The following is a 57,671-nucleotide window of genomic DNA, read 5'->3' on the forward strand; positions in this document are numbered from 1 at the left end:
GGCAACGGTCACCGCGTCTCACGGAACAGGGCCCGCCGGACGCGTCGTCGCGCCCTGCGAGCCCTGCCGCGGTCTGCCATGTGTCGGACGCTCCGCCGGTGTGGCAGCGGTCAGAGCTTGTCGCCGACGTAGGTGGTCAGGTCGACCAGCCTGTTGGAGTAGCCCCACTCGTTGTCGTACCAGCCGACGATCTTCGCCTGCTTGCCCTGGACCATCGTGAGCGACGAGTCGAAGGTGCAGGACGCGGGCCAGTTGACGATGTCCGAGGAGACGATCGGGTCCTCGGTGTACTCCAGGATTCCCTTGAGCTGCCCCTCGGCGGCCTTCTGGAAGGCCGCGTTGATCTCGTCCTTGCTCACCTCGCGGTCGAGCTCGAGGACGAGGTCGGTGACGGAGCCGGTCGGGACGGGGACGCGCATGGCGATGCCGTCCAGCTTGCCCTTCAGCTGGGGCAGGACGAGCGCGGTGGCCTTGGCGGCGCCTGTCGAGGTCGGAATGATGTTCTCGGCGGCGGCGCGGGCGCGGCGCAGGTCCTTGTGCGGGAAGTCCAGGATGCGCTGGTCGTTGGTGTAGGCGTGGACGGTCGTCATCATGCCCTTGACGAGACCGAAGTTCTCGTCGACGACCTTCGCCATCGGCGCCACACAGTTGGTGGTGCAGGAGGCGTTGGAGATGACGTGGTGCTTGCCGGCGTCGTACGCGTCCTCGTTGACGCCCATGACGACGGTGATGTCCTCCTCCTTGGCCGGAGCCGAGATGAGGACCTTCTTCGCACCCGCGGCCAGGTGCTTGGCCGCGTCGTCACGCTTGGTGAAGATGCCGGTGGACTCCACGACGACGTCGGCGCCCAGCTCGCCCCAGGGCAGCTGGGCGGGGTCGCGCTCCGCCATCGTCCTGAAGGTCTGGTTGCCCACCGTGATCGTGTCGTCGGTGTGGCTGACCTCCTGCTTGAGGCGGCCCAGGATGCTGTCGTACTTCAGCAGGTGCACCAGGGTCGCGTTGTCGGTCAGGTCGTTGACACCGACGATCTCGATGTCCGCACCCTGCTCCAGCAATGCGCGGAAGTAGTTGCGGCCGATGCGGCCGAAGCCGTTGATGCCTACGCGGATCGTCACGAACCGATCTCCTCGTTGGTACGCCGGTACGGACACCGGCAAAGCTGTATGGGATGTCCCCGACCGCTTCCGACCCTACCGCGCCGCACTCTTCTCGGTGACATCGGCCACCCGGGGCATGAGGGCCTTCGGCGCGCGGTAGGAGCCCGGGCCGGTCAGCCGACCATCTCCTCGGTGAGGCTGGTCTCCGTGCCCGGAATGCCCAAGTCCTGCGCCCGCTTGTCGGCCATGGCCAGCAGCCTGCGGATACGGCCGGCCACGGCGTCCTTCGTCAGAGGCGGGTCGGCGAGCGCGCCCAGCTCCTCCAGCGACGCCTGCTTGTGGTCCATCCGCAGCCGGCCCGCCGCGGCCAGGTGCTCCGGCACGTCGTCGGCGAGGATCTCCAGGGCACGCTGCACGCGCGCCCCTGCGGCGACTGCGGCACGCGCCGAGCGGCGCAGGTTGGCGTCGTCGAAGTTCGCGAGCCGGTTCGCCGTGGCGCGCACCTCGCGGCGCATCCGCCGCTCCTCCCACGCGAGTACGGACTCGTGGGCGCCGAGCCGCGTCAGGAGCGCGCCGATGGCGTCACCGTCGCGGACCACCACTCGGTCGACGCCGCGGACCTCGCGGGCCTTGGCGGCGATCTGCAGCCGCCGCGCCGCGCCCACCAGCGCCAGCGCCGCCTCTGGTCCCGGGCACGTGACCTCCAGCGAGGAGGAGCGGCCCGGCTCGGTCAGCGAACCGTGCGCGAGGAAGGCACCGCGCCAGGCGGCCTCCGCGTCGCACGTCGCTCCCGAGACCACCTGCGGAGGCAGGCCGCGGATGGGACGGCCCCGGCTGTCGACCAGGCCCGTCTGGCGCGCGAGCTGGTCTCCGCCCGCCACGACCCGTACGACGTACCGGCTGCCGCGCCGCAGACCGCCCGGCGCCATCACCACCAGGTCCGAGCTGTGGCCGAAGATCTCCAGTACGTCCTTGCGCAGCCGGCGGGCGGCGATGCCCGTGTCCAGCTCCGCCTCGATCACGATCCGCCCGCTCACCAGGTGCAGGCCGCCCGCGAAGCGCAGGATCGACGAGACCTCGGACTTCCGGCAGCAGGTCCGGGTGACGGGGAGCCGGGAGATCTCGTCCTTCACCGCAGCCGTCATCGCCATGGGCCGATCCTTCCATGCATCCGAAAAATACGGTCATACGCGGCGGCCAGCAGCTCCGGGTCGTGCCTGGCGGTGGATCCACCCGGGCTTTCGGCCTGGGAGGACCCTCCGACAGCCGCGACGGCGGACAACTCAGCCGTCGCACCGAGCCGCTCGGCGGCTTTTCGCAGAGATTCCTGGTCAGGGACGGCGTCCTTGTCGGCCAGCACCACGTCGAAGGCGAGTTTAGGGGCGTGTCGGGCCAAAACCTCCAAATGACGCTGCGGGGAGAAGCCTTCTGTTTCACCAGGTTGTGGCGCGAGATTGAGCGAGAGCACCCTGCGCGCCTTCGTGGCCGTGAGGGCGTCGAGCAGATCGGGCACCAGCAGATGCGGAATGACCGAGGAGAACCACGAGCCGGGGCCCAGCACGACCCAGTCCGCGTCGAGCACCGCCCTGACCGCCTCGGTGACGGCCGGCGGATCGTGCGGTACGAGGTGCACCTGCTGCACCTCGCCCGGGGTGAGAGCGACGGTCGCCTGGCCGCGCACGGTCGACAGTTCCTCGGGACGTTCCGGGTCGTGGCCCCGTACGAGAGCCTGCAGCTGCAGGGGGACGGCCGACATCGGCAGCACCCGGCCGTGCGCTCCGAGCAGCTTGCCCACGAGGTCGAGTGCCTGGACGTGGTCGCCGAGCTGCTCCCACAGGGCGACGATCAGCAGATTGCCCACCGCGTGTCCGTGGAGTTCACCGCGGCTGACGAAACGGTGCTGGACGACCTCCGCCCAGGTGCGTCCCCACTCGTCGTCGCCGCACAGCGCCGCAAGGGCCTTGCGGAGGTCGCCCGGGGGAAGTACGCCCAGTTCGTCGCGGAGCCGGCCACTGGAGCCGCCGTCGTCGGCGACCGTGACGACGGCGGTGAGGTCCCCGGTGATACGGCGCAGGGCGGTCAGCGAGGCCGACAGGCCCGCTCCTCCGCCGAGCGCCACCACTTTCGGCTGGGTACCGCGCTGCCCGGCCCGGGTGCCGGGCGGACGCCGGAACCGGACGGTCCTACGAGGCATTCGCGCTTCTCACGTCCTCATTCACGTCCCATGTCCCGGTGCACCACCACGGTCTCCACGCCGGCGCCGGACAGCCGCCGCGCCAGCTTCTCGGAGACCGCCACACTGCGGTGCTTCCCGCCCGTACAGCCGACAGCGATGGTGACGTAGCGCTTGCCCTCCCGGCGGTAGCCCGCGGCGATGAGCTGGAGCAGCTCCGCGTACCGGTCGAGGAACTCCTTGGCTCCCGGCTGGCTGAAGACGTAGTTGGCGACCTCTTCCGTGGTGCCGGTGTACGGGCGCAGCTCCGGCACCCAGTGCGGGTTGGGCAGGAAGCGGCAGTCGGCGACGAGATCGGCGTCAACCGGAAGCCCGTACTTGTACCCGAAAGACATCACCGTGGCGCGCAGTTCGGGCTCCTCCTCACCCGCGAACTGGGCGTCGAGCTTGGCGCGCAGTTCGTGCACGTTGAGGCCCGAGGTGTCGATGACGAGGTCGGCGTCGCCCCGCAGCTCGCGCAGCAGGTCGCGCTCGGCCGCGATGCCGTCGACGATGCGGCCGTCGCCCTGGAGCGGGTGGGGCCGGCGGACCGACTCGAAGCGGCGCACGAGCGCCTCGTCGCTCGCCTCGAGATAGACGATGCGCCGCCTGACCTGCCGCTGGTCGAGGTCGGCCAGGGACTCCTTGAGGTTGTCGAAGAAGCGCCGCCCGCGGACGTCGACCACGACGGCGATACGGGCCACGTTGCCCTGGGACCGGGCGCCCAGGTCCACCATGGTCGGGATGAGCGCGGGCGGCAGATTGTCGACCACGAACCAGCCCAGGTCCTCCAGGCACTTCGCCGCGGTGCTGCGGCCCGCGCCGGACATGCCCGAGATGATCACCAGCTCGGGGATGACGGCTTCGTCGGCCTCGGCCGCCAGTTCCTTGCCGACGGGCGGGTCGGCGGTTCTGGCGTCCTGCCCGGTGTCCTCGTGCCCGTCCGGCCGATGCGCCGCCCCGGCCGGCCCGGACGCCTGTTCCTGCTGTGCCTGATGTTCGCTGCTCATGTCACTCGCCCCCCGTCGTCACGGTCACTCACTCTTCTTCAACGATCTCACCGGTCGCGGTGTTCACCGCCGCCGCGGAGGACTTCGTGCTGAGCGCGGCCGCGACGGTCTCCGCCGTCTTCCGGCCGACGCCCGGCACCTCGCAGATCTCCTCGACTGTGGCAGCCCGCAACCGCTTCAGGGAACCGAAGTGCCTTATCAGCGCCTGTCTGCGGGACGCGCCCAGCCCGGGGACGGCGTCGAGCGGGCTCGCCCTGAGCGTCTTGGAGCGCTTGCTGCGCTGATACCTGATCGCGAAACGGTGCGCCTCGTCGCGTACGCGCTGGAGGAGGTAGAGCCCTTCGCTCGTACGGGGCAGCACGACAGGGTCGTCCTCCCCCGGGACCCAGACCTCTTCGAGGCGCTTGGCGAGGCCGCAGACGGCGACGTCGTCGATCCCCAGTTCGTCCAGCGCGCTGCGGGCCGCGGCGACCTGCGGCCTGCCGCCGTCGACGACGATGAGCTGGGGAGGGTAGGCGAACTTCTTCGGCCTGCCGTCCTCGTCACGCGCTCCGCCGCCGTCCGCGCCCTCCGCCGGTTCCGGGCCCTCGCCCTCGGCTGCCGCGCCTCCGTCGCCGCCCCACTCGCCCGTGCGGCGCTTCTCCTGCAGATAGCGGCGGAAGCGGCGGCTGATGACCTCGTGCATGGAACGCACGTCGTCCTGCCCGTCGACGGACCTGATCTGGAAGCGCCGGTACTCGCTCTTCCGGGCCAGGCCGTCCTCGAAGACGACCATGGACCCCACCACGTCGTCTCCCTGGAAGTGGGAGATGTCGAAGCACTCCACGCGCAGGGGCGCCGAGTCGAGGCCGAGCGCGTCGGCGACCTCCTCCAGGGCACGCGAACGGGTCGTCAGATCGGAGGCACGCTTGGTCTTGTGCAGGGCCAGCGCCTGCTCGGCGTTGCGCCGCACCGTCTCCATCAGGGCGCGTTTGTCGCCCCGTTGAGGCACGCGCAGGCTGACGGCCGACCCGCGGCGCTCGCTCAGCCACTGGGCCACAGGAGCCGCCGGATCGGGCAGCGCGGGAACCAGCACCTCCTTGGGAACCGCGTCGCCGCGCTCCTCTCCGTAGAGCTGCTGGAGGGCGTGCTCGACGAGTTCCGGGGTGCCGATCTCCTCGACCTTGTCGGTGACCCAGCCGCGCTGGCCGCGCACCCGGCCGCCGCGTACGTGGAAGATCTGGACGGCTGCCTCCAGCTCGTCCTCCGCGACCGCGACCAGATCGGCGTCGGTGGCGTCGGTGAGCACGACGGCGCTCTTCTCCATGGCGCGCTTCAGCGCGTCCATGTCGTCACGCAGCCGGGCGGCCTTCTCGTACTCCATCTCCTCGGCGGCCTGCTGCATCTCCCGCTCCAGGCGGCGCAGGTACGACCCGGTGTGGCCGGCGACGAAGTCGCAGAACTCCTCCGCGAGTTGACGGTGCTCCTCCGCCGTGACGCGCCCCACGCAGGGCGCACAGCACTTGCCGATGTACCCCAGCAGGCACGGCCTGCCGATCTGCGCCGAACGCTTGAAGACCCCGGCCGAGCAGGTGCGCACGGGAAAGGCCCGAAGCATCAGGTCGACGGTCTCGCGGATGGCCCAGGCGTGCGCGTACGGACCGAAGTAGCGCACGCCCTTCCGCTTCGGGCCGCGCATGACCTGGACGCGCGGAAACTCCTCGTCGAGCGTCACCGCGAGGGACGGATAGCTCTTGTCGTCGCGGTACTTGACGTTGAACCGGGGGTCGAACTCCTTGATCCAGGAGTACTCCAGCTGGAGCGCCTCGACCTCCGTGGAGACCACCGTCCACTCCACCGAGGCGGCGGTGGTGACCATCGTGCGTGTGCGCACATGGAGATTCGCCAGGTCCTGGAAGTAGCTCGCGAGCCGCTGGCGGAGGCTCTTGGCCTTCCCGACGTAGATCACCCGGCCGTGCTCGTCACGGAACCGGTAGACCCCCGGGGAGTCGGGGATCTCTCCTGGTTCGGGGCGGTAGCTGGAGGGATCTGCCATGCCGCACACCCTACGTCCGTGCGGTGACATCACCGTCAGCCACCGGCCGCCTCACCAGCCGCGCGTCACCAGCCGCGCTCGCGCCATTCGCCGAGGTTCGGACGCTCCGCACCGAGGGTGGTGTCGCCGCCGTGACCCGGATAGACCCAGGTCTCGTCGGGCAGTTGGGCGAAGAGCTTGGTCTCCACGTCGTGCAGCAGACTCGCGAACGCCTCGGGATCGTCATGGGTGTTGCCGACGCCGCCGGGGAAGAGGCAGTCGCCCGTGAAGAGATGGGGGTGGCCGTGCGGGTCGTCGTAGACGAGGGCGATCGAGCCGGGGGTGTGGCCGACGAGGTGCCGCGCCGTCAGTTCGTTCTCCCCGACCCGGACCGTGTCTCCGTCCTCCACGAGGATGTCCGTGCCGACGGGGATGCCCTCCGCGTCGAAGCGGCCCGCGTACGTACGGGCGCCGGTGGATTCGACGACGGGAGCGAGTGCCTGCCAGTGGTCGCCGTGCCGGTGGGTGGTGACGACGGAGGCGATGCCGTCGGAGCCGATGAGCTCCAGCAGCGTCTCCGGTTCGTTGGCGGCGTCGATCAGCAGCTGCTCGCCCGTCTTCCTGCAGCGCAGCAGGTAGGCGTTGTTGTTCATGGGGCCGACCGCGACCTTGGAGATCATCAGGTCGGTCAGCTCGTGCACGTCGGCAGGTCCCCCGACCTGCACCTCTCCGGTGTAAGCCATGACGCCACCCTAGACGAGTGAGCACACTGGCCGGCCAGGGTCCGTGAAGCAGCGCAGCGGGGCCGCGCTCCGGCGAGCACGGCGCCGGTTCCGCCGGGCGCGCCTACAGTGCCACGCATGATCGTCGAACCGCTCGTCCTGACGGAGGGGGCACTGTCCGGGGCGCTGCTCAGCGAGATCACCGGCCTGTACGCGTCCAACCGCGAGTTCCACCGCCTCAGCGGCGACTTCCCCGATCCGGACGACATCCGCCCGGGGCAGGTCGCCGCGGCGGTGATGGACGAGCTGGCGCAGCCGCACGCCCAGGTGCTGCTCGCGCGGTCCGCCGGAAAGCTCACCGGCATCGCCGCCACGCTCGCCCACCACCCGGACCCGGCTGATCCCGATCCGTGGATCGGGCTGCTGATGGTGCACGCGGACGCCCAGCGGGCCGGTACCGGACGGGAGTTGGCGGCGTACGTCGAGGACGGGTTCCGGCGGCAGGGGCGGAAGGGCGTGCGACTCGCCGTACTGGAGAACAACACGGCGGCGCTCCGCTTCTGGACGGCGACGGGCTACCTGGTGACCGGGCGCAGCGAGGACCGCGAGCGGCACAGGCCCTGCGCCGTGATGCGCAAGACGCTGTGATGCGCAAATCCCTGTGACGGGTCCTCCGGGCAGCCGTGCCAGGAGGCGCGATCCCGGTTCCGGCCGGCGACCCGTACCGGCCGCTACAGCGCCGGCAGGACCGGCAGCGGCTCCGGCGCCGCGAGCCCACTGCCCGTGCTCCGCCCCGTGAGCCAGCCCACCAGGGCCGTGGGGCTCCCTGCCACGACGAGCGAGCCGGTTCCGGTGCCCTCGGGCGCACCGGTGTACCAGGTGCCGCCGTACTCGCTGCGCAGCACGAGGGTCACGGGCACTCCCGGGTGGCCCTCGAAGCGGCGCGCCATGTTGCCCAGCTGCCGCTCGATGAAGGCACCGGGAAGATCGTCCATGCCGTAGCCGATGCCGAGGTCGACGTGGTGCAGCTCGATCTCGATCCAGCGGCGGAAGGGGAGGGAATTCGCAAGGTCGGTCACACCGTTACGCAACTCGACGGGCCGTTCCCATGCCGCGTCGCTCTGCGCGGCGAAGGCGCCGTCGAGACGGAGCGCGGTGTCGCGCAGGTCGTCGTGATGGGCCTCCGCGGAGCGGTGTGCGTCCCGCTCGATGTCGGCGTCGCGGATGTCGCCGCTCGCGTACATGGGGCGTCCCGCGAGGACGTTGAGCAGTGCTTCGGCGTTGCGGGCGAGTGGGCGAGCACGTGACCGCGGGACCAGCCCGGCAGCAGTGAGGGCTTGGCGGCGGTGGCGTCGTCCAGCTGTGCGACGGCGGCGAGGAGCCGGTCCGTGGCGTCTCTCACGGAGGCGGCGTCGGCGTCGGGACCGGGCGCGGGAGGAGAGGGGTTCGCGGGCTGCGTCATGATCCCAAAACTAGCCCCGCCACTCCTTCGGGTGGAAGACGGCACAAGGGGGCCAGATTCGAATGCACGTGCTATAAGCTCGTCGGGCGGCACCGCCTCGGTCCGGGCACACTCGGACCGCGCCGCCTCTACTCTTGTCCGGGGGGCTCCTGCGCAGCGGGGCACCCTGCTTCTCACATGAAAGGTGCCAACCGGCGTGGCCTCTGACCGTCTCATCGTCCGTGGCGCTCGCGAGCACAATCTCCGGAACGTCTCCATCGATCTTCCGCGCGACTCGCTGATCGTCTTCACCGGCCTGTCCGGGTCGGGCAAGTCGTCGCTCGCCTTCGACACCATCTTCGCGGAGGGGCAGCGCCGCTACGTGGAGTCGCTCTCCGCCTACGCCCGGCAGTTCCTCGGGCAGATGGACAAGCCCGACGTCGACTTCATCGAGGGGCTCTCCCCAGCGGTGTCCATCGACCAGAAGTCGACGTCGCGCAACCCGCGTTCGACGGTGGGCACCATCACCGAGGTCTACGACTACCTCCGTCTGCTGTTCGCCCGCATCGGCAAGCCGCACTGCCCCGAGTGCGGCAGGCCCATCGCCCGCCAGTCGCCCCAGGCGATCGTGGACAGGGTGCTGGACCTGGAGCCGGGCAGCCGCTTCCAGGTGCTGTCACCGCTGGTGCGCGAGCGCAAGGGCGAGTACGCCGACCTCTTCAACGAGCTCCAGACGAAGGGCTACAGCAGGGCGCGCGTCGACGGGCAGACGATCCAGCTCTCCGAACCGCCGAAGCTGAAGAAGCAGGAGAAGCACACCATCGAGGTGGTCGTGGACCGCCTCACCGTCAAGGAGAGCGCGAAGCGGCGGCTCACGGACTCCGTGGAGACGGCGCTGGGCCTCTCGGGCGGCATGGTCATCCTGGACTTCGTCGACCTCGACGAGGACGACCCGCAACGCGAGCGGATGTTCTCCGAGCACCTCTACTGCCCGTACGACGACCTGTCGTTCGAGGAGCTGGAGCCGCGCACCTTCTCCTTCAACTCCCCCTTCGGCGCCTGTCCGGAGTGCACAGGCATCGGCACCCGCATGGAGGTCGACCCGGAGCTGATCGTCCCCGACGAGGACAAGTCACTGGACGAGGGCGCGCTGCACCCCTGGTCGCACGGCCACACGCGGGACTACTTCGGGCGTCTGACCGGTGCGCTCGCGGACGCCCTGGGCTTCCGTACGGACATCCCCTGGGCCGGGCTGCCGCAGCGCGCCAAGAAGGCCCTGCTGTACGGCCACAGGACGCAGATCGAGGTGCGCTACCGCAACCGGTACGGACGTGAGCGGGCGTACACCACGGCCTTCGAAGGCGTCGTGCCGTTCGTCAAGCGCCGGCACCAGGAGGCGGAGACCGACAGCAGCCGGGAGCGCTTCGAGGGGTACATGCGCGAGGTGCCCTGCCCGACGTGCGAGGGCACGCGGCTGAAGCCGATCGTGCTCGCGGTGACCATGCAGGGGAAGTCCATCGCGGAGATCTCGGCGATGTCGATCAGCGAATGCGCGGAGTTCCTGCGCGAGATGGTGCTGAGCGACCGGGACAAGACCATCGCCGAGCGGGTCCTGAAGGAGGTCAACGAGCGGCTGCGGTTCCTGGTCGACGTCGGCCTCGACTACCTGTCGCTCAACCGTGCGGCCGGGACGCTCTCGGGCGGCGAGGCGCAGCGCATCCGGCTTGCGACCCAGATCGGTTCGGGCCTGGTGGGTGTGCTGTACGTGCTGGACGAGCCCTCCATCGGCCTGCACCAGCGGGACAACCACCGGCTGATCGAGACGCTGGTGCGGCTGCGCGACCTGGGCAACACCCTGATCGTCGTGGAGCACGACGAGGACACCATCAAGGCGTCCGACTGGGTCGTCGACATCGGCCCCGGCGCAGGCGAGCACGGCGGCAAGGTCGTGCACAGCGGCCCGCTGAAGGAGCTCCTGGAGAACGCCGGTTCGGTGACCGGCGACTACCTGGCCGGGAAGAAGAGCATCCCGCTCCCGGACGTGCGGCGGCCCGCCGGCCCCGAGCGGCAGCTGACGGTGCGCGGGGCGCGCGAGAACAACCTCCGCGACATCGACGTGTCGTTCCCGATCGGCGTGCTGACGGCCGTGACGGGCGTGTCCGGATCGGGCAAGTCCACGCTGGTCAACGACATCCTCTACACGCACCTGGCGCGGGAGCTGAACAACGCCAAGTCCGTGCCGGGCCGGCACACGCGGGTGGACGGCGACGACCTGGTGGACAAGGTCGTGCACGTCGACCAGTCGCCGATCGGCCGTACGCCGCGCTCCAACCCGGCGACGTACACCGGCGTCTTCGACCACGTGCGCCGGCTCTTCGCCGAGACCACGGAGGCGAAGGTGCGCGGCTACCAGCCGGGCCGCTTCTCCTTCAACGTCAAGGGCGGCCGGTGCGAGAACTGCTCCGGCGACGGCACCATCAAGATCGAGATGAACTTCCTGCCGGACGTGTTCGTGCCGTGCGAGGTCTGCCACGGCGCGCGGTACAACCGGGAGACGCTCGAGGTCCACTACAAGGGCAAGAGCATCTCCGAAGTGCTCGACATGCCCATCGAGCAGGCGATGGACTTCTTCGAGGCGGTGCCCGGCATCGCCCGGCACCTGCGGACGCTCAACGACGTCGGCCTGGGTTACGTGCGGCTCGGACAGCCCGCGCCGACGCTCTCCGGCGGCGAGGCGCAGCGCGTGAAGCTGGCGAGCGAGCTGCAGAAGCGCTCCACGGGCCGCACGGTGTACGTGCTCGACGAGCCCACGACCGGTCTGCACTTCGAGGACATCCGCAAGCTCATCTCCGTGCTGGACGGCCTTGTCGACAAGGGCAACACGGTGATCGTCATCGAGCACAACCTGGACGTCATCAAGACGGCGGACTGGGTCGTCGACATGGGCCCCGAGGGCGGCAACGGCGGCGGGCTCATCGTCGCGGAGGGAACGCCCGAGCAGGTCGCGGCGATCCCGGCCAGCCACACGGGGAAGTTCCTGCGGGACGTGCTGGGCGACCGGGTGAGCGACGCCGCGCCGTCGGCGCGCAAGCCGGAGTCCGGGGGTACGCGCACCTCCGGGAGCCGTGCCGCCGGGAAGGCGAAGAAGGCAGCGGGGGCGAAGGCGAAGCGCTCCGCGAAGTAGCCCGGGCGGAGGGCGGGTCGGAGGGCCGGTCGGCGGTTTGCTGCGCGCGGGCCGTCGGGTCCCGCCCTCCTGGCGGGTCCGGGAGCACCAGGACACCAGGAGGAAGGTCCCGGGGTGGTCGTGGACCACCCCGGGGCCTCGTCGTGCCCGGGCTTCGTGGTGCCCGGGACTCAACCGGACACCGGGCCCCGGGTCTTCCCCGCGCCACGGCCCTCGACATCGGTTCCCCCTGCTCCGCGGCGGCGCCGGACCGGCCGCGCGGCGCCCCGAGGGCACCCCGGCCGGCCCCGCCTTGAAACTCCAACTCCTTTTGCATGAATGGCAGTTGAGCGCCGGTTTCCGGTGAATTCCGCCCTGACGTCTGGTGCAGACCCTTCACCGCTGGGACGCTTCGCCACGGTGTGCGCAGATAGCGCACGAAACTCCCGGTGTTTGTAGGGGTTGTTGTGATACGAGTTCACGTACACCGAAGAGTCCTCGCCCGGCCGCTGCTTCCCGCAGTGGCCGTTCTTTCTGTCCTGACGCTCTGTCAGGCACCCGCTGCCGGGGCCGCACCGGCGCCCCCGGCCTCCGGCCGGCTGCCCGCAGCGGTCCAGTCCGTCCGTCCGCCGGCATCCGCCGACCCGGCCGGAATCCCCGACGGCGACGGAATGGAGCTCTCGCGCACCAGCCGACCGGTCGCCCCCGGAGCACGGCTGACTTCCTTCCAGCGACTGGAGTCCGACAAGTGGCTGCGCGCCGACGCGCTCAGCGTCGAACTGGGCAGCGGCAGCGGCGGCACACGGGCCGACTACCTCTCGTCCGGTGAGGTCTCCACACCCAAGACGGTCACCGAGCAGGTCAGGGACCACGACCCGGGCGAGGGACGGCGTACCGTCGCCGCGTTCAACGCCGACTTCTTCGACATCGACGAGACCGGCGCGCCGCTCGGTCCCGGCCTGCGCGACGGCCGTGCCACCCACTCCCCCGCCGCCGGCAACAGCGAGTCGCTCGGCTTCGGCCCCGAGGCTGCGGGCCGTGTCCTCGACCTCTACTTCGAGGGTTCCCTCACCCTTCCCGACGGGAAGGAGCCACTGACCGCGTACAACGCGGCCAACGTGCCCGAGAACGGCATCGGTGCCTACAACTCCCAGTGGGGGAAGGCGGACCGGGCGCTGACCACCGACAGCGACCCCGACGCCGCCGAAGTGACGCTGCGTCGCGGGCGTGTCGACGGTGTCTCGGACGAGCCCGGTGACGGGCCCATCGCGAAGGGCACCACGGTCCTCGTCGGACGTGACGCCGGAGCGGAGCGACTCGCCTCGCTGGAGAAGGGCGACAAGGTCACGCTGGAGTACCACGTCCGTACGGACGACGGAAGTCCCGTTCCGCGTACGGCAGTCGGCGGCCGCGGCCTGCTCGTCGTGGACGGCCGGGCGCAGAACTGGGAGGGCAGACCGAACAACGCGACGGCACCGCGCACTGCCGTCGGCTTCTCCAAGGACGGTTCGACGATGCACGTGATGAGCGTCGACGGGCGCCAGGCGGCCTCCGGTGGTGTCACCCTCACCGAACTCGCCCTGATGATGCGGGACCTGGGCGCGTACAACGCCATCAACCTGGACGGCGGGGGCTCCTCCACCCTGCTGGCCCGCGAACCCGGCGGCCGCGCCCCGCAGTTGGAGAACGCTCCCTCGGACGGCGAGCAGCGCGAGGTTCCCAACGGACTCGCCCTCACCGCACCGGAGGGCACCGGTCGCCTCAAGGGCTTCTGGGTGGAGACGGCCGCCGACCCGGCAGCTGCGCCCACCGCCGACAACATGCCCGGCGGTCATCCGGAGCGCGTATTCCCGGGCCTCACACGGAAGTTGACGGCGGCCGGGTACGACGAGACTTACGGCCCGGCCGAGGGCAGCCCCCGCTGGACGGCGACCCGTCCGGGAGTCGGCAGGGTCGACGGCTCCGGGGTGTTCCACGCCCGCCGCACGGGAGTCACGGACGTGAGCGCGCACGAGGGACGTGCCCGCGGCTCGACGAAGCTGTCGGTCATCGGGGATCTCGACCGCATCCGGCCCACCCGGGAGCGGGTCGGACTCGCCGACGACCGGGTCCAGGGCTCCTTCGGGCTCGTCGGGTTCGACTCCGGGGGCACGAGCGCACCCGTGGATCCGGCCGACGCGCGGCTGGACTACGACAGTTCACGCTTCGTCATCTCACCGGACCCGGCCCGCGGCGGATTCACCGTCAGAGCCCGGCCCGGCCAGGAATCGGCGTCGGATATCGTCACGGTGACGGTCAAGGGCCGTACGGCACGCCTCGCCGTGACGGTCGGCCTGCGTGACCAGAAGGTCGCCGCCTTCGACGACGCCGCCGAATGGAAGTTCAGCGCCGCCCGCGCGGAGGGTTCCCTGACAGCCGAACCGGAGGGCCGTGAAGGCACAGGCCTGAGAATGGCGTACGACTTCGCCCGTTCGACGGCGACACGGGCCGTCTACGCCAGTCCACCGCAGGAGGTCCCCGTCTCGGGACAGCCGCAGAGCTTCACCATGTGGGTCAGAAGCGACGGGAAGGGTGCTTGGCCGTCGCTCCACCTGAAGGACGCCGGCGGCACCGACCAGGTGCTGCGCGGCGGACACCTCACCGAGGAGGGCTGGCAGCAGGTCGTCTTCGAGGTTCCCGAAGGTGTGTCCTACCCGCTGCGGCTGCAGCGCTTCTATCTCGCCGAGACCCGGCCCGCCGAGCAGTACACCGGTGAGGTCGTCCTCGACGAGCTGGTGGCGCGTACGCCTCCCGACGTCGATCTGCCCGGCGCCGCACGGCCGCACGACCCGCTGATCTCCACCGCGGCGGATGTCGCGGGGAGCGACTGGCGCTTCGCCGTGATGTCCGACGCCCAGTTCGTCGCTCGCGATCCGGACAGTGCCGTCGTACGGCAGGCGCGGCGGACGCTCCGTGAGATACGGGCCGCCGGTCCGGATTTCGTGCTCGTCAACGGCGACCTGGTCGACGAGGGGTCGGAGGAGGACCTGCGCTTCGCGCGCCGTGTGCTGGAAGAGGAGCTGGGCGACGACGTCGAGTGGATCTATGTGCCGGGCAACCACGAGGTGATGGGCGGGGACATCGGCAACTTCGTCGAGGAGTTCGGCCCCGCGCAGCGCACGTTCGACCACAAGGGCACGCGGTTCATCACACTCGACACCTCGTCACTGACCCTGCGCGGAGGTGGCTACTCCCAGATCCAGGAACTGCGACGGCAGCTGGACGCAGCCGCGAAGGACCCCTCCGTGACGTCGGTGTCCGTGGTGCAGCACGTACCGCCGCGCGATCCGACGGGCCAGCAGGCGAGCCGGCTCACGGACCGGATGGAGGCCGACCTGCTGGAGAAGTGGCTCGGCGACTTCCGCACCCGCTCGGGCAAGGGGACCGCCTTCATCGGAGCGCACGTGGGCGTCTTCGACGCGTCCCGGGTCGACGGCGTGCCCTATCTCGTCAACGGCAACTCCGGGAAGGCGCCGGCGGCTCCGCCCGGTGACGGCGGCTTCACCGGCTGGTCGCTGCTCGGCGTGGACGAAGACGCCGCGCGTCAGAAGAGCGGGAACGGCAGCGGGGCGGGAAGCGGATCGGACGACGACTGGATCGCCGCTCAGACGAGGGCACACGTCGACGGCCTGACGCTGGAGGCCCCCGGCGAGCTGAACGTGGGCGAGTCGGCGCGTGCGGCAGCGACCGTCACGCAGGGAGCGGGCGAGGCCGCGCGGAGAGTGCCGGTCGGCTGGCCCCTCAGCGCGGACTGGTCGGGGTCGGGCGGTCTCTGCGTCCGGCACGAAGGGGCGCCGCGGACCGGCAAGAGCCGCTGTGCGGCCTCCTACGATCCGCGCACCGGCACCCTCACCGCGCTGCGGCCCGGCACCGTCGAGCTGCGCGTGACGGTCAACGGTGAGCGTACGGAGAAGGAGGTGAAGCTCGTCCGGTGAGCCGCAGGAGCCCGGTGCCTGCCAGGACTTCGGCTGCCCGGCAGGCACCGGGTTCTCCCCGCCGAGGAGCGCACAGAGGAAACCCGCCGTCCCGGCTTACCGGACGGCGGGTCTCAGCGGGACGGGAATCCCAGCGGGGGGCGGGTCAGACCCCCGCGTCCTCCTTGCCGCCCTGGCCGCCGCCAGGCCCCTTGCGGCCCTGCTCCTCGCGCTCCGCCTTACGGGATGCCGCCAGGCTCGTGACGGTGGTGACGACGAGGACGGCGCAGATGACGCCCAGGGACACCGGAATGCTGATCTCCGGCACGTGCACCCCGGCCTCGTGCAGGGCGTGCAGCACCAGCTTGACGCCGATGAAGCCGAGGATGACCGACAGTCCGTACGAGAGGTGCACCAGCTTCCGCAGCAGCCCGCCGATGAGGAAGTACAGCTGCCGCAGGCCCATCAGGGCGAAAGCGTTGGCCGTGAAGACGATGTACGGGTCCTCGGTCAGGCCGAAGATCGCGGGGATGGAGTCCAGCGCGAACAGCACGTCCGTCGAACCGATGGCCAGCATCACGATCAGCATCGGCGTCATCAGCCGCTTGCCGTTCTCGACGACGAAGAGCTTCGTACCGTGGTACTGGTCCGTGGACGGGACGCGGCGCTCGACCATCTTCAGGAAGCGGTTCTCCTCGTACTCGTCCTCCTCGTGGTCCTCCCGCGCCTCCTTGATCAGCTTCCAGGCCGTCCAGATGAGGAAGGCGCCGAAGATGAAGAAGACCCAGGAGAAGGTCGAGATGGCCGCTGCGCCCGCCGCGATGAAGACGGCCCGGAGCACGAGCGCGATCAGCACGCCCACCATCAGGACCCGCTGCTGGTAGATGGGCGGCACGGCGAACTTCGCCATGATCAGGACGAAGACGAAGAGGTTGTCGACGCTGAGCGACTTCTCCGTGACGAACCCGGCGAAGAACTCCCCCGACGTCTCCGCGTCCGCGAAGAAGAGCAGGCCGAAGCCGAAGAGCACGGCGAGCACGATCCAGACCGTGGTCCACACCCCGGCCTCCTTGAGGGAGACCTCGTGCGGTTTGCGGCCGCCGATGAAGAAGTCGACGGCGATCAAGGCGCACAGGCCGACGATCGTCAGAAGCCAGACGTTCAGGGAGACATCCATATACGCATCCTCCGGCTCGCGTACTCGCATGGGCCGGAGGTCTCTTCCGCCCGGCGCACTGAAGTGCCGCTGATGCTGCTGCGGTCACTGCTGCCGGGCCGGCGCCCCGGGACCGGGTCACGTCCGGTCCGTACTGACGGGCACGCCGCGGGGATGCTGGGAATACTCCCCTCCGCAAAAAGAAGAGTAAAGCAACACCAAGGAAACGTAAAGACCCGCTGGTCAAGGCAGTTGCCGGCCTGGGCCGCGCCGTCCCCCTCAGCCGCCGCCGTACGTCCTCCGCGCCTGCACCACCTGCTGGAGCACCTGCGTCAGCACCCTGCTCCCGCGAGGTACCAGCGGCGGCTCGTACGTCCAGTGGTGGCCGACCCAGGGGTCCGCCAGATGGTCGTCGGGGACGGGGGTGATGCGCAGCAGAGCACGCCACAGCGGGCTGAGCACCGGCCCGTACGCACGGGCGTCCTCGCGGTCGGCGACCATCAGCAGGTTGACTCCGACGGAGGGGCCCTCGTCGGCCAGGTAACGGAGCTGGTTGACGGCCCGGTCGTCGAAGCCGTGCGGGAAGTCGTGGACGACGAGCAGCTGTTCGGCGGTGTCGAGGTCGGGCGGCAGCGCGTCCGTGGCACCACTGCGCACGGCCATCTGCACCAGATCGACGCGCTGGGTCAGCTTTTCGAGGGTCGCGCTCACCCCTGCGGCTCCCGCGGCGGGCGGCTCGGGGAGCGCCCCCGTCTCCAGCAGCGGCGCGAGCGCCGCCGACGCCGACCCCGCCGGGTCGATCACGTTGAGCGTGAAATCGTCGACCGGATAGACCGCCGCGAGCCGGGCGGCGATCGCCGTGGCCGTCTCGGCTGCCATCTGCCGCAGTTCGTCGGAGTCCACGAGAGAGGACGCCGCGGAGCCTTGATGTCCGCAGTCGATCCACAGGCCGCGCTCCAGCGGCAGCCTGACCAGCATGGGGATTCGCAGGCCCACGCCCTCCGGCAGGCTGAGGTCGCCCAGCCGCAACGCCATGGGGGTCTCCATGGGAGTGGAGTAGCCGTGCCATACGGGGTTGTCCCAGCGGGCGAACGCCGGCGGAAGCGCGGGCTCGACGACCTCGGACTCGGCCTTGAGCTGTCCCAGGTCGCGGTCGAGCACGGCCCGTGCCCGGTCGACGAGCTGGGCGTGCTTGGCTCGTGCCTCGGTGCGTGCCGCGTCGGCGGCCGGGCCGATGCGGGTGCGGGGGTCTGCGAGGACCTTCTCCAGCTCCTGTTCCATCCGCGACTCGGCGAAATCGACGGCGGAGCGGTACGCCGCGACGGTACGGGCGAAGTCCTCGAACATGTCCCAGATCTGGTTGTACAGCCGCTCGTCCATGCTCCAGCCGGTGGCGTCGCCCGCGACGGGCGCGTACGCACCGTCACCTCCGGGCTCTGCCTCAGCGGGGACCGGCCCGGAACCACGCCCGGGGTGCTGGTAGTCGATACGACCGCCCCCGGGCCCGGGCCCGCCCTGCGCGGGCTCTGCGGGAGCGGGCTCTGTCTGCCCGTGCACCGGAGCGGTGAGGTCGCCTCCACCCCCCGCAGCCGGTCCGGCGCCGGTACCCGCACCCGCACCCGCGACTCCGTGGGCGCCGCCGACGGTGGCCTCACGGCGCGCTCTGTCCTCCTCCGTACGAGGTGGAGGCGCGGCGACCGACCGGGCCATGCCCGCAGCGACCGCCTCGGTGATCGTCGAAGCCAACTCCTCCGCCCGGGGCAGCCCTTGGTCGGCGAGCATCGCCGCCAGCCCTCCGGCGTACCCCTGTCCGACGGCGCGGACCTTCCAGCTGCCCTGTCTGCGGTACAGCTCCAGGGCCACCACCGCCGACTCCGCGTCGAGACCCGTCACCCGGTAGGAGGCCACCTCGGCGCCGTCGAGCTCCGTGACGGCGACGAACGGAGCGGCCACAGCGCCGAAGTTCACGGGGCCGCCGACGCCTGTGGGCAGCGCGAGGAGCAGGTTGACCCGGTGGACCTCGCCGGGCAGGGCGTCGAGGTCGACTGCCAGCCTGTGGTCCGCGGCCGCCTGCCGGGAGACCTCAAGGCCAGGGAGGTGCGGCTCCGCGGGGTGAGCTATCCAGCCTGCCTCGCGCATCCGGCCGTTCTCGTCGTTGAGCGTCGCCCCCGCGACGACGGGCCCGGCCGCGGACACCCGGATCTCCAGACGGGCCCCGGGCAACGGGTGGTTCTGCCCCCGGACCAGCTCGACAGCCATTTTCGTGCTCCCCCTCGCCGCGCGGCCCCGAGCCGGGCCGCGCGCTTCTTCTCTGCTCGCCTGCTCGCCCTGCGCGCGGTGCACTTCTTCCCGGTCGTGCACCGCCACCGGTCAGAGGTGCGGCACCATCGCGGGCATCAGGTCCTGGAACGTACGGCCGTTGGTCGGAGCACCCACGGCGGTCATCTGCCAACCGTCTCCCTGACGGTGGACCTTGGCCATGATCTGAGCGGTGTACTGGCCGCCGCCCGTGAGCGTGTAGCGCGCCAGCTCCTGGCCGTTGGTCTCGTCGACGAGGCGGCAGAAGGCGTTCTCCACCTCTTCGAAGGTCTGCCCCGTGAAGGAGTTGACCGTGAAGACGATCTGGTCGATGTGGACCGGGAGGCGCTGCAGGTCCACCATGATCGCCTCGTCGTCGCCGCCCTGACCGGCACCGCCCACCAGGTTGTCGCCGGTGTGCTTGACGGAACCGTCGTCGCTGACGAGGTGACGGAAGAAGACGACGTCCACCGGCTGCTTGTCGGCGAAGAGCACCGCGGAGGCGTCCAGGTCGATCTCCTTGCTGCGCTTGCCGAACAGGCCGCGACGGGGGGCTGCTTTCCAGCCGAGACCCATCCGCACCGCCGACAGCGAGCCCCCGTCGCTCTTCTGCAGACTGATGGCCTGTCCCTTGGACAAGTTCACCGACACGTGCGTTCCCCTCTCGACTTTCTGCGGCCGCCTTCACTTCCGGCGGCCGTCACACTCAGAACCCTACGCATCGCCACGAAGCAGCCGGTCAGGGCGACCGCCTTTGTGTCGCTCTTGCAACACTCCGCCCGGATCGCTGTGTACCGGTGGCCGACGGCGGCTACTTCAGGCCCGCCTCCCTCATCTGCCGCAGCTCTTTCTTCAACTCCGACACCTCGTCCCGGAGTCGGGCTGCGACCTCGAACTGGAGCTCCGCGGCGGCGGCCCGCATACGCTCCGTCATCTGCTCGATGGTCTCGGCCAGTTCGGCCGCCGGACGGTCCGTGAGCACCTCGGTGCCACCGCGCTGCCTGACACCCGCCGACCTGGCCGGAGTGGGTGCCTTGCCCTTGCCCGTGCGCTCGCCCGCGCCGCCCCTCCTCTCCTGCCGGAATCCGGAGGCGAGGAGCTCCTCGGTGTCGATGTCCTCGCGCACGATGTCGGCGACGATGTCGCCGATCTTCTTCCGGAGCGGCTCCGGGTCGATCCCGTGTTCCTTGTTGTAGGCGACCTGCTTCTCGCGCCTCCGGTTCGTCTCCTCGATGGCCTTCTCCATCGCCGGGGTGACCTTGTCGGCGTACATGTGCACCTGGCCGGAGACGTTGCGCGCGGCACGGCCGATCGTCTGGATCAGGGACGTGCCGGAGCGCAGGAAGCCCTCCTTGTCGGCGTCGAGAATGGCGACGAGTGAGACTTCCGGCAGGTCCAGCCCCTCACGCAGCAGGTTGATGCCGACCAGCACGTCGTACTCGCCGGCGCGCAGCTCCCTCAGGAGCTCCACCCGGCGGAGCGTGTCGACGTCGCTGTGGAGATAGCGGACCTGGATGCCCAACTCCAGGAAGTACTCGGTCAGGTCCTCGGCCATCTTCTTGGTGAGAGTGGTGACCAGCACCCTCTCGTCCTTCTCCGAGCGGGTACGGATCTCGTGCACCAGGTCGTCGATCTGCCCCTCGGTGGACTTGACCACGACCTCCGGGTCGATGAGACCGGTCGGACGGATCACCTGCTCCACGTAGCCGTCGCCGCGCGAGAGTTCGTACGGCCCGGGGGTCGCCGAGAGGTAGACGGTCTGGCCGATGCGCTCGAGGAACTCCTCCCATTTCAGCGGCCTGTTGTCGATCGCGGAGGGCAGCCGGAATCCGTGGTCGACGAGGGTGCGCTTACGGGCGGCGTCGCCCTCGTACATGGCGCCGATCTGCGGGACCGTCTGGTGCGACTCGTCGATGACGAGCAGGAAGTCGTCGGGGAAGAAGTCGAGCAGGGTGTGCGGTGCCGTCCCCGGGTCACGGCCGTCGATGTGCCGCGAGTAGTTCTCGATGCCCGAGCAGGTGCCGATCTGGCGCATCATCTCGATGTCGTACGTCGTACGCATCCTCAGCCGCTGGGCCTCCAGCAGCTTGTTCTGCTTCTCCAGCTGAGCGAGATGCTCCTCCAGCTCGGCCTCGATGCCGGCGATGGCCCGCTCCATCCGCTCCGGACCGGCCACGTAGTGGGAGGCGGGGAAGACGTAGAGCTGTTCGTCGTCCGAGATGACCTCGCCGGTGACGGGGTGGAGCGTGGAGAGCGCCTCGATCTCGTCACCGAACATCTCGATGCGGACCGCGAGTTCCTCGTACACCGGGAAGATCTCGATCGTGTCGCCGCGGACCCGGAAGGTGCCGCGGGTGAAGGACATGTCGTTGCGCGTGTACTGCACGTCGACGAAGCGGCGCAGCAGATCGTCCCTCTCGATCTCCTGGCCGACCTTGAGCGGCACCATGCGGTCCACGTACTCCTGCGGCGTGCCCAGGCCGTAGATGCAGGAGACGGAGGCCACGACGATCACGTCGCGCCGGGTCAGGAGCGAGTTCGTCGAGCTGTGGCGCAGCCGCTCGACCTCCTCGTTGATCGAGGAGTCCTTCTCGATGTAGGTGTCCGTCTGGGGGACGTACGCCTCGGGCTGGTAGTAGTCGTAGTACGAGACGAAGTACTCCACCGCGTTGTTCGGGAGGAGCTCGCGGAACTCGTTCGCCAGCTGCGCGGCCAGTGTCTTGTTCGGCGCCATCACCAGCGTGGGCCGCTGGAGCTTCTCGATCATCCACGCCGTCGTCGCGGATTTGCCGGTACCCGTCGCGCCGAGCAGCACGACGTCCTTCTCGCCCCCGCCGACACGCTGCGCCAGGTCGGCGATCGCGGTCGGCTGGTCACCACTGGGCCGGTACGGGCTGACGACCTCGAAAGGCGCCACGGTGCGTTCGATCTGGGTCTGTGGCCGCATGTTCCCCACCGTACGACTCACCTCTGACAAGGGACTCCGGCCGCTGATTGCCAAGCGTCGCGACACGTTCACACTCAAGACATTCCGCTTCTGCTTCCGTGTATCGCACAACGGGAACGCTCTAGCTGACAGTGTTCGCACGAACGCGAGGAGTCCCGTATGTCGATGCGCCGTGCCGTAGCCACCGCAACTGGTGTGCTCCTGGGAATGGCCGCGCTCTCGCTCACCGCGACCCCGGCCCACGCTGCCCCCCAGCGGAAGAAAGCCGACGCACCTGTGACGGTCGCCCACCGCGGAGCCTCCGGTTACGCCCCCGAGAACACCCTCGCTGCAGTCGAGAAGGCCGACAAACTCGGTTTCGACTGGGTGGAGAACGACGTACAGCGCACCAAGGACGGCGAGCTCGTCGTCATGCACGACACCACGCTGGCCCGCACGACCGACGTGGAGAAGCTCTACCCCGACCGGTCTCCGTGGAACGTCCGCGACTTCACGGCCAAGGAGATCGGCCGGCTGGACGCGGGAAGCTGGTTCAGCGACGACTACAAGGGTGAAAGAGTCCCGACGCTCGAGAAGTACCTCAAGAGCCTCACCGAGAACCACCAGCGGCTGCTGCTGGAGCTGAAGTCGCCGGAGCTCTACCCGGGCATCGAGCTCCAGACGCTCAAGGAGCTCTCCGAGCACGGCTGGCTGGACAGCAAGCACACCAAGGACAAACTCGTCATCCAGAGCTTCAACGCCGCGTCGGTGAAGACCACGCACGACCTGCACCCGGCCCTCAAGACGGGCTTCCTCGGCAACCCGAAGATCTCCGAGCTGGACTCGTACGCGAAGTTCACGGACCAGATCAACCCGACGTACACCGCCGCGACGAAGGACTACGTCAAGGCCGTCCACGCCAGGAAGGGCGCACGCGGCGAGCAGATGGAGGTCTTCACCTGGACGGTGAACGACGGGTCGACGGCGCGCACGGTCGACAAGGCCGGAGTCGACGGGATCATCTCCAACTACCCGGACGTCGTACGCGAAGCCACACGCGGCTGAACGTTTCCTCGTACGAGCGGATCCTCAGATCCGCACGACGACTGACGGCAGACGGCATCTGAGCTTTCATCCCCCCGCCCCCATATCCCCCCGCCCCCTCCGCCTTCCCCCCGGCCCGACGACAGGGACGAACCCAACCCCCCACACCGCAGTTCGGCACCCTCGCACCCGTGCACTCACGTCCAGTGGCACGCGTGCAGGCCGGGAACTCGCCAGTCCTTCCGACCCCCCGCTCGATCACAGCTCCGCAACCCGCGGCTGCTGTCGCGCTGCGCTCACGCGACGACGGCCTTTGTCAGCGGGCGCCCCTAGGGTGCCCGGCATGAACGAGACACCGGCGAGTACGACAGTCCGCAGCTGTTCCTGGACCCTGCATGACACACCTGTCGGTCCCCTGCTGCTCGCCGCGACCGACGAGGGCCTGGTCAACGTGGTCTTCCACGCCGACTCCGCCACGGCGGACCGGGCCCTCGCACGGCTTGAGGGCCGGTTCGGCTCACGCCCTGCCCGGGTGGACGACGCCGCTTCCGGCCGCGAGTCCCTTCCGCATCCCGCCCTCGGTGTCGCGGCTGCGGAGCTCGCCTCCTATTTCAGGGGCGAGCTGCGCGCCTTCACCGTCCCGCTCGACTGGTCGCTGTCCGGCGGCTTCAACGAACGCGTGCTGCGGGCGCTGGCGGCCTCCGTACCGTTCGGCGTCAGCGCCGGCTACCAGGACCTCGCCGGGAGGGTGGGCGAGCCGGGGGCCGCCCGCGCGGTCGGCGTGGCGATGGGCTCGAACCCGCTGCCCGTCGTCGTGCCCTGCCACCGTGTCGTCGAGAGCGGTGGCGGGCTGGGCGGCTTCGGCGGAGGAACGGAGACCAAACGCGCGCTGCTCGCGCTGGAAGGACTGCTCCCGCAGCCGCTCTTCTGACGCTTTCCCGACGAGGGCCGCCCGCGAGAGGGACCCGATACTCCATAGGCGTACCGCCCCGGCCGCTGGCAGACTGCCGCGCGTGACCGACACCGACAAAACCGCCGACACCCCTGACAGAGCCGTCGGCAGGACGGACAGCTCACCGTCCGCACCACCGCGCGGAGCGGAGCTCGCCGCACTGCGGCGCCGCACCACTGCCGTGCTGGTGAGCGGGCAGATGCTCGGCGGTCTCGGCGTGACGACTGCCGTCACGCTGACCGCGGTACTGGCCGAGGAGATCAGCGGTTCCGAGGCCCTGGCGGGACTGGCGGCGACCGCCGCCGTCGTCGGCTCCGCCCTGCTCGCGCTGCCGCTGGCGTCCCTGATGATCGCCCGCGGGCGCCGCGTCGGCCTGGCTGTCGCGTACCTCATCGGTGCGGCCGGCGGCGCCATCGTCGTCATGGGCGCGGCGCTGGACAGCTTCGCGCTGCTGCTGGCCGGAATGACGGTCTTCGGAGCGTCCAACTGCGCCAATCTTCAGGCGCGCTACGCGGCCGCGGACCTCGCCGAACCCGGGCAGCGGGCCCGCGCGATCTCCTTCGTGGTCTGGGCCACCACGATCGGTGCCGTACTCGGACCCAACATCGCCTCCCCGGCGGGACGTTCCGTCGCCGGCCTGGGCATACCGGCCTCCGCCGGAGGGTTCGTCTGGGCGACCGCCGTCTTCCTTCTCACCGCTGTCCTGGTGCACCTGTTGCTGCGTCCCGACCCCCTGCTGACCGCCCGCGCGATCGACGACGAGGACCGGACGGAGCGCACGCGGCGGGCGGACGGCACGGACGAGGCCGCCGGAGAAGACGGCCAGGGCGGGGCGAAAGGGGTTTCCGCGGCACTGTCGGACGAGTCGGCCGACGAGCGGACGGAGAAGGGGGAGCGGGCACGGCACGAGGAACGGTCGCTGCGCGCGGGCCTCCGCGCCGTCGCCGCCTCGTCGCACGCACGCCTCGCGCTGGTGACCATCGCGGTCTCGCACACCGCCATGGTCACCGTCATGGTGATGACGCCCGTCGATCTCGGCCACCACGGGGCGGACATCCGGCTCATCGGCCTGGTCATCAGCGCGCACATCCTCGGGATGTACGCCTTCTCCCCCGTCATGGGCTGGCTCGCCGACCGGTTCGGGCGGCTGGGCGTCATCCTTCTCTCCGTCGCGCTGCTCTCCTGTGCGGCGGCTCTGGCGGGCACGGCGAACGGCCACCACGTCCAGTCGGCGGTGGGCCTGTTCCTGCTGGGTCTGGGCTGGTCGGCCGGCCTGGTCTCCGGATCGGCGCTGCTCACCGACTCCGTGCCGCAGCCCGCCCGCGCCTCCGTGCAGGGCCTGTCCGACCTGATCATGAACGCGGCGGCAGGCGCGGGCGGCGCCCTGTCCGGGCTGGTCGTCTCGCTCGCGGGTTACGGCTGGCTCACGGCACTGGCCGCCACGCTGCTGCTCCCGGTCGCTGCGCTGACGCTGCTGGATCTTGCACGGCGCGCGTAGCCGCGCCGGAGCCACGGTCACGGCAGCCCCCGTACGACTGCCGCGTCACCGCGGATACAGCTCGAAGGCCACGCAGTCCCTGCCGCCGAACCTGTCGGCCGCCAGGCGCACACCCCACCGGACGAAGGAGTCGGCGTAGGTCTCCACGGGTTCGTCGCTCAGGGCGGAGATGTACGCGCGGTGCTCCGCCAGCGACGCCGCCGCCGTCCGTACCGCCTCCTCCCCCACCGGGACGGCGTGCGTCGGCTCCGGAGAGCCGGCGACCGCCACCCAGCGCACTCCGCCCCACGGCTCCAGTTCGCCGCCCTCCAGCTGTTCGGGAAAGATCCAGCGGTTGCCCGCGTCACCGACGGCGTCCAGCACGGCACGGCCCACGATGCGGTGGTCGGGGGTGTTCCAGGCCCGGCCGCCCCAGGTCTCCCTGTGGTTGAGGGTGATCACGAGCTCCGGGCGGTGCCGCCGTACGGCGGCTGCGATGTCCCGCCGCAGCGGCAGCCCCTCTTCGATCACACCGTCCCGGTGGCCGAGGAACTCCAGGGAGACCACGCCGACCGTACGGGTGCTCGCGCGCTGCTCCTGTTCCCGCACGCGGGCGCTCTCACCGGGTTCGAGGCCGTCGATGCCCGCTTCGCCCCGCGTGACCATCAGGTAGCCGACCTCTTTGCCCTCCGCGACCCACTCGACCACGGCGGCCGCCGCCCCGTACTCCATGTCGTCAGGGTGGGCGACGACGGCCAGGGCCCGCTGCCAGTCCCGCGGCATCGGCTCCAGCTGCTCGTCGTTGCTCGTGGTCGTCATCGCCTCGCGCCGCCTTCCGCCCGTGGTCCTGCAGCCGGCGGTCCTGCCGCGGGAGCAGGAGGTGCCACCCACGGGAGGTGTCACACGCGGGACTCACCCGCGTTCGAACGGCGTCCATTCCAGCTTTTCGCCGGCTGCCTCTCCGGGACGTGTTCCCCACTTGCGCCGTCCGTCCCGCTCCATCATCGGGTCGAGGCTCACGAAGAGCGTGATGAGCAGGAGCAGCAGCATGGGGCCGATGAGCACGGGCGTGAGAATGCCCAGCGCGGACGGGGCTCCCGCGACGCCCTCGTCGCTGTAGAGACGTACGGTCATCGCATTCATGCCGGTGTAGTGCATGCCCGTGAAGGCCAGTCCCATGATCAGGGCCGAGCCCACCGACGTCGTGAGGTGCTTCGCCTTCGACGCACACCACATCGCGATGACGGTCACGACGACGGCGACACCGACGGAGATCGCGACGAGGCGCATGTCGTACCGCATGACCCCGGAGATGCGCATGCCCGTCATTCCCAGGTAGTGGGTGGAGGCGACGCCCAGGCCGAGGACGATCCCGCTGACGGGGACCGAGAACCAGTTGGGCAGCCGGTTCCCCACGAGGAAGAGAGCGGCGGCGGAGACGAGGACGGCGAGGGCGAGACTCGCGAGCGTCCTCGCCATGTCGTACTCGATCGGGGCGTCGCCCACGCTGAAGCCCACCATCGCCACGAAGTGCATGGTGAAGATGCCGAAGCCGATGGCGATGGAACCGATCGCCAGCCATCCCGCACGTTCCCGTCCATGCGCGGTCCGGGCCCGCATGGCGCACCGGAGGCCGACTGCGCTGCCCAGCGTGGCCATGGCGTATGCGGCTGCGGGCGTGATCAGCCCATAGGTGAAACCGTTCGCCGGCACTGCAGCGGCACTGAGCATCGTCATCCCCACTCAGGAAGCGTGCGTGATCACCAAAGAGTCACTTGACGAACACACATACGGGGGACCCATGGTAGGGAGCGGCACGCTCGTACGCCCCCCTTTCCGGCAAGCCCACGGCGACGGCCGCCGCGAGCGGCTCGCGGCGCGTGGAGCGGCTGTTGCGGTACGCACCGCCCAGAGGCCGGCTCGGCGACGGACCTGCTTCACCGCCATCCGTAGACCTGCTGCAACCGGTGCACGACCCTGTTGAACCTCGCCCGGTCCAGTGCGCACGCCTCGCGCCGCATGCCCGCCGGATGCACGCGCAGCACACGGCCCGTTCCCACCCACGAGTCACGCCCGCTGCGGTCCCACGGGCCCGCGCCCAGCGGGAGCCACTCGGCGTGGCCTTCCCGCTCACGGGACGTCAACTGGACGCCGAGCAGGGTGCCTCGGTCCTCTCGGGCCACTATCAGCACGGGCCGGTCCTTGCCCCGGCCGTCGCTCTCCTCGTAGGGCACCCACGTCCATACGATCTCGCCCGGGTCCGGGTCGCCGTCCGGGTCAGGGGCGTAGGCGGTACGCACCCGGCCGACGCGCTCCGGATCCACCTCGACGGTGGCCGCGGGGCCGCTGCTGCCGGGCGGTTCGTGGTCGGTGTGCTCATTGCTGGGACGATTCATGCCGGGGAACCTACCGCCAGGCGTGACGGCGGCAGCAGCCGGGCGAGGACGGGCATGCGGAGCGGGGGCCGGCGGCCGGCGGGACCGGGCGAGGACGGCAATGAGATCCTGTTCGCCGGCTGACGACGCGATGCGGGGTGTGCGGAATGGTGCGTGTGCTCGTAATCCAGAACACCCCCGGCGGGGGACCCGGACGGCTGGGCGACTGGCTGCGGGAAGAAGGACTGGAGCTGGACGTCGTGCACGCCTACGGCGGAAGCCCGCTGCCGGAGAACCTCGCCGGCCACCAGGCGGTCGTCTTCCTCGGCGGCGGCTACATGCCCGACGCCGACGAGCGCGCCCCCTGGCTCGCCCCCGGCCGCGCCCTGGTGACCGAAGCTCTGGAGACGGGCGTACCGGTCCTCGGGATCTGTCTGGGCGCGCAACTGCTCGCGTACGTCGCGGGCGGCACGGTCCGGGCCGAGCACGGCGGTCCGGAGGCGGGCAGCACGCCGCTGACCCTGCGTGCGGAGGCCGCCGGGGATCTGCTGTTCCACCGGCTGCCCACCGAGCTCAACGCCATCGAGCACCGCGTGGACGCGATCACCGAACTGCCGCCGGGCGCCGCGTGGCTGGCGCAGAGCGAGCGCTGCCCTGTGCAGGCGTTCCGGGTCGGGGAGCACGCGTGGGGCGTCCAGTTCCACCCCGAGGCGACGCCCGGCCACGTCAGCCGGTGGGACCGGGACGCGCTTCGCCGGCAGGGCTTCGACCAGGACGAGTTGGTCCATACGGCAGAGCGCGACGAACCCGCTTCGACGGCCGCCTGGCACGAACTGGTGCGCCGCTTCGCGACCTTCGTGAGGACGACGGCGGAGGCACCGCGTGCGGACCTGCGCGGTGACGGCCGTGCGGACACCGCACCTGCGTGAGCGGGCGGCGGCCGGTCCGTGGGCCGGGGCACGGAGAAGACGAACCGCACCGGAAGCGCCGGGCCTTCGCCGGGACCGGGCAGACGGACGGGGTGGCCCCGGCGCCGTACGCCGAGGCCACCCCGGTGGTGACCGTCTGTGCGCCTACTTGATCCCGAGGAGCTGCTCCAGCGGGTCGATGGCGAAGTAGACGAGGAAGAGCACTGCGGTGCCCCAGAGCAGCCAGTGCACCTCGCGGGCCTTGCCCAGGAACGCCTTGATGACCACGTAGGCGATGAAGCCGGCGCCGATGCCGTTGGTGATGGAGTAGGTGAACGGCATGATGGCGATGGTCAGGAAGGCCGGGATGGCGATCTCGTAGCGGTCCCAGTCGATGTGCTTGACCTGCGTCATCATCAGGAATCCGACCGCCACGAGGGCGGGGGACGCGGCCTGGAGCGGCACGATCGTCAGCACCGGCGTGAGGAAGAGCGCGAGACCGAACAGACCGCCGGTGATGAGGTTGGCGAATCCGGTACGGGCTCCCTCACCGACACCCGCGGCGGACTCGATGTACGTGGTGGCGGACGACGAGGAGGAGGCTCCGCCCGCGACGGCGGCCGCACCGTCGATCAGCAGGACGCGGCCGAGGCCGGGAACCTGGCCGCGGTTGTCGAGAAGTCCCGCTTCGGCGGTGACGCCGACGACAGTGCCCATCGTGTCGAAGAAGTCGGACAGGATGAGGGTGAAGACGAGCAGGACCACCGTCAGGACGCTGACTTGTCCGAACGAGCCGAGCAGGTCGAAGTTGCCCAGGAGCCCGAAGTCGGGGGCCGCCACGGGGTTGCCGGGCAGGTCGGGGGAGGTCAGGCCCCACGTCTTCACGTCGGCGACCTGGTTGATGACGACGGCGACGACGGTCATCAGGACGATGCTGATGAGGATGGCGCCGTTCACCCTGCGGGCGAGAAGGATGACCGTCACCAGCACGCCGAGGCAGAAGACGAGCATGGGCCAGCCCGTGAGGGTGCCGCTGCCGAGCTGGACGGGGACCGTGGTCTTCGCGGCGTCCGGGATCCGGGTGACGAACCCGGCGTCCACGAAGCCGATCAGGGCGATGAACAGGCCGATGCCGACGCTGATCGCTTGTTTCAGGGGTTGCGGGATGGCGTGCATGACGGCCTCGCGCAGACCGGTCATCACCAGTACGCAGATCAGCAGGCCTTCGAGTACGATGAGGCCCATCGCATCGTCCCAGCTCATCAGGGGGGCGACCTGCACAGCGACGATTGCGTTGATACCCAGACCCGCGGCCAGAGCGAGCGGCAGGTTGCCGCCCACACCCATGATCAAGGTCATCACGGCAGCCACCAGAGCGGTGGCCGTGGCCAGTTGACCGGCGTCCAGTTGCTCGCCGAACTTGTCCTTGGCACTGCCGAGGATGATCGGGTTGAGTACGAGGATGTACGCCATGGTGAAGAATGTGGCGAACCCGCCGCGTATCTCCCGGCCGTACGTCGAGCCGCGTTCGCTGATGCGGAAGAACCGGTCGAACGCACCGCCGGTTCTGGTAGGCGGCGCTTCGGCCGTGCTCGTCGTGCTGGTCTGCATGACTGCGTCTCCTGGACCTACAGGTAAGTGGGGAAAGCGGCAGTGCCGACGGGAGCGTGCGACTTGTAGTTGTGCGAACACGCATGCGGCACCGTGCGAGGCGGATCATACGCGGCACGACAGGTTTAACAATTGGGTAGCCGCATCTGGTGGTTGACGACCGCTGTTCACTCCTGTGGGTTCCTACAGAATCAGCCTCGACCTATCGCGCCAAAACGGGATGCAGACGACAGCGGGCGTGGAGTTGCTCCACGTAACTCCTTACTCTCTGCCCGTGCATAGACCACTCCCCTTCAACGCGCGCGCCGCCCGCATTCTGCGCGAGAAGCTCGGGATGGCCCCCGGCCACGTCGCCTACGGCATGCGTGCCTCGTACGGCATGACGCACATCACCCCTGACCACATCGCGGCATGGGAACGCGGCGCCGCACTGCCCACTGCCAACGAACTCACCGCCCTGGCCGGGGCACTGTGGTGCGCGCCCGGCGAACTCATGGGCCCTCCCCGCACCCTGCTCGAACACCGCCTGGCACGCGGGAGGTCCGCCGAGGACGTCGCCCGCCTGGTCGGCATCGACCTCGGTGCCTACCGCCACATGGAAGAGACCGGGCTGTGGAAGGGCGACAAGCGCCAGTCGGCCAACCTCAGCAGAGTCCTCGACCTCCCCGCGCGCGACTTCGTCGCCATCACCGGGCACGAGGAAGAACTCGCCCGCCTGCTCGCCGAGGCCGTCTCCACCCGCTGGCAGGCCCACATCCGCGCCATCGCCAAGCTCGTCGCGATCGACCGGCGCGACCTGCAGGGCCCCTTGCGCGACATGCACAACGAGTACCAGACCCTGATGGCCGCCACCCTCGGACGGGCCAGCAGCACCGCCTCCGGCGAAGTCGGACGGCGCTACATCGACGAGGTCCTCGACCACTTCTGGTCCCGCCTCCCGGAGCACTAGCCCGGCTCAGCAGGCCCGGTGCAGCAGGCCCGGCACAGCAGGCCCGGCCGGAGCACCCGACAGCCGGTGCAACCCCGCGACTCAGCTCGCGCAGCAGGGCGAAACGGTGTGCCCTAGGGGTGTCCGGCCGAGCCGTTCCAGGCGGGTCGCCGGGGATCGTCGGCCCGTACGAAGACGTCGGCCGCGAGCTGTGGGCCTGCCTCTTCCTCGTAGCGGGCGAACGCCGGCAGCTTCCACTGCTCGTCCGGCTCCGTCTGCCGCCGCAACGCCCCCGCAGAGAGCCCCAGATGCACGGACAGGTCGAAGGGGAACCACCGTCCGAGCAGGAACGGCCCGTGCAGCAGGAGCACGCCGCCGGGCGGCAGCGGGACGCGCGCGCTGCGGGTGGGCCGGTCGGCGGCGGAGGTGCGCAGGTCGGGCAGTACGAGGCCGTCGCCCCCCGGCTCCAGCGGATCGAAGACCTCGCGCCACAGCGCTCCCGCGTCGTACCACAGGTCGTAGTACGCGTCGGGGTCCCGCTTGCCGAACTCGAACCGGAGCGAGGCCGCCCGCAGGAAGCCGTCCACGGCGACGAGCTGCACGGGTCTTCCGCGGACACGCAGCGCCTCGGCCAGCCGCTCCGCCAGCACACCGGGACGTACGGGCGGCGCACCGTCGACGCCCACGCGGAGCCACGGTCGCTCGGCCCCGGCAGGGGTCCGCGGCGGGAGATCCGCGATGCGGGCGGCCAGCTGCCCGGTCAGCCGCTCCCAGGTGATCGGTTCGAGTCGCACACGTTCATGGTCGCGCACCGTCACCGGGGCGATGCGGGGGAAGGCCGAAGCCACCGTCACGGTCACAGCGAGGGCACCGTCACGGTTACAGCGAAGGCACCGGCGGGGTCCGGCCCGGGCTGCGGGCCCGGTTCCGGTTCCGCTTCCGCTTCCGGCGGCACGGGCCGGCAGGCGCTCCGGTGGATCACCCGCCCGCGATGTCCTTATCCTGGGCGGAGTGATCCACCGGCGTCGACCGGCTGACCACCGGAGGTGCTCGACCGATGACCCGCAAGCGCGTGATCGTCTCGGGCGCGGTGCAGGGCGTCTTCTTCCGCGACACCTGCCGGCGTACGGCCGCCGCCCGAGGCGTCGGCGGCTGGGTCCGCAACCTCCCGGACGGAACGGTCGAGGCCGCGTTCGAGGGCGAGGAAGGGGCCGTCGCACAACTGGTCGGCTGGGCGCACGAAGGCCCGCCCGCTGCGCAGGTGGCTCAGGTGCTGGTGCTCGACGAAGAGGCCGAGGGTCTCTCCGGTTTCGAGGTACTTCCCACCCCGCCGCCCGACGCCGTGGAGCGGGGCCACGCTCCGTACGGCTCACCGCCGTCGCAAACGAATCCGTGACCCGGTCCGCGGACCGGACGCCGGGGCCGGACGCCGGGGCGTCGCCGCGGCCCGAGCTCCGCTTGCGGTTCGCGCCGGAGCTTCGTTTCTTCCTGGCCGCACGGCACCGGCGCCTGGACGAGGTCAGGGTCCCGCACGACGGGACGTCCACGCTCGGCCACGTCGTGCAGTCTCTCGGGGTGCCCCTGACGGAAGTGGGTGAGCTGACCGCCGGGGGCCGGCCCGCCGGTCCGTCGCACCGCCCCGGCAGCGGGGAGACGGTGAGCGTCCTGCCTGTACGGCGGCCTCAGGACCTCCGGTCCTTCCCGGCCGGTTCGCCGCCGTCCTTCGTGCTCGACGTCCATCTGGGCGCGCTGGCGCGGCGGCTCCGCCTGCTGGGACTCGACTCGGCCTACCACAACGACATGGCCGACGACGCGCTGGTGGAACAGGCCGGCGCCGAGGGCCGGTTGCTGCTCACCCAGGACCGCGGGCTGCTGCAGCGCAGGTCCCTGTGGCTGGGCGCGTACGTGCGGGGAGCACGGCCGGACGCCCAACTCCTCGACGTCCTGGACCGGTTCGCGCCGCCTCTCGCCCCGTGGACGCGCTGCATGGCGTGCAACGGGACGCTCACGCCCGTCCCGAAGTCGGAGATCGCGGCACTGCTGCGCCCGGGGACGCGGCGTACGTACCAGACGTTCATGCGCTGCCGCGGCTGCGGCCGTCTCTACTGGCGCGGTGCGCACAGCGGCAGACTGGAGGCGACCGTGACCGCGGCGCGGGACGCGGTACGGAGAAGTCGCGGAACCGGCTGACCGCCGAATTGCTCCTGCCCGTGCGCGGAAGCCGGACGGCAAGCTCAACTCCTTTGCGAATTGGGCCTGTTGGTCCGATCCCGTGCCGTCCCGGACTCATCCGGGTGTTACGTCCGCCTGATTCCTTCCAGAACGAATCGGCGAAGAACCGTCCCGAGTGGGGCCTGTGTGCTGCACGATGCGGTATGGCCGCGACGGGTGCGGCCTTGACTCCACATGGGAGCTCCGATGAGAAGACGGGTCATAGCCGTGCACAGCGCCGCCGTGGTGATGCTGGCCGGGGTGCTCACGGCGATACCGGTGACGGCGAACGCCGGAGCCGGGCAGCAGGACGGCACGAGCAGTGCCGGGGCCGCGGGCAGCGCGCTCAAGTGGAAGGACTGCGGCACGGAGAACTATCCGGAACTGCAGTGCGCCACGCTCCGCGTTCCGCTCGACCACTCGCGGCCGGGCGGCAAGAAGATCTCCATCGCCCTGTCGCGCATCGAGCACACTGCCTCGAAGTCGCAGGGTCCGCTGCTGGTCAATCCGGGCGGGCCGGGCGGCAGCGGGCTGAGCCTCGCCGGCTTCGTCGCCGGGTCGCTGCCGAAGAAGGTGGCGGCGCAGTACGACGTCATCGGCTTCGATCCCCGCGGCGTGGGCAAGAGCGAACCCGCCCTGGACTGCAAGCCGGGCTACTTCGACCCCGTGCGCCCCGACAGCGTGCCGCGCAGCGCGAAGGACGAGAGGGCGAACGTGAAGCGCGCCAAGGGCTTCGCCGACGCGTGCGGGAAGAAGCACGGCAAGCTGCTGCAGCACATCGACACCGTGAGCGCCGCCGAGGACATGGAACTCGTCCGGCGTGCGCTCGGCAGCAAGAAGATCAACTACTTCGGCTACTCGTACGGCACGTATCTGGGCGCCGTGTACGCGAAGCTGCACCCCGAGCGGATACGGCGAGCTGTGCTGGACAGCGTCGTCGACCCCGACGGCGTCTGGTACGACAACAACCTCGCCCAGGACCACGCCTTCGACGCCCGGCACAAGGCTTTCGCGGCCTGGGTCGCCGAACACGACGGGACGTACGGCCTCGGCACCGACCCGGCCGCCGTGGAGAAGACCTGGTACAAGATGCGTGACGCGGTGCGCAAGGAGCCCGCGGGCGGCAAGGTCGGACCTGCCGAACTGGAGGACACCTTCCTCCCCGGCGGATACTTCAACGGCTACTGGCCGGACCTGGCCGCGGCCTTCGCCGCGTTCGTGAACGACGACGACCCCGAGCCGCTGGCGGAGGCGTACGACGCGTTCGCGGCGATCGACGCCGGAGGGGACAACGGCTACTCCGTCTACACCGGGGTCCAGTGCCGCGACGCCTCCTGGCCGCGGGACTGGGGCACCTGGCGCCGCGACATGGCCGAAGCCCACGCCAAGTCGCCCTTCATGACCTGGAACAACGCCTGGTACAACGCGCCTTGTGCGTTCTGGCCGGTCGACTCCCTCAAGGCGCCCGAGGTGTCGAACAAGAAGCTTCCGCCGGTGCTGCTCTTCCAGGCCACCGAGGACGCGGCCACACCGTACGGGGGCGGCGTCTCCATGCACCGCAAGCTGCGCGGCTCCAGCCTCGTCGTGGAGGAGGGCGGCGGCAACCACGGGATCACGCTCAGCGGCAGCGAATGCCTGGACGGCCACCTGTCGGAGTACCTCGCCACGGGCAAGGTCCCGAAGGGCAAGGGCAGCGGAGACGCGGACGCGGTCTGTGCGGCCCTGCCCGATCCGGAGCCTGTGAGCCCGGAGGCGGCCGAGTCGGCCGTACCGACGCCGTACGGCCCGGAGAGCGCGGGCGGACTGCGCTCGGGCGACCGGAGCGGCGCGGAACTTCACGGGCTGGTCGGCTTCCGGAAGTGAGTGCGTGCTGAGTGCTCCGGGGGCGGCCCGGCTCCCGGAGCGCTCACCGCGCGGCCTACGGTACGTGCGTGCCCTCACACGCCGATGAAGCCATGCAGCCCCTGACGGCGATGGAGCGTCTCCGGCCCCCGTACCCGTTGCGCAGGCATCAGCGGGAGGCACTGGCCCGTCTCGCGGACGCCCTCGCCGCCGGGGACGGCAGGGCAGGCGGGGAGGGCAGGGACGGCGGGGAGGGCGGCGCCACCGGCGGCGCCGAGGACGCGGACGTCCGGCAGGGCCGCGCGTGGGTCGTGCTGCCGCCAGGCATGGGCAAGACGCTCGTCGGACTGGAGGCGGCACGCCGGCTCGGTGATCCGGTCGTGGTGTTCACTCCGAACACCGCGATCCAGGGGCAGTGGCTGAGGGAGTGGGGCGCGTTCGTACCGGAGCCGGATACACGGGCCTCGGTGCCCTCCCTGCCGGAGGACACCCGCGCTGCGTCGCCGGCCGTTCCGGCCGGCACGGACAGAGACCTCAACACCCCCGTCACCGTGCTGACTTACCAGTCGCTCGCCTCCTTCGACCCGGACGCGGAGGTCGACGAGGACGGTGCCCGGACGTCCCGTACCGCCGTCCGGCATCTGAACCGGCTGCGCCCGCAGGGTCTGGCACTCGTCGAAGCACTGCGCCGCACGGGAAGGTTCACCCTGCTTCTCGACGAGTGCCACCATCTCCTCGACACCTGGGGCGAGTTGCTCGCCGAGCTGCTGCGGGAGCTTCCCGAGGCGACCGTCGTCGGGCTGACCGCGACTCCGCCCGACCGGCTCACCCCACCTCAAGTCGCCCTGGTGCGGGAGCTGTTCGGTCCGGCAGTGCAGGGCCCGTCGATCCCCGCAGCCGTACGGGAAGGACACCTCGCCCCGTATGCGGAGCTGTGCTGGCTGACCACGCCGACCCCCGTGGAGGCCGACTGGCTGGCGGCCGAAGCCGAACGATTCACCGAGTTGACGACTGCTCTCCTCGACCCCGGCTTCGCCTCCCGCCCCTTCCTCGACTGGCTCGACGAGCGCTTCGTCGCCCGCCGAGGACCCGACGGGAGCCCGGTGCCCTGGTCGGGGATCGAGCGCGAACGTCCCGAACTGGCCGCTGCCGCCCTGCGGTTCCACCACTCCGGTCTGCTCGCACTCCCCGAGGGCGCGCGTCCCCGCGAGGAGCACCGCCGCGCCCCAGGAGCGGAGGACTGGGTGCGGCTGCTGGACGACTGGGTCCGCCTCTGCCTGCGCCGCAGCGGATCACCTCAGGACGCCGACGTCCTCGACGCGTTGAGGACCGCGCTGCCTTCCGTCGGCCATCAGCTCACCGCTCGCGGCATCCGGGGCGGACGCTCCCCCGTCGACAGGGTGCTGGCGCGCAGTGCGGCGAAGCCGCATGCCGTACGGGAGATACTCGCCGCGGAGGACCGGACGACCGGTGACGCCCTGCGTGCCGTGATCGTCTGCGACCACGAGCGCGCGACGGCGACGCTGCCGGCCCGGCTGGACGGTGTCCTCGAGGCGGAGGCCGGTTCGGCGCTGCTGGTCCTCCAGGAGCTGGCCGCCGATCCGCGTACCGCCGCACTCGATCCGCTCCTGGTGACGGGCCGCACGGTGGCGGCGAGCAGGGCGACGGCGCGGCGTCTCGTCGAGTTCTGCCGGGAGGCGGCTCCGCGGCTGACGCTCACGATCGAGCCGCTGACGGACGGTCAGGCCACGTGCGAGAGCGACGCGTGCGGCTGCGTCGTCGTGGTCGGCGGCTGTGCCGCGTGGAACAGCCGGCGCTGGGTCGCCCTGGCCACCCGCTTCTTCGAACAGGGCGGCAGCCGCGCGCTGATCGGCACCCGCGGCATGCTCGGGGAGGGGTGGGACGCCCGCCGTGTCAACACCCTCGTCGACCTCACGGAGGCGACGACGCCGACGGCGGTCGTCCAGACGCGTGGCCGTGCACTGCGGCTCGACCCGGAGCAGCCGCACAAGGTCGCCAACACCTGGTCGGTGGTCTGCGTCGCCGACGGGCACCCGCGTGGAGACGGCGACTGGAACCGCTTCGTACGCAAACACGACGGCTATCTCGGACTGACGGACGCGGGCGAGGTCATGGTCGGCGTCTCCCACGTCCATCCGGAGCTGTCCCCCTACGCGCCGCCGGACACCGGGGAGTTCGACCGTCTCAACGCGGTGATGCTCCAGCGCGCCGCCGCACGCGACGAGGTCCGCTCCCGCTGGCGCATCGGCGAGCCCTACGAGGACGAGCTGGTCCACACGCTCCGCGTCACCGTGCCCCGGCGCGCCGCAGGCGCCGGTCCCGTCCTGCCGCCGGGCGACGACCGCACACCGCCGGCCGTTCCCGCACCGCAGGGCCTGTCCCCGTCCCGTCTTCCCGCCGGGCCCGCCCTCTCCCGTACGGCGCTCGCCGGGGCCTTCGCCACGGCGGCGCCGCTCATCGCGCTCCCCTGGCCGGCGGCCGTGGCTGCGGGCGGCCTCGCCGCGTGCACGGCGTACGCGGCGACGCGTACCGCTGCTGCCCTGGCGCACCTGCGCCGTACGGCCGCGTCCCCCGTGCCGGTTCTCGTCGCCTGGGCGACGGCGGACGCACTGCACGCCGCTGGTCTCGTCCCCCGGGGAGCGGACGCGGTCTCCTTCGAGCCGGACGAGACAGGGGCGTACCGCGTGAAGCTGGACGGCGTCCCCGCCGCGGCCTCGGCGCTCTTCGCCACCGCCTTCGACGAGGCGGTCTCCCCGCTCGCCTCGCCCCGCTACGTGGTCCCCCGCTACGTTCTCGCTCCGCCCTCCGCGGCGGACGCCGTCCGCGCGCTGCGCCGAAGGCCGGTACCGAACACGGTCGTTCACCATGCCGTCCCTTCGGTGCTCGCGGAGAACCGCCGCCTGGCGGACGTGTTCGCCGCCCGCTGGAACGTCTACGTCAGCGCCGGCGGTCCCCTCTACACCCGCAGCCCGGAAGGCGCCGGCGTCCTCGCGGCGCAGGCGGGCGGCTCCCCGCTGGAGGTCACGACGGCGATGCGTGTGACGTGGCGGTGAGGAAGCGGGCAGGCCGAGGCGGGTGACGGGACGCCGGGGGGCGGGCGTCCGGGGGCGGGAGTCCGAAGCCCCGCGTGACGTCGGGTCAACCGCCCTCCAGCAGGGTTGTGAGCGCCGCCACGGGGTCGGCGTCGGAGGGGCCATCCGGCCACCAGTCCTCGCCGTCCCCGTGCTCGCCTTTCGCCCCCGGTCCGCCCTCGTTGCGGTACGGGTACCAGCGGTCGTCCTCGCCGTAGCGCAACTGGCAGGTGCGGGAGGGGTCGGTGAGGCGGTTGCGGTCGATCGACATCCGGGGAAGACCCGCCGCCGCGAACGCACCGCGCGCACGGTCGAAGTTGCCGGCCGGCGGGTCCCAGGAGGTCTCCAGCAGGACGGGCCCTTCTGCGCCCTGACGCCATGCCGCGGCGGCCCGGGCCAGGCTCACGGCGGTGTGTCCGGTACCCCGGGCGAGAGTTGCGAAGCGGGCCGAGAGGGTGCCGCGGCCGGTGAGTCCGGGATGCGTGGCTGCCAGCCGGACCGCGTCGCTCGGCCCGGGCAGCGGCCGAAGGGAGTCGGGGTCGCTCAGCGCCGCGTGGGCGCGGTTCGCCGCGTCGGTGGCCAGGAAGGAGAGGGCCGACGGGTCGGGGGCGCCGGGGAGTTCGGGAAGTACGGGCGGCTGCCCCGGGGCGGGAGGCGGCGGGAGGGGTTCCGGCAAGGGCGGACGTACGGAGGTGGCGAGCGCCTCCCTCGCCAGGACGCCGGCGGGCGCGGAGCCGCTCCGCGCACTGTCGTCGTCGGTGCGTCTCGCGTCCCCGGCAATCGCTCCGTACGCGGTACTCTCCGCGCGGGCCGTCCCACGGGAGTTCAACGCGGCGTTCCGCCGGGCGAGTTCGTCCAGCAGCTCTTCCTCCTCGCGGCCTCGCACGAGGAGCAGCACGAACGGATCGGCGTCGAGGAAGCGGGCCGTCTGGTAGCAGAGCGCCGCAGCGTGCTTGCAGGGGCGGCCGCTGTCCGGGCAGGAGCAGCCCGGGTCGACTTCGCCGGGCCCGGGAAGCAGGCGTACCCCTGCGGATTCCGCCGCACCGACGAGCTCACGGGGCATGTCCTTGTCCAACAGGGCGGCGATATGGGCCGGTTGTGCGGTGACCGCGTCCAGGAAGGCGTCCCATTCACGGTCGGTGAAGGCCCGCAGCCGGATCACGGTGCGGTAGGGGCGGGGGCGGCTGCCGCGCACCGGGGCCGCGATACGGCCGGGTGTGACGGTGATCGTGCCGACGTGGCCGCCACGCGCGTAGGTGCGGCCGCGTGAGAGGCGCCCCGCGTCCAGCGACGACTCCTCCAGCGCACGCACCCACGCGTTGCCCCACCAGGTCTCCGCGAACGGGCCACGGGTCCCGGGGCGGGGAGGCAGGGGCGCAAGGCCGCGGGTGCGGCGCCCGGGCACCGCACCGTACTGCCCGTCGGCGCCGTCCCGGCGGGCGTCCCGACGGCCGGGTGGGCGGCCGCCGTCGGCGCTGCCGTATCCGGTGCTCATGTCGTACCCCTCAGCCTGACGAGGTCGGCGAGTTCCGCGTCGCTCAGTTCGGACAGGGCTCCCTCGCCGCCGCCGAGCACGGCGTCCGCCAGCTCCCGCTTGGAGTCGAGCAGCAGGGCGATGCGCTCCTCGACCGTGCCCTCCGTGACGAGCCGGTGGACCTGTACGGGCTGGGTCTGCCCGATCCGGTAGGCACGGTCGGTGGCCTGCTCCTCGACGGCCGGGTTCCACCACCGGTCGTAGTGGACGACGTGCGAGGCGCGGGTGAGGTTCAGGCCCGTACCCGCCGCCTTCAGCGACAGCAGGAACACCGGGGAGCGGCCGTCCTGGAAGCGGCGCACCATCTCCTCGCGCTGCGGGACGGGCGTGCCGCCGTGCAGCAACTGCACGGGGATGCCGCGCTGTTGCAGGTGGCGTTCGATGATGCGCGCCATCGCCACGTACTGGGTGAAGACGAGCACGGCGCTGTCCTCGGCGAGGATCGTGTCCAGCAGTTCGTCCAGCAACTCCAGCTTGCCCGAACGGTTTCCGGGGGACGCCTGCCCCGCGCCGCCCGGATGGCCCGCCGCCTCCTTGAGGTACTGCGCCGGGTGGTTGCAGATCTGCTTGAGGGCCGTCAGCAGTTTCATCACCAGACCGCGGCGTGCCATGCCCTCGGCGGCTTCGATCTGGGCGAGCGTCTCCCGTACGACGGCCGCGTAGAGACCCGCCTGTTCGCGCGCCAGCCCGACAGGGTGGTCGGTCTCGGTCTTGGGGGGAAGTTCGGGGACGATGCCCGGGTCGGACTTCCTGCGCCGCAGCAGGAACGGCCGTACCAGCCGCGCGAGCCGCTCCGTCGCCTCCTGGTCCTCGCCGCCTTCGACTGCCCGGGCGTGGCGGGCCCGGAAGGCGGTGAGCGGGCCGAGCAGTCCGGGTGTGGTCCAGTCGAGGACCGCCCACAGTTCGGAGAGGTTGTTCTCCACGGGCGTGCCGGTGAGGGCCACGCGCGCGGGCGCCCTGAGGGTGCGCAGCGCCACGGCCGTCGCCGAACGGGGGTTCTTCACGTGCTGCGCTTCGTCGGCGACGAGCAACCCCCAGCGCCGCTCGGCGAGTTCGCCCGCGCTGGAGCGCATCGTCCCGTACGTCGTGAGGACGAACCCGCCTGCCTCCGCCGCGCCTTCGAGGCTGCGGCCGCTGCCGTGGAAGCGCCGGACACTCACACCCGGCGCGAAGCGCTCGATCTCGCGCTGCCAGTTGCCGAGCAGCGAGGCGGGGCAGACGACGAGCGTCGGCGCCGGGTGGGCACGGCGCAGGTGGAGCGCGATCAGCGTGACGGTCTTGCCCAGGCCCATGTCGTCGGCGAGGCAGCCGCCCAGCCCGAGGGAGGTCATCATCTCCAGCCAGGCCAGACCCCGCAGTTGGTACTCGCGCAGGGTGGCATGCAGTCCGTCCGGCGGTGCGGGCAGCGGCAGTCGGGCCGTGAGACGGTCCCGCATCGCCGCGAGAGCACCGGCCGGTACCGCTTCGACGGTCTCGCCGTCGACCTCGGCGGCGCCCGTGAGCGCCACTGACAGGGCGTCGAGCGGGGCGAGCATGCCGAGTTGGCGTTTCCGCGCCTTGCGGATGAGGGCCGGGTCGACGAGCACCCACTGACCGCGCAGCCGTACGACGGGACGGTGGGCCTCGGCCAGCGCGTCCATCTCGGACTCGGTCAGCTGCTCGTCGCCGAGAGCCAACTGCCAGCGGAAGTCCAGCAGTTCGTCCGACTCGAAGAAACCGAACCCGTCGGCTGCGGAGCCTGGCGCGGTGCGGATCACGGCGGTGGCGGTCAGCTCACGCGCCAGCTCGCGCGGCCAGTGCACAGCGACGCCCGCAGCGGCCAGCCGGGTCGCCGCACGCCCGAGCAGATCGCTGACCTCTTCCTCCGACAGCGGCAGCACGTCCGGTACGGGCCGCTCCAGCAGCCGCCCCAGAGGGGGCCAGACGCGGGCTGCGCGGCGCAGCGCCAGCAGTGTGTCGATTCGGGACCGCGGACCGAAGTGGTCCGTCCCCGACCAGAGTTCGGCGGCGTCCGCGACGAGGGTGGGCTCGGCGAGGCTGTGCACCTGTACGACGGCGGCGGACCTGCGCCCCGGCCCGCCGCCGGCGACGTCCTCGACCGCTGCGCCCGCACCCGCGCAGGGACCCACGTCCGCGCCGTTGTCCGCACCCCCGTCGAAGACGTCGTGCGCAGCCAGGTCGAGGCGCAGGGAGATCCGCACGCCCACGTCCATGCCCGCCGCCACCTCGGCTGCCCACTCGCGTGCGTGCGGGAGCCGCTGCGGGGCCCGGGCGGCGAAGGGTTCGCCCACGGCGTGGGGCGCGGCCGGTGTACGGGGCAGAGTGTCGGCGACGGCGTCGAGGAAGGCACGCAGCAGCACTTCGGGATCGGGAAGCCGCAAGGGTCTGCTGCCGGGCACGGGTACGGCATGGGCCTCGGCCGGCATCGCGGCGGCGATGGCCCGGACGTGCGCGGCGTCGCGGGCGTCGAGCGGCCCGGCGCGCCACGCGTCGACGTCCCCGTCGGACAGACCTGGCAGTATCCGGCCGCGGGCGAGCAGTTGCAGCGCGTGCCGGGCGGCGGCGCCCCAGCAGACTGTGGCCGGATGCGCACCCCGGGTGTGCCCGGCGCGCAGGAGGAGCGGCAGGGCGGCGGAGACCGGGAGCTCCAGCGCCGGGACCGTACGGACGCGGGCACCCTTTCCGTGGCGCCTGGCGACGGTCAGCGCGGAGCGGGCCGCGGCGGCCCCGCTCTCACCGTCGCCCTGACCGTGTCCGTCCCCGGCGTCCGAAGGACGGGCAAGGTGCACGCGGCCTTCGGCGGCCTGCCCGGTGCGCGGGGCGATCTCGGGCAGCGGCCCGCCGTCCGGGCACCAGAAGGCGACCCTGCCCTCCCGCGACGGCTGCCCCGGCAGGAAGACCCCCGCGCACCGCGCGAGCTCGTCCTCCGGGGGCAGCTCCATGCGCGCCACCGTCTCCGCTCCTCGTGCTGTGCCGGACGTGCCGGGCCTGACGTGCTGTGCCGGGCGACCGTACGCTCCCCTGCGGCGTACGGTCCCGGCCCGGACTCGGCCGAGTCTAGGCCGGGCCGCTGACAACGCCTCTGCGGGTTTTCGACCAGCGCCTACCGTCCGGAAAAGGGGAGGCGTGGGGACCCGCCGTGTCGATAAGGTCACGCCATGCCGACAACCGACCGCGGAGCGCGGGCCCGTGTGACGCCCGACGACGTGCAGGAGTCCGTCCGGCTCGCGTCCGCCGCCCTGGGTGCGGTGACGTCGGCGGACTGGCAGGTCCCGGCCGGCGCCCTGGAGTGGAGCTGCTGGGACACCGTCGAGCATCTCTGTGACGACTACTTCGGTTACGCGGCTCAACTGGGTCCTGAGAAACCCTCGTTGACGTCGGGCGTTCCGTTCACCTACATGCCGCGGGAGCCGGGCGGCCCCGCCAACACGGTCTTCGCCGACGTCCGGGCCGGCAACACGGGCCTGATCCAGGTGCTGGAGGCGTGCGGCGCCATGCTGACGGCCATGGTGCGCACGGCACCGGCCGGGGTGCGCGCGTGGCATCCCTACGGCGTCTCGGATCCCGAGGGCTTCGCCGCCATGGGCATCGTGGAGACGCTGGTGCACGTACACGACGTCGCTCAGGGCCTCGGCTTCCCCTGGACCCCTCCGGCAGGACTGTGCGAGCGGGTTCTGCACCGTCTCTTCCGCGACGTGCAGACCGGCGCCGACCCCTGGCCCGCCCTCCTGTGGGCGACGGGACGCGCGGAGCTGCCCGGCTTCCCCCGCCGCACGTCCTGGCGCTGGGACGGCACACCACTCCCCGCGGACGCGCCCGCCGTTCCGCAAGCACGGCAAGGCGAAGCCCCCGCCGCCGGCTGACGTGCACGCACCGAGTGCCAGGCCGACGGCCGCGGCACGCCGGATCGCGCCGAGCCCGCCCGCGGAGAGCGGAGACCGGTCAAGCACCCGCCACGGCCGCCCGCCGCGCGGCATGATTGGTGGAATGCAGCCGACGCCGCCCGCACTCCTGCTCGACGTAGACGGTCCGCTCAACCCGTTCGCCAACCGCTGGCGCAGACGCCTGCGGCTGCGCCCCCGCGGCTACACCGCCCACCGCTGCAAGCCCGACGACTGGGTCGCCCGGCACGCTCCCCTGCCCGAGGAGAAGGTGGCTCCGCTCCGTGTCTGGCTCAATCCGGCGCACGGACCGCAACTGGCCGCCCTCCCCTACGACTTGGTGTGGGCGACGACCTGGATGCACGGCGCGAACAAGCACATCGGCCCGGTGATCGGCCTTCCCCGCCTGCCCGTCATCGAATGGGGCGAGCTCTTCAAGCCCGGCCCCGACGGCGCCCACTGGAAGGTGCCCCAGATCGTCTCGTGGGCGCGGGGACGCCCCTTCGCCTGGGTGGACGACGGCATCACCGCGCACGACGAGCGTTACGTGGCAGCTCACCACGACGGACCGGCCCTGCTGCACTGGGTGGACCCGGCCCGCGGGCTGCGCGCCTCGGACTTCGCGGTCCTGCGCGAGTGGGCGGAGAAGCAGACCCGCTGACGCCTGCGGCACGCCGTAGCGCCCTCCGGCGCCGAGCCGAGGAGCCGCCCGACGCGTACGTACGGCGCAGCCCTACAGCACCCAGCTCACGCAGAGACACACGGCCGCCACTGCCGGACCAGGAGGGTTCGCCCCACGCCTGCCATGCCCCTGCCGCACACCCGTGCGAGGAGGCTCCCGCGCCGGCTCCCGCTGCCCCCGGCCCGGCCCGGACCGCGTCCCCGGGAATCCGCTCACGGAGCCACCCGGGACACCCTGACCGGAGGGCACCCGGGGCAGAACAGCAGCCGGGTCAGGAGGAAGCCGGGGGATCGAAGGCGGCTGCCTCGACGAAGTCGGGCCGCGGGTCGAGTGCCGCGGCGAGCCGGAAATGCCGGCGAGCCTCGTCCGCGCGATCGGCACGCTGGAGCGTGCGTCCCAGCGCGAAGTGGGCGAACGCGTTGTCGGGTTCGCGTTCCAGCACGGTCTGGAACTCCATCTCCGCCGGACGGAGTTGAGCCCCGAGGAAGAAGGCACGGGCGCGCAGCAACCGCGCCGCCGTGTTCTCGGGATGCGCTGCGACGACTGTGTCGAGAAGCTTCAGCGCGCCTCGCGGGTCGCGGGCGTCGAGCAGCTGCTCGGCGGCACGGAACTCGATGACCAGGGTCTCGGGGGTGGCCTCGGACACGGTGGCTGCCTCCTCACCGGTACCGGTGTGACAGTTGCGGTGCACGGGCGCGGGAACGCCCCCGTCCCCTTCACGTATTCCCTGCGGCAACCGTACGCACTCTGCTCCCACCGGAGCGGGCTACGTGCGGGCTACGTCAGGAGCGCGACGGCGCGGCCCGCCTGCGCAGTTCGTCCCACACCTCGCGGACCCGCGTCTCCAGGGCTTCGAGCGTGCCGTCGTTGTCGATCACGATGTCGGCGACGGCCAGCCGCTCCGCGCGTGTCGCCTGCGCCGCCATACGGGCGGCGGCCTCCTCCTGGGACATGCCGCGGGCCCGCTTCAGACGCTCCAGCTGCGTCCCGGGTGAGGCGTCGACGACCAGCACGAGGTCGTAGAGGGGGGCGAGCCCGTTCTCCGCGATCAGCGGAACGTCATGGACGACCACAGCCGGGCTCTCCTGTCCTCCCGCCTGCTCCGCCTCCGCCGCCTCCTGCTCCAGCTCTGCGGAGCGTTCCCCGACGAGGGGGTGGACGATGGCGTTCAGCGCAGCCAGGCGGTCCGAGTCGGCGAAGACGACCGACCCGAGCTTCGGGCGGTCGAGGGTGCCCTGCGGGGTGAGGATTTCCGTACCGAACTCCTCCACCACAGCGGCGAGTCCGGGCGTTCCCGGCTCCACGACCTCACGGGCGATCTTGTCCGCGTCGACGATCACGGCACCGAGGGAGTCGAGCAGCCGTGAGACCTCGCTCTTGCCCGCGCCGATTCCACCCGTCAGTCCGACCTTCAGCATGCAGGCCACGCTATACGCTGCCGCCCGGCCGTCCTGTTCCGGCCGCGGGCGGGCCGGCAGGGTGTCAGCGGGCGCTCCCTCCGTCGCCCCCCGCGCTTCCGCCTTCTCCCTCGCGGTCGGCGAGGAACCGCTCGAAGACCGCCCCCAGTTCCTCGGCCGACGGCAGCTCGCTCGGCTCCGCGACCAGGCTGCCGCGGGTCTCCGCACCGGCCAGCGCGTCGTACTGCTGCTCCAGGCCGCGCACGACGGACACCAGGTCCTCGTCCCCCTCGGCGAGCTGGCGCTCGATCTCGTTCTGGGTCTTCAGCGCCTCGGTCCGCAGGGCGTGCGCGACGTCCGGCAGTACGAGGCCCGTGGCGGACGTGACGGCGTCCACGATGACCACGGCGGCATCCGGATAGCTGGAGCGTGCGACGTAGTGCGGCACGTGCGCGACGACTCCCAGCACGTCGGTTCCGGACTCCGCGAGCCGCAGCTCGATCAGGCCGGCGGCGCTGCCGGGGACTTCGGCCTCCTCGAAGAGCGGACTGTGCCCCGGTACCAGGTCCGTGCGCGTGCCGTGCGGCGTGAGCCCGACGGGACGGGTGTGGGGCACCCCCATGGGGATGCCGTGGAAGTTGACGGCCATGCGGACGTCCAGGCGGTCGGTGATCTCCCGCACCGCTGTGGTGAAGCCCTCCCACTGCACGTCCGGTTCGGGGCCGGACAACAGCAGGAACGGAACGCCGGTGGCGTCACGCATCAGATGCAGCTCCAGGCGGGGCGTGTCGTACGAGACCCACCGGTCGCGGCGGAACGTCATCGCGGGCCGGCGTGCCCGGTAGTCCACGAGCCGGTCGGTGTCGAAACGCGCGACGGTCACGTAGGGCTGGCTCGCCTTCAGACGCTCGACGATCTGCTCACCGGCCTCGCCCGCGTCCATGTACCCCTGGAAGTGATAGAGCATCACCAGACCGGCGCCGTCCGGGTCTTCGATGACCGCGTCGACCGCTTCCAGTCCGCTCTCGTCCCACGTGTACATCCTCTGCCCACTGTGCGATGCATGCACTGCTGGCGCCCCTTCTTGTCGCGTTCCTCTCGCACAACGGCCAGCGGGGGTGCCCGCATTCCCCGTCCTGCTCCGGAGCACCGCCGACGACCACCGCCGGGCCCACGGGAGGAAGGTGTACGCCTGGCCCCTGCGAGCACGAGGAACCACCCGGGCACCGCATGAGGCCCCCTGCACACACGAAGGTGGGGCCCGCTCCCGAAGGAACGGGCCCCACCTCGCGTTCTGTCAGCTACCGCTCAGCGGTGAGCACTCAGCTCTGGCCGCCCGCGAGCTTCTCGCGGAGGGCTGCCAGCGCCTCGTCGGAGGCGAGAGCACCGGAGTCCTCGTTCGACTCCGAGGAGTACGAGCCACCGGAACCGCCGGTCTGGCCACCGCCGCCGTTGCCGCCCTGCTGCGGCTGGGCGTTGCCGCCGCCACCGCCGGCGCCCTCGGCCGCCGCCTGCTCGTCGGCCTCGCGGGACTTGATGACCTGCGCCTGGTGCTGCTCGAAGCGCTGCTGCGCCTCGGCGTACTGGCGCTCCCACTCCTCGCGCTGCTTGTCGTACCCCTCCAGCCAGTCGTTGGCCTCGGGGTCGAAGCCCTCGGGGTAGATGTAGTTGCCCTGGTCGTCGTACGAGGCGGCCATGCCGTACAGCGTCGGGTCGAAGTCGACAGCCGTCGGGTCGGCACCGAAGGACTCGTTGGCCTGCTTCAGCGAGAGGCTGATGCGACGGCGCTCGAGGTCGATGTCGATGACCTTGACGAAGATCTCGTCGTTGACCTGGACGACCTGCTCCGGGATCTCCACGTGGCGCTCGGCCAGCTCGGAGATGTGGACCAGGCCCTCGATGCCCTCGTCCACGCGGACGAACGCGCCGAACGGAACCAGCTTCGTGACCTTGCCGGGCACGACCTGGCCGATCTGGTGCGTACGCGCGAACTGCTGCCACGGGTCTTCCTGGGTCGCCTTCAGCGACAGCGAGACACGCTCGCGGTCCATGTCGACGTCCAGAACCTCGACCGTGACTTCCTGGCCGACCTCGACGACCTCGGACGGGTGGTCGATGTGCTTCCAGGACAGCTCGGAGACGTGCACCAGTCCGTCCACGCCACCGAGGTCGACGAAGGCGCCGAAGTTGACGATGGAGGAGACGACGCCGGAGCGCACCTGGCCCTTCTGGAGGGTGGTGAGGAAGGTCTGGCGGACCTCGCTCTGCGTCTGCTCCAGCCAGGCACGGCGGGAGAGAACCACGTTGTTCCGGTTCTTGTCGAGCTCGATGATCTTGGCTTCGAGCTCCTTGCCGACGTACGGCTGCAGGTCGCGGACCCGGCGCATCTCCACCAGGGAGGCCGGGAGGAAGCCGCGGAGGCCGATGTCGAGGATGAGGCCGCCCTTGACGACCTCGATGACGGTGCCGGTGACGATGCCGTCTTCTTCCTTGATCTTCTCGATCGTGCCCCAGGCGCGCTCGTACTGGGCGCGCTTCTTCGAGAGGATCAGGCGCCCTTCCTTGTCCTCCTTCTGGAGAACCAGGGCTTCGATCTCGTCGCCGACGGCGACGACCTCGTTCGGGTCGACGTCGTGCTTGATCGACAGCTCACGGGAAGGGATGACACCTTCGGTTTTGTAACCGATGTCGAGCAGGACCTCGTCCCGGTCGACCTTCACGATGACGCCGTCGACGATGTCGCCGTCGTTGAAGTACTTGATCGTCTCGTCGATCGCGGCGAGGAAGGCTTCCTCGGAACCGATGTCGTTTACCGCAACCTGCGGAGTGGTGGCGGTGGTCTCGGTGCTGCTCGTCATGTGTGAAAGGGTCTCCGGTACGGACATGAAGTCGTAGGTACTGCCACGCCGAGAGCCCGTTATCGCACCGCGCATGCAAGCCAGCCGGACACAGCCTTGAGAGCTACAAACCCGAGGGGATACACCACCGATGCGAGCGCGGCCTGCTCCGTCCGAGGCACGCAGGCCCGCAGCGCAACTTGTAGCATACGGGGGCCGCTGGGCATGGTCAATGCGCGAAAGAGCACAGCAGGGGTGGAACGTCCCATAACCGGCGCGCTCCGGCACGATCCGTGCCGCTGTCACGCGTCGAGCGCCTTCCCCGCGGCCTCCGTGGCCACACGATCCGAGAGCGGGAGTACGACGGCGGGCGTGATGATCGAAGACGACGGCGCGGCGGAGCCCGCAGCGGTACGGCGGGCCGCCGGCACCGCAGAGAGCAGCCGCGCCAACCGGCACTGGTGGGACGGCAACGCCGACGAGTACCAGGACGAGCACGGCGCCTTCCTCGGTGACGCCCGCTTCGTGTGGTGTCCCGAAGGTCTGGACGAGGCGGAGGCCCGCCTCCTCGGACCGGCCGCCTCGCTGCCGGGGCGCCGGGTCCTGGAGGTCGGCGCGGGAGCGGCGCAGTGTTCCCGCTGGCTGGCCGCGCAGGGCGCACGTCCCGTCGCTCTCGACATCTCGCACAGGCAGCTGCAGCACGCGCTGCGCATCGACGACGCCCGGGGCCGCCCCGGCCTCCCCCTCGTGGAGGCCGACGCCTGCGCGATGCCCTTCGCGGACGGCTCCTTCGACCTGGCGTGCTCCGCCTTCGGCGCACTGCCGTTCGTGGCGGAGCCCGTTCTCGTACTGCGCGAGGTGCGGCGGGTGCTGCGGCCGGGCGGGCGTTTCGTCTTCTCCGTCACCCATCCGTTCCGGTGGGCGCTGCCGGACGAGCCGGGGCCGGAAGGGCTGACGGTGCTCTCCTCCTACTTCGACCGGACGCCCTATGTGGAGGAGGACGGCACGGGACGGGCCGTGTACGTCGAGCACCACCGCACGATGGGCGACCGCGTACGGGACGTGGTCGGCGCCGGGTTCAGGCTCCTGGACGTCGTCGAACCGGAGTGGCCCGACTGGAACGAGCAGGAGTGGGGCGGCTGGTCGCCGCTGCGCGGACGCCTCGTCCCGGGGACGGCGGTCTTCGTGTGCGAGCGCGAGAAGACGCACGGGCAGGGTTAGACGCACGTGGCCGACGCGGACTCCCGGCGTGCAGCTCTGACGCGGCTCCCCGTCGCGGCGGCGCTGCCCTCGCTGCACGCCGCTCTCGCCGAGCGCGGCACCGCCGTGCTGCACGCGCCTCCCGGCACGGGGAAGACCACGCTAGTCCCGCTGTCGCTGGCGGGGCTGCTGGACGGCGCGTCCGAGCGGAACGTGCTCGTCGCCGAGCCGCGGCGGATGGCCGCCCGGTCGGCTGCCCGGCGCATGGCGTGGCTGCTGGGCGAGGAGCCGGGCGGACGCGTCGGATTCACGGTCCGCGGTGAGCGCAGGGTGAGTGCGCGGACCCGCGTGGAGGTCGTCACCACGGGCGTGCTCCTCCAGCGCCTCCAGCGGGACCAGGAGCTTCCGGGTGTGGACGTGGTGATGATCGACGAGTGCCACGAACGTCATCTGGACGCCGACACCGCAGTGGCCTTCCTCGTGGACGTACGGGCCGCGCTCCGCCCGGAGCTGCGGCTGCTCGTGGCCTCGGCCACGCAGGACAGCCGCGCGTGGGCCGAGCTGCTGACGGTGCAGGAGGACGGCCCTGCGGCGCCGGTCGTGCACGGCAGCGGCGAGAGCCATCCGGTCGACGTGCGCCATCGTCCTCCGCCGCGGGGCGTACGGCCTCCGCATGGCATGACGGTCGACCCTGCGCTGCTGCGGCACGTGGCGGCCACCGTGCGGGAGGCGCTGGAGAGCGTGCCGGAGGGGGACGTGCTGTGCTTCCTGCCGGGGGCCGGGGAGATCGGCCGAGTGGCGCGGCTGCTGGGCGAGGGACACGGCCCGGCGGCCGAGGTGCTGCAGCTGCACGGGCAGGCACCTGCGGCGACGCAGGACGCGGTGCTGCGGGGAAGGTCTCCGGGAGAGGGCGGCGCACGCCGGGTGATCCTCTCGACGTCGGTCGCGGAGTCGAGTCTCACCGTGCCGGGTGTGCGCGCGGTGGTGGACTCCGGCCTTGCACGCGAACCGCGTACGGACCATGCCCGGGGGCTGGGTTCGCTCACGACCGTACGGGTCTCACAGGCGGCTTCCTCCCAGCGGGCGGGACGAGCCGGGCGCGAGGCCCCCGGTGTCGCCTTCCGCTGCTGGGCCGAGGGCGAGGACGCGGGGCGGCCGCGCTGGCCCTCCCCGGAGATCGCCGTCGCCGACCTGACGGCCTTCGCACTGCAGTCGGCCTGCTGGGGAGCTCCGGGGGCCGAAGGCCTGGCGCTGCTGGACGCACCGCCGTCCGGTGCGATGGCCGCGGCGGGCCACGTGCTGCTGGCGGTCGGCGCCGTCGACAGCTCGGGGCAGCCCACGGAGCGGGGCCGGCGGATGGCGCGGACGGGCGTCCATCCCCGGCTGGCACGGGCGCTGCTGGACGGTGCCGCTGTCGTCGGCAGCGAATTCGCTTCGGAGGTGGTGGCGCTGCTGAGCGAGGAACCTCCGAGGGAGTACGGGGACGACGCGGCGGAGGCACTGCGCGCGGCCCGCCGCGGCCGGGACGCTTACGGCGCACGCTGGCGCGCGGAGGCGCGCAGGCTGCGTGCCTCTTGCGAGTGGGCGCCCGCCGAAGCGCACGCTCGGGCAAGTGCTTCTCCGCGCCGCGGAGGCGGCGCCGACGACGTCGGTCTGGTTGTCGCCCTCGCGCACCCGGAACGCGTGGGCGTCTCACGCGGCGAGGGCTCCTTCCTGATGGTCTCCGGCACCAGGGCGGGTCTCGCCGACGCGTCCCCGCTGCGCGGTGCGCCCTGGCTGGCGGTGGCCACCGCGGACCGTCCGGCGGGGTGGGCCTCCGCCCGGGTGCGGCTGGCGGCCGTACTGGACGAGGAGACTGCGCGGGAGGCGGCCGCGGCGCTGCACACCGTGCGGGAAGAGGTGCGCTGGGACGAGGCCCGCGGCTGCGTCGTGGCGCGGGAGGTCGTGTCGCTCGGAGCGGTGGAGGTGGAGGAGCGCGCGCTGGGCACGCCCTCGAGCGAACGCGTACGGGCGGCGGTGCTGGCGGGCCTGCGCGACAGCGGTCTGGAGCTGCTGGCGTGGACGCGGAACGCCGTGTCACTGCGGCAGCGGATCGCCTTCCTCCACCGCGAACTGGGCGCTCCCTGGCCGGACGTGTCCGACGATGCGCTGCTGGAGCAGGCAGACCGGTGGCTCGGTGAGGCCACCACCCGGGCGGAGCTCGCGCGCATCGACGCCGGCGGTGTGCTGGCGGGGCTGCTGCCCTGGGCGACGGGCGACGCGGCCCGGCTGGAAGAGCTGGCGCCGGAGCGTATCGAGGTGCCCTCGGGGTCGCGGGTGCGCGTGGACTACTCGGGCGAACAGCCCGTGCTGGCGGTCAAGTTGCAGGAGCTCTTCGGGTGGCGGGAGACGCCCCGCCTGGCAGGCGGGCGGGTGCCGCTGCTGGTGCACCTGCTCTCCCCCGCGGGACGGCCGGCCGCGGTGACGGCGGACCTGGCGTCCTTCTGGGAGGACGGCTACCGATCCGTACGGGCGGAGCTCCGCGGCCGCTACCCCAGGCATCCGTGGCCCGAGAACCCTGCGGCGGCGGAACCGACACGGCACACCAACCGGCGGCTGCGGGGCCGGGGTTGATGCGCCGTGTGCCGCCGGTCGGCTGTCCCGTCAGCCGGTGACCTTCAGCTTGATGTCGAGGGTCGGGCCGTCCGGGGTGGTGAGGCGGAGGAGGAAGGTGCCGGTCGCCTCGTCCGTGTAGATGGTCGGGAGACGGAGCACGCCCTTCTTGCTCAGGCCGAGCAGACCGTCCGCGGTCGTGGCGCTGTGGGTGCGGTCGGGTTCGCCGAGCAGGTTGAAGCGCGGGCCCTTCCCGAGGGGTTCGCCGTCCTCGGTGAGCAGGGTGGCCGTCATCGGTACGTTCGCCGCGGCCTTGCCCTTGTAGGTGGCCTTGACCTCGGTCCGCTCGGCGAAGTGGGAGCCCTTGGAGGCTGTCAGGCTGCCTGCGGTACGGGTGAGCGCGGTGGCCCTCGGTTCGACGGTGGCGACGAACGAGGCGGGGTCGATCTCGCTGCCCACGACGGTTGCGGTGACGGTGAACCGGCCGGTCGTGTCCCCCGCGTCGAGCGTGGGGGCGCCGGCTGTGCCGTCGGTGCGTGTCTTGACGGTGCCCTTGCCCTCGAACTCGGAGCCGGTCGAGTCGCCGGTGATCTCGAACTTCACCTCGGCGCCCTCGACGGGCTTGCCCGCCTTGTCGAGGACCTTCACCTTCGGCGGGTCTTCGAAGTCCTGACCGGCGCCGACCGACAGTTCGGTCTTGCTCACCGGTTCGAGGGTGGCCGGCTTGCTCGGGGCGGGGCTCGGCCGGTCGTCGCCCCCGCCTTCGCCGTCACCGCCGTCGCCACCGTCGCCCTTGCCGGGCTTGTCCTTGCCGGGCTTGTCCGAGTCGGAACCGCCGCCGCTGCCGTTGCCCTTCCCCTTGCCCGGAGCGTCCGACTCTTCGCCGGCGCCCGGAGTCGTGGGAAGCGGGCCGTTGCCGTCGGGGATCGAGTGGGTGCCCTCGCGGTAGAACTCGTACCAGGCCAGGACGGTCCGCAGATAGGCGCGGGAGTGGTTGTAGCTGAGGATCGCCCGGTCCAGGCCGGACTTGGAGCCCAAGTCCTTGCCGCCCGCGCACAGATACTCCCCGGCCGCCAGTGCCGCGTCGTAGATGTTGTTCGGGTCGCCGGTGCCGTCGCCGTTGCCGTCGGTGCCCCAGCGCGACCAAGTCGAGGGTATGAACTGCATGGGACCGACGGCCCGGTCGAACCTCGCGTCCTCGTCGAAGCGCCCGCCGTCGGTGTCCTCGATACGGGCGAAACCCGAGCCGTTCAGCACGGGACCCAGGATCGGCTTGAGGGTGGTGCCCTCCTTGTCGACGGCGCCGCCGCGTGCCTGGCCCGATTCGACCTTGCCGATGGCGGCGAGCAGTTCCCAGCGCAGACCGCAGCCCCGGTCGGTCGAGGCGAGGGCCCGCTCCGCCTTCTTGTACGCCGCGAGGACCGTCGCCGGTATGCCCGAGTGCGAGCCGACGGCGTCGGGCGCGCCGTGCGACTTGGGCGGGGCGGGGGATTCCAGCGGCGGCAGCTCCGTGTGGTACGAGTCGTCGCCCGGGGCGAGGTCGGGCCGGCTGCTGTCGCCACGGTCCTTGCCCTCGTCCCCGCCGGAGCCGCCGAGTTGGGCGCCCGGTGCCTGGGAGGCGGTCAGCGCCGCCATGGCCGCCGCGGCGAGTGCCGTGCCGGCAACTCCCTTGCGCCACTTGCTCCTCGGGCCGCGCCGTGATTCGTCCCCGGTCGTGTACGTGGCTGACTTGTGTGTGCCGCGGTAGCGCGCCATGAGTCCAGAACCCGTCCTTCTCCCCTGCGGACGCCGACACGGTGACCCTACGACAACTCGTGGCCTGCGTCTGCGGCTCCTGGTACTCCGCCGTCCCCGCCCGCGTCGCTCCCGACGGGGCGTACGGCTGCCCGGCGGACCGGGGGCCTGGGCCGCTGCACGAAAGGGCGGCGGCCCGGGCAGGGCGTCCGGCACGAACGGCACCGGGAACACAGGCGGCACCGACGGCACGAACGGCGCGGTCCCGGGCGGCACTCGGCCCGGGAGCGGCGGCACCCCGGCTGTGCCGCGCGGCGCGGGGCAGCCCCGGACGATCAGTGCGCTGCGGACTCCCAGTCGTCGCCCGCGCCGACCGACACGTCCAAAGGCGCCCGCAGTTGCACGGCACCGGCCATCTCCCGGCGCACCAGTGCCTCCGCGGCAGTCCGCTCACCGGGGGCGATCTCCAGCACGATCTCGTCGTGCACCTGAAGGAGCATCCGCGAGGACAGCTTCTCCTCGCGGAGCGCCTTGTCCACGCGGAGCATCGCGACCTTCACGATGTCCGCCGCGGTGCCCTGGATGGGGGCGTTGAGCGCCATCCGTTCGGCCATCTCGCGGCGCTGCCGGTTGTCGCTGGTGAGGTCAGGGAGGTAACGGCGGCGGCCCATGATCGTCTGGGTGTAGCCGCAGGCGCGGGCCTCGTCGACGACCCGGTGGAGGTAGTCGCGCACCCCGCCGAAGCGCTCGAAGTAGTTGTCCATGAGTTTGCGCGCCTCGTCCGGCGTGATGTCCAGCTGCTGCGACAGGCCGAAGGCCGACAGCCCGTACGCCAGGCCGTACGACATGGCCTTGATCTTGCGCCGCATCTCCGCGTCGACCTTGTCCTCGGTGACGGCGAAGACCTGCGAGGCGACGGTGGTGTGCAGGTCCTCCCCGGAGGTGATGGCCTCGATCAGCTTCTCGTCGTCCGACAGATGGGCCATCACACGGAGTTCGATCTGGCTGTAGTCCGCCGTCATGAGCGTCTCGTAGCCCTGACCGACGCGGAAGGCACGGCGGATGGCGCGGCCCTCGTCCGTACGGACCGGCACGTTCTGCAAGTTGGGGTCGGTGGAGGACAGACGGCCTGTCGCGGCGACGGTCTGGCTGAAGCTGGTGTGGATACGGCCGTCGGCGGCGATGGTCTTGATGAGGCCCTCGACGGTGGTGCGCAGCTTCTGCTGTTCGCGGTAGCGCAGCATCAGCACCGGCAGCTCGTGCTCGGTCTGTGCCGCGAGCCAGGCCAGCGCGTCGGCGTCCGTCGTCCAGCCGGTCTTGGTCTTCTTCGTCTTGGGCAGGCCCAGCTCTCCGAAGAGCACCTCCTGCAACTGCTTGGGCGAGCCGAGGTTGAACTCGTGCCCCACCGAGGCGTGCGCTTCGCGCACAGCCTGCTGGACGGCGTCCGCGAACTGCTGCTCGAGGCCCGTCAGCCACTCGCGGTCGGCACAGATGCCGGAGCGTTCCATACGGGCGAGCAGGGCGGAGGTGGGAAGTTCCAGGTCCCGCAGCAGCTCGGCGGCGCCCACCTGCGCGAGCCTGTCCTCGAACATCTCGCCCAGGTCGAGGATCGTGCGGGCCTTGACCATCAGGGACTGCGCCTCGGCCTGTTCGTCGGCGCCGAAGGCCAGCTGGCCGCCCCCGGCGTCGGCCGGGCCCAGCTCACGGCCCAGATACTCAACCGACAAGGCGTCCATGGCGAAGGAACGGCGGCCCGGCTTGTCGAGGTAGGCGGCGAGAGCCGTGTCCATGCTGACACCGGCGACGCTCCAGCCGTGCTCGGAGAAGACGCGCATGATCGCCTTCGCGTCGTGGACGGCCTTGGGGCGTGCGGGATCGGCGCACCATGCGGCGAACGCCTTCTCGTCCTCCTCGTCCAGCTGGGCGGGGTCGAACCAGGCGGCCGGGCCGTCGGCGGCGGCGAGAGCGATCTCGCTGACGCTGCCCGTCCCCAGCTTCCACACGTCGACGGTCGCCAGGCCCAGGGCGCCGTCCGCGTGCTCCGCGAGCCACGGCGCGAGCTCGCCCCGGCCCAGCAGGGTGCCGTCGACGTCGATGCCGGCGTCCGGAACGACTTCCTCCTCCTGCGCGCCCGGGTCCACCGCGAACAGCCGCTCCCGGAAGTTCAGATGGCGGAACTCCAGCGCGTCCAGCAGGACGTTCAGGGTTTCCCGGTCGTAGGCGACGCGCTCCAGGTCGGCGGGGCGGCAGGCGAGCTCCACGTCCCGGCACAGCTCCGTGAGGTGCCGGTTGAGGGTGACCGACTCCAGATGCTCCCGGAGCTTCTCGCCGGCCTTCCCCTTCACCTCGTCCGCGCGCCGCGCCAGCTCCGCGAACGAACCGAACTGGCTGATCCATTTCGTGGCCGTCTTCTCACCGACGCCCGGGATGCCGGGGAGATTGTCGGACGGGTCGCCGCGCAGGGCGGCGAAGTCGGGATACTGCGCGGGCGTCAGGCCGTACTTCTCCTGGACCTTCTCCGGAGTGAAGCGCGTCAGCTCCGAGACGCCCTTCGTCGGGTAGAGGACTGTCACGTCGTCGGTGACCAGCTGCAGCGCGTCCCGGTCGCCGGTGACGATGGAGACCTTGTAGCCCTCCGCCGTCGCCTGCGTGGTCAGCGTCGCGATGACGTCGTCCGCCTCGAAGCCCTCCACGGCGAAGCGGGGCACCTTCATCGCGTCCAGCAGCTCCCCGATGAGCTCCACCTGGCCCTTGAACTCGTCCGGGGCCTTGGAGCGGTTCGCCTTGTACTCCGCGAACTCCGCCGAGCGCCACGTCTTGCGGGAGACGTCGAAGGCGACTGCGAAATGCGTGGGCTCCTCGTCACGCAGAGTGTTCGACAGCATCGAGGTGAAGCCGTAGATCGCGTTCGTCGTCTGGCCCGTGGAGGTCGAGAAGTTCTCCACGGGCAGTGCGTAGAACGCGCGGTACGCGAGCGAATGCCCGTCCATCAGGAGCAGGCGCGGTGCAGTCTCTTTCGATGCCTTCTCAGTCACGTCCCCGATCCTCCCACGCCCCACCGACAACCCGGCCCGCACGCTCACCCCCCGGGCCCACGGCTGGTCAGCGCGCCACGTGGCACCATCGTCGTATGCGAAAGCCCCCCGTCGGCGACCCCGTCCAGGACGCCCCCGACGTCTCCGCCCCGCTGGAGTCCGCTGCCGGAACAGCCGCCGTGACCCGGTCGCTGCGCAGCGCACAGCAGCAGATGGGCGTGCGCAGGACCGCGCTGACGCTGCTGCGCGTCAACCAGAAGGACGGCTTCGACTGCCCGGGATGCGCCTGGCCGGAACCGGACAAGCGGCACACGGCGGAGTTCTGCGAGAACGGCGCGAAGGCCGTC

40 protein-coding genes and 1 pseudogene (1 of these 41 running past the window's edge) are annotated in these 57,671 nt (G+C 71.2%); 17 read left to right on the forward strand and 24 right to left on the reverse strand.

From position 1 onward, the window contains the following. Nucleotides 1-110: 110 nt before the first annotated feature. From gap to ACFPA8_RS24640, 6 genes are all read right to left on the reverse strand, one after another. Nucleotides 111-1,115: a type I glyceraldehyde-3-phosphate dehydrogenase gene (gene gap, locus ACFPA8_RS24615; RefSeq protein ID WP_386451944.1), complete on the reverse strand. Its 1,005-nt coding sequence runs from the start codon at nt 1,113-1,115 to the stop codon at nt 111-113. A 155-nt stretch (nt 1,116-1,270) separates the two neighbouring features. Then, entirely contained in the window at nt 1,271-2,248 is a 978-nt protein-coding gene (gene whiA / locus ACFPA8_RS24620; protein ID WP_045864271.1) for a DNA-binding protein WhiA, read from the reverse strand. Continuing rightward, nucleotides 2,239-3,291 (reverse strand): gluconeogenesis factor YvcK family protein, encoded by a 1,053-nt coding sequence (locus tag ACFPA8_RS24625; RefSeq protein ID WP_386451946.1) that lies wholly within the window; start codon nt 3,289-3,291, stop codon nt 2,239-2,241. Before ACFPA8_RS24625 ends, whiA begins: the two co-directional genes overlap by 10 nt. A gap of 17 nt (nt 3,292-3,308) precedes the next feature. After that, on the reverse strand, nt 3,309-4,319 hold the full coding sequence (gene rapZ, locus ACFPA8_RS24630) for an RNase adapter RapZ (RefSeq protein ID WP_386451948.1): 1,011 nt from the start codon (nt 4,317-4,319) through the stop codon (nt 3,309-3,311). A gap of 28 nt (nt 4,320-4,347) precedes the next feature. Next, the gene (gene uvrC / locus ACFPA8_RS24635) at nt 4,348-6,354 is read right to left on the reverse strand and encodes an excinuclease ABC subunit UvrC (RefSeq protein ID WP_386451949.1); all 2,007 of its coding nucleotides are present in this window, start codon (nt 6,352-6,354) and stop codon (nt 4,348-4,350) included. A gap of 65 nt (nt 6,355-6,419) precedes the next feature. After that, nucleotides 6,420-7,076, reverse strand: coding sequence for an MBL fold metallo-hydrolase (locus tag ACFPA8_RS24640; RefSeq protein ID WP_386451951.1), 657 nt, complete (start codon nt 7,074-7,076; stop codon nt 6,420-6,422). A gap of 117 nt (nt 7,077-7,193) precedes the next feature. Between ACFPA8_RS24640 and ACFPA8_RS24645 the strand changes: the two genes are divergently transcribed. Further along, nucleotides 7,194-7,703, forward strand: coding sequence for a GNAT family N-acetyltransferase (locus ACFPA8_RS24645; protein WP_386451952.1), 510 nt, complete (start codon nt 7,194-7,196; stop codon nt 7,701-7,703). A gap of 83 nt (nt 7,704-7,786) precedes the next feature. Here ACFPA8_RS24645 and ACFPA8_RS24650 read toward each other — a convergent pair. Beyond that, nucleotides 7,787-8,775: pseudogene (locus tag ACFPA8_RS24650) on the reverse strand (maleylpyruvate isomerase family mycothiol-dependent enzyme). Between ACFPA8_RS24650 and uvrA the strand changes: the two are divergent. Together uvrA and ACFPA8_RS24660 are read left to right on the forward strand one after the other, a co-directional pair. Further along, nucleotides 8,714-11,680 (forward strand): excinuclease ABC subunit UvrA, encoded by a 2,967-nt coding sequence (gene uvrA, locus ACFPA8_RS24655; RefSeq protein WP_386451954.1) that lies wholly within the window; start codon nt 8,714-8,716, stop codon nt 11,678-11,680. The pseudogene ACFPA8_RS24650 and the gene uvrA sit on opposite strands and share 62 nt — an antisense overlap. Before the next feature lie 650 nt (nt 11,681-12,330). Continuing rightward, complete coding sequence (locus tag ACFPA8_RS24660) at nt 12,331-15,633, forward strand: phosphodiester glycosidase family protein (RefSeq protein ID WP_386451955.1); 3,303 nt, start codon at nt 12,331-12,333, stop codon at nt 15,631-15,633. 145 nt (nt 15,634-15,778) lie between these two features. Here ACFPA8_RS24660 and ACFPA8_RS24665 read toward each other — a convergent pair whose 3' ends face one another. The 4 genes from ACFPA8_RS24665 to uvrB form a co-directional block, all read right to left on the reverse strand. Then, nucleotides 15,779-16,789: a TerC family protein gene (locus ACFPA8_RS24665; RefSeq protein WP_386451956.1), complete on the reverse strand. Its 1,011-nt coding sequence runs from the start codon at nt 16,787-16,789 to the stop codon at nt 15,779-15,781. 258 nt (nt 16,790-17,047) lie between these two features. Then, nucleotides 17,048-19,027, reverse strand: a complete 1,980-nt coding sequence (locus tag ACFPA8_RS24670; protein ID WP_386451958.1) for a TerD family protein — start codon at nt 19,025-19,027, stop codon at nt 17,048-17,050. Between the two features lie 111 nt (nt 19,028-19,138). Further along, nucleotides 19,139-19,717, reverse strand: coding sequence for a TerD family protein (locus ACFPA8_RS24675; protein ID WP_386451959.1), 579 nt, complete (start codon nt 19,715-19,717; stop codon nt 19,139-19,141). Nucleotides 19,718-19,877: 160 nt separating this feature from the next. Beyond that, nucleotides 19,878-22,013: an excinuclease ABC subunit UvrB gene (gene uvrB / locus ACFPA8_RS24680; RefSeq protein ID WP_386451961.1), complete on the reverse strand. Its 2,136-nt coding sequence runs from the start codon at nt 22,011-22,013 to the stop codon at nt 19,878-19,880. Between the two features lie 159 nt (nt 22,014-22,172). On the opposite strand from uvrB, the gene ACFPA8_RS24685 reads away from it, so the two are divergent. The 3 genes from ACFPA8_RS24685 to ACFPA8_RS24695 all read left to right on the forward strand — a co-directional run bounded on the left by ACFPA8_RS24685 (nt 22,173) and on the right by ACFPA8_RS24695 (nt 25,486). Continuing rightward, entirely contained in the window at nt 22,173-23,057 is an 885-nt protein-coding gene (locus ACFPA8_RS24685; RefSeq protein WP_386451963.1) for a glycerophosphodiester phosphodiesterase, read from the forward strand. Between the two features lie 322 nt (nt 23,058-23,379). Continuing rightward, nucleotides 23,380-23,967, forward strand: a complete 588-nt coding sequence (locus ACFPA8_RS24690) for a methylated-DNA--[protein]-cysteine S-methyltransferase (protein ID WP_386451965.1) — start codon at nt 23,380-23,382, stop codon at nt 23,965-23,967. Nucleotides 23,968-24,148: 181 nt separating this feature from the next. Beyond that, entirely contained in the window at nt 24,149-25,486 is a 1,338-nt protein-coding gene (locus tag ACFPA8_RS24695) for an MFS transporter (protein ID WP_386452344.1), read from the forward strand. A 45-nt stretch (nt 25,487-25,531) separates the two neighbouring features. Here ACFPA8_RS24695 and ACFPA8_RS24700 read toward each other — a convergent pair whose 3' ends face one another. From ACFPA8_RS24700 to ACFPA8_RS24710, 3 genes are all read right to left on the reverse strand, one after another. Further along, nucleotides 25,532-26,284: a PIG-L deacetylase family protein gene (locus tag ACFPA8_RS24700; protein WP_386451967.1), complete on the reverse strand. Its 753-nt coding sequence runs from the start codon at nt 26,282-26,284 to the stop codon at nt 25,532-25,534. A 93-nt stretch (nt 26,285-26,377) separates the two neighbouring features. Then, nucleotides 26,378-27,202, reverse strand: a complete 825-nt coding sequence (locus ACFPA8_RS24705) for an MHYT domain-containing protein (protein WP_386452346.1) — start codon at nt 27,200-27,202, stop codon at nt 26,378-26,380. 200 nt (nt 27,203-27,402) lie between these two features. Beyond that, on the reverse strand, nt 27,403-27,861 hold the full coding sequence (locus ACFPA8_RS24710; RefSeq protein ID WP_386451969.1) for a type II toxin-antitoxin system PemK/MazF family toxin: 459 nt from the start codon (nt 27,859-27,861) through the stop codon (nt 27,403-27,405). Between the two features lie 146 nt (nt 27,862-28,007). Between ACFPA8_RS24710 and ACFPA8_RS24715 the strand changes: the two genes are divergently transcribed. Beyond that, entirely contained in the window at nt 28,008-28,769 is a 762-nt protein-coding gene (locus ACFPA8_RS24715; protein ID WP_386451970.1) for a type 1 glutamine amidotransferase, read from the forward strand. 144 nt (nt 28,770-28,913) lie between these two features. Here the strand turns inward: ACFPA8_RS24715 and ACFPA8_RS24720 are convergent, their stop codons facing one another. Further along, the gene (locus ACFPA8_RS24720; protein WP_386451972.1) at nt 28,914-30,359 is read right to left on the reverse strand and encodes an NCS2 family permease; all 1,446 of its coding nucleotides are present in this window, start codon (nt 30,357-30,359) and stop codon (nt 28,914-28,916) included. A gap of 274 nt (nt 30,360-30,633) precedes the next feature. Here ACFPA8_RS24720 and ACFPA8_RS24725 point away from each other — a divergent pair, with 274 nt between their 5' ends. Then, on the forward strand, nt 30,634-31,308 hold the full coding sequence (locus ACFPA8_RS24725) for a helix-turn-helix domain-containing protein (RefSeq protein WP_386451973.1): 675 nt from the start codon (nt 30,634-30,636) through the stop codon (nt 31,306-31,308). Nucleotides 31,309-31,421: 113 nt separating this feature from the next. Here the strand turns inward: ACFPA8_RS24725 and ACFPA8_RS24730 are convergent, their stop codons facing one another. Next, nucleotides 31,422-32,081: a nucleoside/nucleotide kinase family protein gene (locus ACFPA8_RS24730; RefSeq protein WP_386451975.1), complete on the reverse strand. Its 660-nt coding sequence runs from the start codon at nt 32,079-32,081 to the stop codon at nt 31,422-31,424. 263 nt (nt 32,082-32,344) lie between these two features. Here ACFPA8_RS24730 and ACFPA8_RS24735 point away from each other — a divergent pair, with 263 nt between their 5' ends. From ACFPA8_RS24735 to ACFPA8_RS24750, 4 genes are all read left to right on the forward strand, one after another. Further along, on the forward strand, nt 32,345-32,683 hold the full coding sequence (locus tag ACFPA8_RS24735) for an acylphosphatase (RefSeq protein WP_386451977.1): 339 nt from the start codon (nt 32,345-32,347) through the stop codon (nt 32,681-32,683). 62 nt (nt 32,684-32,745) lie between these two features. Continuing rightward, a complete protein-coding gene (locus ACFPA8_RS24740; protein ID WP_386451979.1) occupies nt 32,746-33,477 on the forward strand; it encodes a Mut7-C RNAse domain-containing protein in 732 nt (243 codons plus the stop codon). Nucleotides 33,478-33,705: 228 nt separating this feature from the next. Continuing rightward, complete coding sequence (locus ACFPA8_RS24745; RefSeq protein ID WP_386451981.1) at nt 33,706-35,361, forward strand: alpha/beta hydrolase; 1,656 nt, start codon at nt 33,706-33,708, stop codon at nt 35,359-35,361. A gap of 68 nt (nt 35,362-35,429) precedes the next feature. Beyond that, entirely contained in the window at nt 35,430-38,414 is a 2,985-nt protein-coding gene (locus ACFPA8_RS24750; protein WP_386451983.1) for a DEAD/DEAH box helicase family protein, read from the forward strand. An 85-nt stretch (nt 38,415-38,499) separates the two neighbouring features. Here ACFPA8_RS24750 and ACFPA8_RS24755 read toward each other — a convergent pair whose 3' ends face one another. Together ACFPA8_RS24755 and ACFPA8_RS24760 are read right to left on the reverse strand one after the other, a co-directional pair. Further along, nucleotides 38,500-39,927 (reverse strand): SWIM zinc finger family protein, encoded by a 1,428-nt coding sequence (locus ACFPA8_RS24755; RefSeq protein WP_386451985.1) that lies wholly within the window; start codon nt 39,925-39,927, stop codon nt 38,500-38,502. Then, complete coding sequence (locus ACFPA8_RS24760) at nt 39,924-42,908, reverse strand: SNF2-related protein (protein WP_386451987.1); 2,985 nt, start codon at nt 42,906-42,908, stop codon at nt 39,924-39,926. The genes ACFPA8_RS24755 and ACFPA8_RS24760 overlap by 4 nt, the downstream gene beginning before the upstream one ends. 216 nt (nt 42,909-43,124) lie before the next feature. Here ACFPA8_RS24760 and ACFPA8_RS24765 point away from each other — a divergent pair, with 216 nt between their 5' ends. Then, a complete protein-coding gene (locus tag ACFPA8_RS24765; RefSeq protein ID WP_386451989.1) occupies nt 43,125-43,829 on the forward strand; it encodes a maleylpyruvate isomerase N-terminal domain-containing protein in 705 nt (234 codons plus the stop codon). A 124-nt stretch (nt 43,830-43,953) separates the two neighbouring features. Beyond that, nucleotides 43,954-44,508 (forward strand): hypothetical protein, encoded by a 555-nt coding sequence (locus ACFPA8_RS24770; RefSeq protein ID WP_386451990.1) that lies wholly within the window; start codon nt 43,954-43,956, stop codon nt 44,506-44,508. 292 nt (nt 44,509-44,800) lie between these two features. Here ACFPA8_RS24770 and ACFPA8_RS24775 read toward each other — a convergent pair whose 3' ends face one another. The 4 genes from ACFPA8_RS24775 to rpsA form a co-directional block, all read right to left on the reverse strand. Further along, entirely contained in the window at nt 44,801-45,175 is a 375-nt protein-coding gene (locus ACFPA8_RS24775) for a tetratricopeptide repeat protein (RefSeq protein WP_386451992.1), read from the reverse strand. 136 nt (nt 45,176-45,311) lie between these two features. After that, the gene (coaE, locus tag ACFPA8_RS24780) at nt 45,312-45,947 is read right to left on the reverse strand and encodes a dephospho-CoA kinase (RefSeq protein ID WP_386451994.1); all 636 of its coding nucleotides are present in this window, start codon (nt 45,945-45,947) and stop codon (nt 45,312-45,314) included. A 64-nt stretch (nt 45,948-46,011) separates the two neighbouring features. Continuing rightward, the gene (locus ACFPA8_RS24785; protein WP_386451995.1) at nt 46,012-46,968 is read right to left on the reverse strand and encodes a proteasome assembly chaperone family protein; all 957 of its coding nucleotides are present in this window, start codon (nt 46,966-46,968) and stop codon (nt 46,012-46,014) included. Nucleotides 46,969-47,248: 280 nt separating this feature from the next. Continuing rightward, nucleotides 47,249-48,784 carry a 30S ribosomal protein S1 gene (gene rpsA / locus ACFPA8_RS24790; protein ID WP_386451997.1) on the reverse strand — a complete coding sequence of 512 codons (1,536 nt, stop codon included), beginning with the start codon at nt 48,782-48,784 and terminating at the stop codon, nt 47,249-47,251. A gap of 354 nt (nt 48,785-49,138) precedes the next feature. Here rpsA and ACFPA8_RS24795 point away from each other — a divergent pair, with 354 nt between their 5' ends. Next, entirely contained in the window at nt 49,139-49,984 is an 846-nt protein-coding gene (locus ACFPA8_RS24795) for a class I SAM-dependent methyltransferase (protein WP_386452348.1), read from the forward strand. A gap of 6 nt (nt 49,985-49,990) precedes the next feature. Further along, nucleotides 49,991-52,576, forward strand: a complete 2,586-nt coding sequence (gene hrpB / locus ACFPA8_RS24800) for an ATP-dependent helicase HrpB (RefSeq protein ID WP_386451999.1) — start codon at nt 49,991-49,993, stop codon at nt 52,574-52,576. A gap of 30 nt (nt 52,577-52,606) precedes the next feature. Here hrpB and ACFPA8_RS24805 read toward each other — a convergent pair whose 3' ends face one another. Beyond that, nucleotides 52,607-54,310 carry a lytic transglycosylase domain-containing protein gene (locus ACFPA8_RS24805; RefSeq protein WP_386452001.1) on the reverse strand — a complete coding sequence of 568 codons (1,704 nt, stop codon included), beginning with the start codon at nt 54,308-54,310 and terminating at the stop codon, nt 52,607-52,609. A gap of 314 nt (nt 54,311-54,624) precedes the next feature. After that, on the reverse strand, nt 54,625-57,279 hold the full coding sequence (gene polA / locus ACFPA8_RS24810) for a DNA polymerase I (protein ID WP_386452350.1): 2,655 nt from the start codon (nt 57,277-57,279) through the stop codon (nt 54,625-54,627). A gap of 140 nt (nt 57,280-57,419) precedes the next feature. Between polA and ACFPA8_RS24815 the strand changes: the two genes are divergently transcribed. Continuing rightward, nucleotides 57,420-57,671, forward strand: partial view of an FdhF/YdeP family oxidoreductase gene (locus tag ACFPA8_RS24815; protein WP_386452003.1) — the beginning only. Its footprint extends 2,061 nt past the window's final position; 252 of the gene's 2,313 nt are visible here — the first part of the coding sequence; it begins with the start codon at nt 57,420-57,422; the stop codon falls past the right edge of the window.

Origin of the sequence: Streptomyces ovatisporus (genome assembly GCF_042653885.1) — a bacterium.
GTDB classification, from domain to species: domain Bacteria; phylum Actinomycetota; class Actinomycetes; order Streptomycetales; family Streptomycetaceae; genus Streptomyces; species Streptomyces ovatisporus.

Bases quoted from the DNA above. Each gene is read 5' to 3' on its own strand.
- ACFPA8_RS24660 (WP_386451955.1), top strand. From the start codon at position 12,331: ATGGAGCTCTCGCGCACCAGCCGACCGGTCGCCCCCGGAGCACGGCTG.
- ACFPA8_RS24805 (WP_386452001.1), bottom strand. From the start codon at position 54,310: ATGGCGCGCTACCGCGGCACACACAAGTCAGCCACGTACACGACCGGG.
- whiA (WP_045864271.1), bottom strand. From the start codon at position 2,248: ATGGCGATGACGGCTGCGGTGAAGGACGAGATCTCCCGGCTCCCCGTC.
- ACFPA8_RS24700 (WP_386451967.1), bottom strand. From the start codon at position 26,284: ATGACGACCACGAGCAACGACGAGCAGCTGGAGCCGATGCCGCGGGAC.
- ACFPA8_RS24745 (WP_386451981.1), top strand. From the start codon at position 33,706: ATGAGAAGACGGGTCATAGCCGTGCACAGCGCCGCCGTGGTGATGCTG.
- rpsA (WP_386451997.1), bottom strand. From the start codon at position 48,784: ATGACGAGCAGCACCGAGACCACCGCCACCACTCCGCAGGTTGCGGTA.
- uvrB (WP_386451961.1), bottom strand. From the start codon at position 22,013: ATGCGGCCACAGACCCAGATCGAACGCACCGTGGCGCCTTTCGAGGTC.
- ACFPA8_RS24690 (WP_386451965.1), top strand. From the start codon at position 23,380: ATGAACGAGACACCGGCGAGTACGACAGTCCGCAGCTGTTCCTGGACC.
- ACFPA8_RS24765 (WP_386451989.1), top strand. From the start codon at position 43,125: ATGCCGACAACCGACCGCGGAGCGCGGGCCCGTGTGACGCCCGACGAC.
- polA (WP_386452350.1), bottom strand. From the start codon at position 57,279: ATGGACGGGCATTCGCTCGCGTACCGCGCGTTCTACGCACTGCCCGTG.
- ACFPA8_RS24625 (WP_386451946.1), bottom strand. From the start codon at position 3,291: ATGCCTCGTAGGACCGTCCGGTTCCGGCGTCCGCCCGGCACCCGGGCC.
- ACFPA8_RS24715 (WP_386451970.1), top strand. From the start codon at position 28,008: ATGGTGCGTGTGCTCGTAATCCAGAACACCCCCGGCGGGGGACCCGGA.
- ACFPA8_RS24705 (WP_386452346.1), bottom strand. From the start codon at position 27,202: ATGACGATGCTCAGTGCCGCTGCAGTGCCGGCGAACGGTTTCACCTAT.
- ACFPA8_RS24645 (WP_386451952.1), top strand. From the start codon at position 7,194: ATGATCGTCGAACCGCTCGTCCTGACGGAGGGGGCACTGTCCGGGGCG.
- ACFPA8_RS24785 (WP_386451995.1), bottom strand. From the start codon at position 46,968: ATGTACACGTGGGACGAGAGCGGACTGGAAGCGGTCGACGCGGTCATC.
- ACFPA8_RS24795 (WP_386452348.1), top strand. From the start codon at position 49,139: ATGATCGAAGACGACGGCGCGGCGGAGCCCGCAGCGGTACGGCGGGCC.
- rapZ (WP_386451948.1), bottom strand. From the start codon at position 4,319: ATGAGCAGCGAACATCAGGCACAGCAGGAACAGGCGTCCGGGCCGGCC.
- ACFPA8_RS24720 (WP_386451972.1), bottom strand. From the start codon at position 30,359: ATGCAGACCAGCACGACGAGCACGGCCGAAGCGCCGCCTACCAGAACC.
- ACFPA8_RS24755 (WP_386451985.1), bottom strand. From the start codon at position 39,927: ATGAGCACCGGATACGGCAGCGCCGACGGCGGCCGCCCACCCGGCCGT.
- ACFPA8_RS24685 (WP_386451963.1), top strand. From the start codon at position 22,173: ATGTCGATGCGCCGTGCCGTAGCCACCGCAACTGGTGTGCTCCTGGGA.
- ACFPA8_RS24710 (WP_386451969.1), bottom strand. From the start codon at position 27,861: ATGAATCGTCCCAGCAATGAGCACACCGACCACGAACCGCCCGGCAGC.
- ACFPA8_RS24640 (WP_386451951.1), bottom strand. From the start codon at position 7,076: ATGGCTTACACCGGAGAGGTGCAGGTCGGGGGACCTGCCGACGTGCAC.
- uvrC (WP_386451949.1), bottom strand. From the start codon at position 6,354: ATGGCAGATCCCTCCAGCTACCGCCCCGAACCAGGAGAGATCCCCGAC.
- ACFPA8_RS24665 (WP_386451956.1), bottom strand. From the start codon at position 16,789: ATGGATGTCTCCCTGAACGTCTGGCTTCTGACGATCGTCGGCCTGTGC.
- ACFPA8_RS24760 (WP_386451987.1), bottom strand. From the start codon at position 42,908: ATGGAGCTGCCCCCGGAGGACGAGCTCGCGCGGTGCGCGGGGGTCTTC.
- ACFPA8_RS24670 (WP_386451958.1), bottom strand. From the start codon at position 19,027: ATGGCTGTCGAGCTGGTCCGGGGGCAGAACCACCCGTTGCCCGGGGCC.
- ACFPA8_RS24735 (WP_386451977.1), top strand. From the start codon at position 32,345: ATGACCCGCAAGCGCGTGATCGTCTCGGGCGCGGTGCAGGGCGTCTTC.
- coaE (WP_386451994.1), bottom strand. From the start codon at position 45,947: ATGCTGAAGGTCGGACTGACGGGTGGAATCGGCGCGGGCAAGAGCGAG.
- ACFPA8_RS24770 (WP_386451990.1), top strand. From the start codon at position 43,954: ATGCAGCCGACGCCGCCCGCACTCCTGCTCGACGTAGACGGTCCGCTC.